This window comes from Burkholderia latens, assembly GCF_902499045.1.
Lineage (GTDB): Bacteria > Pseudomonadota > Gammaproteobacteria > Burkholderiales > Burkholderiaceae > Burkholderia > Burkholderia latens.
In genome coordinates this window covers 1-55,900 of the sequence record NZ_CABVPL010000050.1, presented here as the reverse complement: position 1 = coordinate 55,900, position 55,900 = coordinate 1, and the positions used below count along the sequence as shown (strand labels likewise).

51 protein-coding genes (1 of these 51 cut by a window edge) are annotated in these 55,900 nt (G+C 68.9%); 26 read left to right on the top strand and 25 right to left on the bottom strand.

Annotated elements, in window-relative coordinates; genetic code table 11:
* The 5 genes from BSE24067_RS26215 to BSE24067_RS26195 all read left to right on the top strand — a co-directional run.
* On the top strand, positions 1–456 hold the 3' portion of the coding sequence (locus BSE24067_RS26215; protein WP_151064721.1) for a diacylglycerol kinase. The gene continues 81 nt to the left of window position 1, outside the view; only the last 456 of its 537 coding nucleotides appear in the window; the start codon falls outside the window, past its left edge; it ends in the stop codon at positions 454–456.
* Positions 457–659: 203 nt separating this feature from the next.
* A complete protein-coding gene (locus BSE24067_RS26210; protein WP_151064722.1) occupies positions 660–1,415 on the top strand; it encodes a TetR/AcrR family transcriptional regulator in 756 nt (251 codons plus the stop codon).
* Complete coding sequence (locus tag BSE24067_RS26205; protein ID WP_151064723.1) at positions 1,412–1,993, top strand: LOG family protein; 582 nt, start codon at positions 1,412–1,414, stop codon at positions 1,991–1,993. The genes BSE24067_RS26210 and BSE24067_RS26205 overlap by 4 nt, the downstream gene beginning before the upstream one ends.
* A 22-nt stretch (positions 1,994–2,015) precedes the next feature.
* Positions 2,016–2,777 (top strand): SDR family oxidoreductase, encoded by a 762-nt coding sequence (locus tag BSE24067_RS26200; RefSeq protein ID WP_151064724.1) that lies wholly within the window; start codon positions 2,016–2,018, stop codon positions 2,775–2,777.
* 228 nt (positions 2,778–3,005) lie between these two features.
* A complete protein-coding gene (locus BSE24067_RS26195) occupies positions 3,006–4,895 on the top strand; it encodes an ArnT family glycosyltransferase (RefSeq protein WP_151064725.1) in 1,890 nt (629 codons plus the stop codon).
* A gap of 24 nt (positions 4,896–4,919) precedes the next feature.
* Here BSE24067_RS26195 and BSE24067_RS26190 read toward each other — a convergent pair whose 3' ends face one another.
* From BSE24067_RS26190 to BSE24067_RS26125, 14 genes are all read right to left on the bottom strand, one after another.
* Positions 4,920–5,543, bottom strand: coding sequence for a DUF924 family protein (locus tag BSE24067_RS26190; protein ID WP_151064726.1), 624 nt, complete (start codon positions 5,541–5,543; stop codon positions 4,920–4,922).
* Positions 5,540–6,271: an alanyl-tRNA editing protein gene (locus BSE24067_RS26185; protein WP_151064727.1), complete on the bottom strand. Its 732-nt coding sequence runs from the start codon at positions 6,269–6,271 to the stop codon at positions 5,540–5,542. The genes BSE24067_RS26190 and BSE24067_RS26185 overlap by 4 nt, the downstream gene beginning before the upstream one ends.
* A gap of 103 nt (positions 6,272–6,374) precedes the next feature.
* Positions 6,375–6,785 carry a group II truncated hemoglobin gene (locus BSE24067_RS26180; RefSeq protein ID WP_151064728.1) on the bottom strand — a complete coding sequence of 137 codons (411 nt, stop codon included), beginning with the start codon at positions 6,783–6,785 and terminating at the stop codon, positions 6,375–6,377.
* Positions 6,786–6,826: 41 nt separating this feature from the next.
* A complete protein-coding gene (locus tag BSE24067_RS26175) occupies positions 6,827–9,331 on the bottom strand; it encodes an ABC transporter permease (protein ID WP_151064766.1) in 2,505 nt (834 codons plus the stop codon).
* 104 nt (positions 9,332–9,435) lie between these two features.
* The gene (locus tag BSE24067_RS26170) at positions 9,436–10,053 is read right to left on the bottom strand and encodes a DUF4126 domain-containing protein (RefSeq protein ID WP_059600405.1); all 618 of its coding nucleotides are present in this window, start codon (positions 10,051–10,053) and stop codon (positions 9,436–9,438) included.
* 267 nt (positions 10,054–10,320) lie between these two features.
* Positions 10,321–10,641 carry a quaternary ammonium compound efflux SMR transporter SugE gene (gene sugE, locus BSE24067_RS26165; protein WP_151064729.1) on the bottom strand — a complete coding sequence of 107 codons (321 nt, stop codon included), beginning with the start codon at positions 10,639–10,641 and terminating at the stop codon, positions 10,321–10,323.
* Between the two features lie 189 nt (positions 10,642–10,830).
* The gene (locus BSE24067_RS26160) at positions 10,831–11,121 is read right to left on the bottom strand and encodes a putative hemolysin (protein ID WP_151064730.1); all 291 of its coding nucleotides are present in this window, start codon (positions 11,119–11,121) and stop codon (positions 10,831–10,833) included.
* Positions 11,122–11,277: 156 nt separating this feature from the next.
* Positions 11,278–11,976, bottom strand: coding sequence for a two-component system response regulator KdpE (gene kdpE / locus BSE24067_RS26155; RefSeq protein ID WP_151064731.1), 699 nt, complete (start codon positions 11,974–11,976; stop codon positions 11,278–11,280).
* A complete protein-coding gene (locus BSE24067_RS26150; protein WP_151064732.1) occupies positions 11,969–14,818 on the bottom strand; it encodes a sensor histidine kinase in 2,850 nt (949 codons plus the stop codon). Before BSE24067_RS26150 ends, kdpE begins: the two co-directional genes overlap by 8 nt.
* A 146-nt stretch (positions 14,819–14,964) precedes the next feature.
* Positions 14,965–15,546: a potassium-transporting ATPase subunit KdpC gene (kdpC, locus tag BSE24067_RS26145; protein WP_151064733.1), complete on the bottom strand. Its 582-nt coding sequence runs from the start codon at positions 15,544–15,546 to the stop codon at positions 14,965–14,967.
* Between the two features lie 28 nt (positions 15,547–15,574).
* Complete coding sequence (kdpB, locus tag BSE24067_RS26140) at positions 15,575–17,659, bottom strand: potassium-transporting ATPase subunit KdpB (RefSeq protein ID WP_151064734.1); 2,085 nt, start codon at positions 17,657–17,659, stop codon at positions 15,575–15,577.
* Between the two features lie 43 nt (positions 17,660–17,702).
* On the bottom strand, positions 17,703–19,508 hold the full coding sequence (gene kdpA, locus BSE24067_RS26135) for a potassium-transporting ATPase subunit KdpA (RefSeq protein ID WP_151064735.1): 1,806 nt from the start codon (positions 19,506–19,508) through the stop codon (positions 17,703–17,705).
* Positions 19,505–19,597: a K(+)-transporting ATPase subunit F gene (gene kdpF, locus BSE24067_RS26130; RefSeq protein WP_006752209.1), complete on the bottom strand. Its 93-nt coding sequence runs from the start codon at positions 19,595–19,597 to the stop codon at positions 19,505–19,507. Before kdpF ends, kdpA begins: the two co-directional genes overlap by 4 nt.
* Positions 19,598–19,940: 343 nt before the next feature.
* Positions 19,941–20,915 (bottom strand): quinone oxidoreductase family protein, encoded by a 975-nt coding sequence (locus BSE24067_RS26125; protein WP_151064736.1) that lies wholly within the window; start codon positions 20,913–20,915, stop codon positions 19,941–19,943.
* Between the two features lie 1,160 nt (positions 20,916–22,075).
* Here BSE24067_RS26125 and BSE24067_RS26120 point away from each other — a divergent pair.
* On the top strand, positions 22,076–22,507 hold the full coding sequence (locus BSE24067_RS26120; RefSeq protein ID WP_151064737.1) for a WapI family immunity protein: 432 nt from the start codon (positions 22,076–22,078) through the stop codon (positions 22,505–22,507).
* A 308-nt stretch (positions 22,508–22,815) separates the two neighbouring features.
* Here BSE24067_RS26120 and BSE24067_RS26115 read toward each other — a convergent pair whose 3' ends face one another.
* Both BSE24067_RS26115 and BSE24067_RS26110 read right to left on the bottom strand, forming a co-directional pair.
* A complete protein-coding gene (locus BSE24067_RS26115) occupies positions 22,816–23,208 on the bottom strand; it encodes a methylglyoxal synthase (protein ID WP_034208002.1) in 393 nt (130 codons plus the stop codon).
* A gap of 61 nt (positions 23,209–23,269) precedes the next feature.
* On the bottom strand, positions 23,270–24,049 hold the full coding sequence (locus BSE24067_RS26110) for an SDR family oxidoreductase (protein ID WP_151064738.1): 780 nt from the start codon (positions 24,047–24,049) through the stop codon (positions 23,270–23,272).
* A 257-nt stretch (positions 24,050–24,306) separates the two neighbouring features.
* On the opposite strand from BSE24067_RS26110, the gene upp reads away from it, so the two are divergent.
* The 13 genes from upp (at position 24,307) to BSE24067_RS26045 (ending at position 35,861) form a co-directional block, all read left to right on the top strand.
* Positions 24,307–24,957, top strand: coding sequence for a uracil phosphoribosyltransferase (gene upp, locus BSE24067_RS26105; protein WP_151064739.1), 651 nt, complete (start codon positions 24,307–24,309; stop codon positions 24,955–24,957).
* A 210-nt stretch (positions 24,958–25,167) separates the two neighbouring features.
* Positions 25,168–25,896, top strand: coding sequence for a YebC/PmpR family DNA-binding transcriptional regulator (locus tag BSE24067_RS26100; protein ID WP_151064740.1), 729 nt, complete (start codon positions 25,168–25,170; stop codon positions 25,894–25,896).
* Positions 25,897–26,001: 105 nt separating this feature from the next.
* On the top strand, positions 26,002–27,282 hold the full coding sequence (purD, locus tag BSE24067_RS26095; protein WP_151064741.1) for a phosphoribosylamine--glycine ligase: 1,281 nt from the start codon (positions 26,002–26,004) through the stop codon (positions 27,280–27,282).
* 118 nt (positions 27,283–27,400) lie between these two features.
* Entirely contained in the window at positions 27,401–28,321 is a 921-nt protein-coding gene (gene hemF / locus BSE24067_RS26090; protein WP_151064742.1) for an oxygen-dependent coproporphyrinogen oxidase, read from the top strand.
* A gap of 34 nt (positions 28,322–28,355) precedes the next feature.
* On the top strand, positions 28,356–29,069 hold the full coding sequence (locus BSE24067_RS26085) for a nicotinate-nucleotide adenylyltransferase (protein WP_151064743.1): 714 nt from the start codon (positions 28,356–28,358) through the stop codon (positions 29,067–29,069).
* Between the two features lie 4 nt (positions 29,070–29,073).
* On the top strand, positions 29,074–29,520 hold the full coding sequence (gene rsfS / locus BSE24067_RS26080) for a ribosome silencing factor (RefSeq protein WP_151064744.1): 447 nt from the start codon (positions 29,074–29,076) through the stop codon (positions 29,518–29,520).
* 19 nt (positions 29,521–29,539) lie between these two features.
* Positions 29,540–30,010: a 23S rRNA (pseudouridine(1915)-N(3))-methyltransferase RlmH gene (gene rlmH / locus BSE24067_RS26075; protein ID WP_044844705.1), complete on the top strand. Its 471-nt coding sequence runs from the start codon at positions 29,540–29,542 to the stop codon at positions 30,008–30,010.
* Positions 30,011–30,061: 51 nt separating this feature from the next.
* Complete coding sequence (locus tag BSE24067_RS26070) at positions 30,062–30,709, top strand: Maf family protein (protein ID WP_151064745.1); 648 nt, start codon at positions 30,062–30,064, stop codon at positions 30,707–30,709.
* Between the two features lie 8 nt (positions 30,710–30,717).
* Positions 30,718–32,187: a ribonuclease G gene (gene rng, locus BSE24067_RS26065; protein WP_151064746.1), complete on the top strand. Its 1,470-nt coding sequence runs from the start codon at positions 30,718–30,720 to the stop codon at positions 32,185–32,187.
* A gap of 87 nt (positions 32,188–32,274) precedes the next feature.
* On the top strand, positions 32,275–32,610 hold the full coding sequence (locus tag BSE24067_RS26060; RefSeq protein ID WP_151064747.1) for a YggL 50S ribosome-binding family protein: 336 nt from the start codon (positions 32,275–32,277) through the stop codon (positions 32,608–32,610).
* A 398-nt stretch (positions 32,611–33,008) separates the two neighbouring features.
* A complete protein-coding gene (locus tag BSE24067_RS26055) occupies positions 33,009–33,974 on the top strand; it encodes a PRC-barrel domain-containing protein (RefSeq protein WP_151064748.1) in 966 nt (321 codons plus the stop codon).
* The gene (locus BSE24067_RS26050; RefSeq protein ID WP_151064749.1) at positions 33,971–35,239 is read left to right on the top strand and encodes an MFS transporter; all 1,269 of its coding nucleotides are present in this window, start codon (positions 33,971–33,973) and stop codon (positions 35,237–35,239) included. The genes BSE24067_RS26055 and BSE24067_RS26050 overlap by 4 nt, the downstream gene beginning before the upstream one ends.
* A 37-nt stretch (positions 35,240–35,276) precedes the next feature.
* Positions 35,277–35,861, top strand: coding sequence for an FUSC family protein (locus BSE24067_RS26045; RefSeq protein ID WP_151064750.1), 585 nt, complete (start codon positions 35,277–35,279; stop codon positions 35,859–35,861).
* A 56-nt stretch (positions 35,862–35,917) separates the two neighbouring features.
* Here BSE24067_RS26045 and BSE24067_RS26040 read toward each other — a convergent pair whose 3' ends face one another.
* Together BSE24067_RS26040 and msbA are read right to left on the bottom strand one after the other, a co-directional pair.
* Positions 35,918–36,298, bottom strand: coding sequence for an RcnB family protein (locus BSE24067_RS26040; protein WP_151064751.1), 381 nt, complete (start codon positions 36,296–36,298; stop codon positions 35,918–35,920).
* A gap of 83 nt (positions 36,299–36,381) precedes the next feature.
* Positions 36,382–38,133 (bottom strand): lipid A export permease/ATP-binding protein MsbA, encoded by a 1,752-nt coding sequence (msbA, locus tag BSE24067_RS26035; protein WP_244122269.1) that lies wholly within the window; start codon positions 38,131–38,133, stop codon positions 36,382–36,384.
* A gap of 221 nt (positions 38,134–38,354) precedes the next feature.
* Here msbA and BSE24067_RS26030 point away from each other — a divergent pair, with 221 nt between their 5' ends.
* From BSE24067_RS26030 to BSE24067_RS26020, 3 genes are all read left to right on the top strand, one after another.
* On the top strand, positions 38,355–39,107 hold the full coding sequence (locus BSE24067_RS26030) for a glycosyltransferase family 2 protein (protein WP_151064753.1): 753 nt from the start codon (positions 38,355–38,357) through the stop codon (positions 39,105–39,107).
* 150 nt (positions 39,108–39,257) lie between these two features.
* On the top strand, positions 39,258–40,100 hold the full coding sequence (locus BSE24067_RS26025) for a glycosyltransferase family 2 protein (RefSeq protein ID WP_151064754.1): 843 nt from the start codon (positions 39,258–39,260) through the stop codon (positions 40,098–40,100).
* A 134-nt stretch (positions 40,101–40,234) separates the two neighbouring features.
* The gene (locus tag BSE24067_RS26020) at positions 40,235–41,515 is read left to right on the top strand and encodes an O-antigen ligase family protein (protein WP_151064755.1); all 1,281 of its coding nucleotides are present in this window, start codon (positions 40,235–40,237) and stop codon (positions 41,513–41,515) included.
* Positions 41,516–41,755: 240 nt separating this feature from the next.
* Here the strand turns inward: BSE24067_RS26020 and BSE24067_RS26015 are convergent, their stop codons facing one another.
* The 3 genes from BSE24067_RS26015 to dnaE form a co-directional block, all read right to left on the bottom strand.
* Positions 41,756–42,934 carry a glycosyltransferase family 9 protein gene (locus BSE24067_RS26015; protein WP_151064756.1) on the bottom strand — a complete coding sequence of 393 codons (1,179 nt, stop codon included), beginning with the start codon at positions 42,932–42,934 and terminating at the stop codon, positions 41,756–41,758.
* A gap of 230 nt (positions 42,935–43,164) precedes the next feature.
* Complete coding sequence (locus BSE24067_RS26010; protein ID WP_151064757.1) at positions 43,165–44,262, bottom strand: glycosyltransferase family 9 protein; 1,098 nt, start codon at positions 44,260–44,262, stop codon at positions 43,165–43,167.
* Positions 44,263–44,582: 320 nt separating this feature from the next.
* Positions 44,583–48,116, bottom strand: a complete 3,534-nt coding sequence (gene dnaE / locus BSE24067_RS26005) for a DNA polymerase III subunit alpha (protein ID WP_151064758.1) — start codon at positions 48,114–48,116, stop codon at positions 44,583–44,585.
* Between the two features lie 221 nt (positions 48,117–48,337).
* On the opposite strand from dnaE, the gene BSE24067_RS26000 reads away from it, so the two are divergent.
* Together BSE24067_RS26000 and gluQRS are read left to right on the top strand one after the other, a co-directional pair.
* Complete coding sequence (locus BSE24067_RS26000; RefSeq protein WP_151064759.1) at positions 48,338–49,195, top strand: sulfurtransferase; 858 nt, start codon at positions 48,338–48,340, stop codon at positions 49,193–49,195.
* A gap of 22 nt (positions 49,196–49,217) precedes the next feature.
* Positions 49,218–50,111 carry a tRNA glutamyl-Q(34) synthetase GluQRS gene (gene gluQRS / locus BSE24067_RS25995; protein WP_151064760.1) on the top strand — a complete coding sequence of 298 codons (894 nt, stop codon included), beginning with the start codon at positions 49,218–49,220 and terminating at the stop codon, positions 50,109–50,111.
* Between the two features lie 239 nt (positions 50,112–50,350).
* Here the strand turns inward: gluQRS and BSE24067_RS25990 are convergent, their stop codons facing one another.
* The 4 genes from BSE24067_RS25990 to purT all read right to left on the bottom strand — a co-directional run bounded on the left by BSE24067_RS25990 (position 50,351) and on the right by purT (position 54,207).
* Positions 50,351–51,823: a DEAD/DEAH box helicase gene (locus tag BSE24067_RS25990; RefSeq protein WP_477021221.1), complete on the bottom strand. Its 1,473-nt coding sequence runs from the start codon at positions 51,821–51,823 to the stop codon at positions 50,351–50,353.
* A gap of 491 nt (positions 51,824–52,314) precedes the next feature.
* Positions 52,315–52,698 carry an MliC family protein gene (locus tag BSE24067_RS25985; protein ID WP_151064762.1) on the bottom strand — a complete coding sequence of 128 codons (384 nt, stop codon included), beginning with the start codon at positions 52,696–52,698 and terminating at the stop codon, positions 52,315–52,317.
* A gap of 81 nt (positions 52,699–52,779) precedes the next feature.
* Positions 52,780–52,974: a DUF6726 family protein gene (locus BSE24067_RS25980; protein WP_151064763.1), complete on the bottom strand. Its 195-nt coding sequence runs from the start codon at positions 52,972–52,974 to the stop codon at positions 52,780–52,782.
* An 18-nt stretch (positions 52,975–52,992) separates the two neighbouring features.
* Positions 52,993–54,207 carry a formate-dependent phosphoribosylglycinamide formyltransferase gene (purT, locus tag BSE24067_RS25975; RefSeq protein WP_151064764.1) on the bottom strand — a complete coding sequence of 405 codons (1,215 nt, stop codon included), beginning with the start codon at positions 54,205–54,207 and terminating at the stop codon, positions 52,993–52,995.
* Positions 54,208–54,427: 220 nt separating this feature from the next.
* On the opposite strand from purT, the gene BSE24067_RS25970 reads away from it, so the two are divergent.
* Together BSE24067_RS25970 and BSE24067_RS25965 are read left to right on the top strand one after the other, a co-directional pair.
* Positions 54,428–54,973 carry an META domain-containing protein gene (locus BSE24067_RS25970; protein WP_151064765.1) on the top strand — a complete coding sequence of 182 codons (546 nt, stop codon included), beginning with the start codon at positions 54,428–54,430 and terminating at the stop codon, positions 54,971–54,973.
* Between the two features lie 188 nt (positions 54,974–55,161).
* A partial coding sequence (locus BSE24067_RS25965; RefSeq protein ID WP_477021220.1) for a DNA translocase FtsK 4TM domain-containing protein occupies positions 55,162–55,900 on the top strand: 739 nt, incomplete at its 3' end.

Sequence of the window (55,900 nt, the reverse complement as noted above, 5' to 3'; positions counted from 1 at the left end):
CACGCCGACGCGGAGCCGCACACGCACGAGCCACTCGGCCCGGACGATCGTCTGGCGCCGCTGCCGCCGAATCCGTACAAGCGCCACCGCGGGATCACGCGCGCGTGGTACGCGCTCAAGCATTCGCTGAACGGCTTTCGTGTCGCGATCCGCGAGGAGAGCGCGTTTCGCCAGGAGCTCACGCTCGCCGCGCTGATGCTGCCGATCGGCGCGTTCTCGCCGGTGCCGGCCGCGTCGCGCGCGCTGCTGATCGGCTCGGTGCTGCTGGTGCTGATCGTCGAGCTGCTGAACTCGAGCGTCGAGGCCGCGATCGACCGCATCTCGCTCGAGCGCCACGAACTGTCGAAGCGCGCGAAGGACCTCGGCAGCGCGGCGGTGACGGTCGCGCTGTTCGCGTGCGTGACGACGTGGGGCTTCGTGCTCGGCCCGGTCATCGCGCGCTGGCTCGGGTTCTAGCCGCGTCCGCCGGTGCCGCCGCGCCCTCGCGCATGCGGCGGTGCAGCACGCCGCCGCAGGCATCGCGCACACGAAATGCGCGCGATGCGGGGAAACAGCGGTTTATAATCGTCCGCCAGACCTAGAACAGCAACCCGCGCCGGACGAATCTCGCAGCATCGATTGCAGCGCCCGCCAGTCCGGCACACACAGGGCCGGACGACATGGAAGCGAAACCTCCCCGCCGCACCCGCGAACGGATTCTCGAGTTGTCGTTGAAACTCTTCAACGAGATCGGCGAGCCGAACGTCACGACCACGACGATCGCCGAGGAAATGGAAATCAGTCCAGGCAACCTGTACTACCATTTCCGCAACAAGGACGACATCATCAACAGCATCTTCGCGCAGTTCGAGCAGCAGATCGAACGGCGGCTGCGCTTCCCCGAAGATCACCGTCCGACGATCGACGAAACCTGGTCGTACCTGCAGTACATGGCCGATTTCATGTGGACCTACCGGTTCCTGTATCGCGACCTCAACGACCTGCTCGCGCGCAATCGCACGCTCGAAACACACTTCAAGCAGATCATCAGCCACAAGGTGCGCTTCGCGCACGACATGTGCGAGCTGCTCGTGTCCGACGGCGAAATGGTCGCGACGCCCGCCGAGATCGAAGTCATCGCCACCAACATGGCCGTGATCTCGACGTACTGGCTGTCGTATCAGTACGTGATGCACCCGCGCAAGTACAACGACCAGGACGCGATCCGCGAAGAACTGCACCAGGTCAGCATGCACGTGATCTCGATCATGGCGCCGTACCTGCGCGGCCGGTCGCGCCAGCTGTTCGACGATCTCGTCTCCGGCAAGCTGCCGAAGCGCCAGTTCACCGACTACCTGCCGCCGCGCGACGGTTCGCCGCGCGCGGCCGGCAGCCCGGTCGCCGCCAAGCCCGCCGCGAAGGATACGAAACAATGAAGGCAGTCTGTGTGTATTGCGGCTCGTCGTCCGGCGTGCGGCCCGTCTATGCGGACGCCGCGCGCGCATTCGGCCGCGCGCTCGTCGATGCGGGCCTCACGCTCGTCTACGGCGGCGGCCGCGTCGGCCTGATGGGCGTGATCGCCGATGAAGTGATGGCGGCCGGCGGCCGCGCGGTCGGCGTGATCCCCGAGCTGCTCGTCGACAAGGAAGTCGGCCATACGGGGCTCTCCGAGCTGCACGTCGTACCCGACATGCATCACCGCAAGAAGATGATGGCCGACCTCGCCGACGCCTTCGTCGCGATGCCCGGCGGCGCCGGCACGCTCGAGGAACTGTTCGAGGTCTACACGTGGGCGCAGCTCGGTTATCACCGCAAGCCGGTCGCGCTGTACAACATCGACTCGTTCTACGATCCGCTGATCGCGCTGCTGCGCCATACGGTCGACGAAGGCTTCATGCGCCCGACCTACTTCGATGCGCTGTGCATCGCGTCCGAGCCGGTCGCGCTGATCGAGCAGCTGCGCGGCTATCAGCCGCCCGCCCGCGACAAGTGGGCGTCCGACTCGGCGAAGTAACCCCTGTCGGGAGCCGCACACGATGCCCGCACCGTCCGAGCGCAAGGCCGTCCTCATCACCGGCGCGAGCCGCGGCATCGGCCGCGCGACTGCCGTGCTCGCGGCCGCGCGCGGCTGGGACGTCGGCATCAACTACGCGCGCGACGCGGCGGCCGCCGAGCTGACCGCGCAGGCCGTGCGCGACACGGGCGCCCGCGCGTGCGTGGTCGCCGGTGACGTCGCGAACGAAGCCGACGTGATCGCGATGTTCGACACCGTCACGGCCGCGTTCGGCCGCCTCGACGCGCTCGTCAACAATGCGGGGATCGTCGCGCCGTCGATGCCGCTCGCCGACATGCCGCTCGACCGGCTGCGGCGGATGTTCGACACCAACGTGCTCGGCGCGTACCTGTGTGCACGCGAAGCCGCGCGCCGCCTGTCGACCGACCGCGGCGGCCGCGGCGGCGCGATCGTCAACGTATCGTCGATCGCGTCGCGGCTCGGTTCACCGAACGAATACGTCGACTACGCGGGCTCGAAGGGCGCCGTCGATTCGCTGACGATCGGCCTCGCGAAGGAGCTCGGCCCGCACGGCGTGCGCGTAAACGCGGTACGCCCCGGCCTGATCGAGACCGACATCCATGCGAGCGGCGGCCAGCCGGGCCGCGCGGCGCGCCTCGGCGCGCAGACGCCGCTCGGGCGGGCCGGCGAAGCCCGCGAGGTCGCCGAAGCGATCGTCTGGCTGCTCGGCGACGCGGCGTCGTATACGACGGGGACCCTGCTCGACGTCGGCGGCGGACGGTAATCGCGCACCATAAAACACGAAAACGGGCCGACTGAAGCCCGCCGTGTCACGACACCACAAATCTCCACAATATCGTGACAGTTTCAGTAAACTTCCGTAACAATTCCGTGCTCTACTAGCGCCGAACGCAAGCAGCCCGGTCATCCGGCTGTCATGCCGCCTCGATGCGGCCCTTAATGGTCCCGGCCCATGTCGCCGGACCAGCTTGACCCGAACGAGATCTTTTCCATGCCAGGAACCGCAGCGCCCGGCCGGCGACGCACGTCCGTGCCCGCTTCGGCCACGCACGCCCGATCAGCCGCCGATTCCGACCTCAGCACGACGCTCCATGCCGCCGGCACGCCCGCCGCGGCCGACACCGTCGCGCCGGGCGGCACTCGCGTGCTGCGGCTCGGGTGGCGCGTATGGCTGATGATCGCCGCGCTGGTGTGCGCGTACACGCTGCCCGGCGTGCTCGGCCACGATCCGTGGAAACAGGACGAAACCTATACGTTCGGCATCATCCAGCACATGCTCGAGACCGGCGACTTCGTCGTGCCGACCAACGCCGGGCTGCCGTTCATGGAAAAGCCGCCGCTCTATGCGTGGGTCGCGACGAGTCTCGCATGGCTGCTGCAACGCGTGATGCCGCTGCACGACGCCGCCCGGCTCGCGAGCGCGTTGTTCGCGGCGCTCGCGTTCGGCTTCATCGCGCGCGCGGCGCGCAGCGCGAGCCGCGCCGACAGCTGGCTCGACCTGCGCGTGATCGGGCCGGTCGTGCTGAGCGCCGGCACGCTCGTCGTCATCAAGCACGTGCACGACATGATCACGGACGTCGCGCTGTTCGCCGGCGCCGCGATCGGGTTCTGCGGGCTGCTCGAACTCGTGATGCAGCATGTGGCGCGCGGCCGGCAGATGCAACACGGGCTGCCGGTGCGGCCAGCCAGCCGCTGGGCCGCGCCGACGCTCGGCGCGGGCGTCGGCATCGCGCTGATGGCGAAGGGGTTGTTCGTGCCGCTCGTGTTCGCGACCACCGTCACCGGCGCGATCGCGCTCTACCCCGCCTGCCGCACACGCGCGTTCGCGCGCGCGCTCGGCGTCGCCGCGCTGGTGTTCGCGCCGTTCGCGCTGATCTGGCCGATCGCGCTGTTCCTGCGGTCCGAAACGCTGTTCATGACGTGGTTCTGGGACAACAACGTCGGCCGCTTCTTCGGCTTCTCGGTGCCCGAACTCGGCGCCGAAAACGACAAGCCGCTCTTCATCCTGCGCGCGTTCCTGCTGGTCGGCTTCCCGGTCGCGCCGCTCGCGATCGTCGCGCTCGCCCGCGGCGCATGGCGCGACTGGCGCACGCCGCGCATCGCGCTGCCGGTGATGTTCGCGGGCATCGGCCTCGCGGTGCTGCAGGTGTCGGCGACCTCGCGGCAGCTGTACGTCCTGCCGTTCTTCGCGCCCCTCGCGCTGGTGGCCGCGCAGGCGATCGACCGCCTGCCGCGCGGGCTGCATCTCGCGTGGGACTACCTGAGCCGTCTGCTGTTCGGCACCGTCGTCGCGCTCGCGTGGGCGATTTGGGCGGTGATGGCCGATCCGGGCGCGTCGCGCGCGGGCATCGCGCTGCTCGGCCGCTGGCTGCCGCTCGACTGGACGATGCCGATCGCGCCGGCGCTCGTACTCGGCGCGCTCGTGCTGACGATCGGCTGGCTGACGCTGCTGCCGAAGCTGCGCACGACGGGCCCGTGGCGCGGCGCGCTGTCGTGGGGTGCGGGCGCGCTGGTCGCGTGGGGGCTCGTATATACGCTGCTGCTGCCGTGGCTGGACGTCGCGAAGAGCTATCGGTCGGTGTTCGACGACCTGAACGCGCATCTCGCGCTCGAATGGAGCGACGGCGACTGCATGGCGAGCCTGCACGGGCTCGGCGAATCCGAAGCGCCGATGCTGTACTACTTCTCCGGGATCCAGCACACGCCGATCGACGACGCGAAGACGACGCGCTGCACGTGGATGATCGTCCAGGGTGTGCGGGCCGTCGATCCGGCGCCGGGCAATGAATGGAAGCTGTTCTGGACTGGCGCGCGCCCCGGCGACAACGACGAACTGCTGCGCGTCTACGTGCGCACGCCCGAGGAGCACGGCGCGCCGTAACCGGCCGCGCCGCCGCCCCGCTCGTCAAAACGACGAACCAGGCTGCCGCAGGAAGACCGTCTCCTCGTCGGTCGACGCGCGGCCGAGAATCGCGTTCCGGTGCGGGAACCGGCCGAAGCGCTCGACCACGGCCGCGTGGCGCAGCGCGAAATCGTGATAGCTCTCGCACCCGGCCTCGCCGCGAATACCCGCGCACAGCCGCACCGCCTCCCGCTGGCTTTCATCCGACTCGTCGTGCTCGAACGGCAGGTACGCGAACGCGCGGTGGTGGCCGCTCGGCAGCTGCGCGTCCCACCCCGCCGCGACGACGCGCCGCGCGAGCGCCAGCGCCTTCGAATCGGCGGCGAATGCGCGCGGCGTGCCGCGATGAATGTTGCGCGAGAACTGGTCGAGCACCACGATCAGCGCGAGCGCGCCGAGCGGCGTGCGGGCCCAGTGATCGCACGCGCCGCTGCAAGCGGCGTCGAGCAGCGCGCCGTAGCGCGCGCGCAGCACGTCGTCGAACGCCGCGCCGCCGTTGAACCATACTTTGCGTGCGTGGCCGAACTCCGCCGAATCCGGCGCGCCGAACCAGAAATCGAGAATCTCGCGCGCTTGCGGGTCGAGTGCCGCCGCGCCGTCCGTCCGGTCAGGGTTGTCGATCGTCATGCAAACTCCAGTACGAGGCGCCGTGTCCGCGCGCTCTTCTTTTCCAGCTTCGCGACGCGCAGGGCGCCGATTTCCGACGTGTTGCGCACGTGCGTGCCGCCGCACGGCTGCAGGTCGATACCGTCGATCCGCAGCAATCGCACGCGGCCCAGCCCCATCGGCGGCTTCACGCTCATCGTGCGCACGAGCTCCGGCCGCTCGGCCATCTCGGCGTCGGTGATCCATTCGGTCGTGACCGCATGCGCGCCGTGCACGAGCGCCGCGAGGCGGCGTTCGACGTCGACGCGGTCGATCGCGTCCGACGTCGCGAAATCGAGCCGCACGTAGTCGGCCGTCACGCTGCAGCCGTCGACCGGATACGGCAGCACCGCGCACATCAGGTGCGCGGCCGTATGCAGCCGCATGTGCCGGTAGCGGCGCAGCCAGTCGATCTGCGCGACCACGCGCGTACCGGGCGCGAGCGCCGCGGCGCGCAGCGCCTGGCCGGCGTCCGGCACGTGCACGGCATCGTCGGGTATGGCGCCGTCGAACTTCGCCTTGCGCGTGTCGGCGATCGCGATCGTGCTGCCGTCGGGCAGCGTCAGCGTGCCGCTGTCGCCGGCCTGCCCGCCGCCGAGCGGATAGAACACCGTGCGGTCGAGCAGGATGCCGTCGTCGCCGACGGCCGCGACGATCGCGTCGCATTGCGTCAGGTATGCATCTTCGCGAAACAGAGCCTGGGTCGTCATCGGGCGAGCCTCGTATCGATGGGGAAATGCTCAGTGTCGCGCCGCGCCGCACGGACGCCCAGACGCAGATCGTCCGGCGCGCGGACGGCAGCGTACCGGTCGATCAACCGGGCCGGTTGCGCATCCAGTCGGCCGTGTCGTAGAACGAGTGCATCAGCCTTTCGCGCAACGGCTCGGGCAGCCCGATGTCGTCCATCGCCCACGCCATGCAGCGCAGCCACTGGTCGCGCTCGACCGATGCGATCGGGAACGGCAGGTGCCGCGCGCGCAGCCGCGGATGGCCGAACCGGCTGATGTAGTGGTCCGGTCCGCCGAGCCAGCCGCACAGGAACCAGAACAACTTGTCGCGCGAGCCGTCGAGCGACGCCGGATGCAGCGCGCGAATCTCCGCGAACTCGGGCTCGAGATCCATCAGGTCGTAGAAGCGGTCCACCATGTCGCGCACGCGGGCTTCGCCGCCCACGAGCTCGAACGCCGTCGGCTGCGACGGCGCTTCATCATTCACATCGGTCATACGGATAATCGGAAACGGGATGGTCGGGGCGCCAGCGACGCTCATGCGTCGCGCAGCGACTGCAGCGCCGGGCGCCGCAGCACATTATGCAGGCTCAGCCAGCCGGCCGCACCGGCGCACGCGACGCCGGCCGCGATGCCGGCCGGCACGAGCCACGGATCGACGGCGAGCTGGAAGTCGAACACGCGCGACGCGAGCACCCAGCCGACCGCGATCGCGCCCGCCGACGCGAGCGCGCCGGCCAGCACGCCGACGACGATGAATTCCGCGCGCTGCACCGCATTCACCTGCGCGCGTGACGCGCCGAGCGCGCGCAGCAGCGCGGCCTCGCGCATGCGCTCGTCGCGCGAGCCGGCGAGCGCGGTGTACAGCACGAGCAAGCCGGCCGCGAGCGTGAACGCAAACAGGAACTGCACCGCGCCGACCACCTGCAGCATCATCCGCTGCACCTGCGCGAGGATCGGCGCGACGTCGATCGCCGTCAGGTTCGGGTAGCGCGCGATCAGCGGATCGAGCAGCGCCGCCTGCGCAGCCGGCAGATGGAAGCTCGTCAGGTAGACGGCCGGGAAATCCTTCAGCACCGGCGGCGGCATCAGCACGAAGAAATTGACGCGGAACGAGCCCCAGTCGAGCTTGCGCACGCTGGTGATCGGCGCATCGACCGTCAGCCCCGTCACGTCGAAGCGCAGCGTGTCGCCCGGCTTCACGTTCAGTATCTTCGCGAGGCCGGCCTCGATCGAGATCTGCGGCCGCGCCGAATCGCCGAACCAGTCGCCTTCGACGATCCGGTTGTCGGAGGGCAGCTCGGTCGTATATGACAGGTTGAACTCGCGGTCGACGAGCCGGCGCGCTTCGTCGGACGGATACGCGTCGGGATTCACCGGCTTGCCGTTGATCGCGACGAGCCGGCCGCGCACCATCGGCGCGGGCACCGCGTCGCGCACGCCGTGCGCGGCGAGCCACGCGGCGACGTCGTCGCGCTGGTCGGGCTGGATGTCGATCAGGAACTGGTTCGGCGCATCGGGCGGCGTCGACTGCCGCCAGCCGGCGACGAGGTCGTTGCGCGTGATCGCGATCAGCAGCAGGCACATCAGGCCCAGCGCGAGCGCGGTGATCTGCAGCGCGCTCGCCGTGCCGCGCCGGTGCAGCGACGCGAGCGCGTAGCGCCAGCCGATGCCGGCGGCCATGCGCGCATTGCGCACCGCGCGCGCGGCCGCGTACAGCACGATGCGCACGATCAGCGCGAAACCGACCAGCGCGCCCGCGAACCCGCCCGCGACGATCAGGCCGAGCGTCAGGTTGCCTGCGGCGATGACGAGCAGTCCGGCGAACAGCACGACGCCGAACGCATACGCGGCCCACGCGGTGCGCGACGCGTCGCCCCAGTCGCGGCGCAGCACGCGCACCGGCGGCACGCGCGTGAGCGGCGCGAGCGGCGGCAACGCGAAGCCGAGGAGCAGCACGAGCGCGGCGCCGATGCCGACGAGCGCCGGCCACGGTGTCGGCGGCGGCAGCACGACGTCGATCAGGCTGCCGAGCGCGGCGAGCAGCGCCCAGTGGCCGCCGTAGCCGAGGACCGCGCCCGTGACGCCCGACACGACGCCGACGCCGGCGAATTCCAGTGCGAACAGCGCGCCGAGCGTGCGGCGGCTCACGCCGAGGCAGCGCATCGTCGCGCAGCCGTCGAGATGACGCCGCATGTAGCGCTGCGCGGCCATCGCGATCGCGACCGCCGCGAGCAGCGCGGTCAGCAGCGCAACCAGCGTCAGGAAGTGGCGCGCGCGATCGAGCGTCTGGCGCACCTGCGGCTGGCCTTCCTGCAGCGATTCGAGGCCGACGCCGCGCAGCTTGCCGCCGTCGACGCGCGCGTGCGCATACGCGTCGAAGCGCGCGACGGCCTGCGCGTCGCCGGCGACCAGCAGCCGGTACGTGACGCGGCTGCCGTAGCCGGTGAGCCCCGTCGCCGCAAGTTCGTCCGCGCGCATCATCAGCCGCGGCGAGAAATTGACGAACGAGAAGCCGCGATCGAGTTCGCGGGAGATCGACGCGGCGACCGTGAACGTGCGCAGCCCGACACGCACGGTGTCGCCCGCCTTCAGATGCAGCGCGTCGAGCAGCGCGGGATCGGCCCACACGGTGCCGGGCGCCGGAATGGCGTTCGCCTTCTGCGCGGCGCGCGCGCCGGCCGGCACGATCTCGACGGCGCCGCGCAGCGGATAGCCGGCGGAAACGGCCTTCACGGCCGCGAGGCGCGAGGGCGCCGCGCCGCCTGGCTGCGCGCCGGCGGCCGGCGCGATCATGCTGGGGAAGATCGCGGTCGTCGCGGTGCGCAGCCCGAGTGCGCGCGCGTCGCGATCGAACGACGGATCGACGGGATGGTCGGCGCGCACGACGAAATCGGCGCCGAGCATCTGGCGAGCGTCGCGCTCGAGCCCTTGCCGCAAGCGATCGGCGAGAAAGCCGACGCTCGTCAGCGCGGCGACGGCCAGCACCAGCGCCAGCACGAGCAGCGTGAGTTCGCCGGCGCGCCAGTCGCGCGCGGTCATGCGCGCGGCCTGGCGGATCAGGTCTTGCCAGCCGAAGCGGCCGGCATGCGCGCGCGGCCCGGCCGACGGATCAGCGTACTGTCGCTCGACGGGTGACGGCGCCTTCAATCGCGCTTGCCTCCGATCGAGTTGAGCCGCGACACCATGTGGTTCGCCATCCCGCGAAAGCCGCCCGACACGCCGCGCCACAGACGCGGCAGCGCCCACGCCGACGCCGCGATGAACGCCGCGAGCAGCACGAGGAACGCGAGCGGCACGAAGAATGCAAGCGCGAGGCCGCCGAACACGAGCCCGTCCTCGGTGGACGACGCGACCCAGTTCGAAATCGGTTCCGGAGACAGGTTGATCAGCGCGCGCGTGCCGGCCTTCGCGACGTGTGCGGCGCCGGCGAGCGAGCCGCCGGCCAGCCCCGCGACCGCGAGCACCGTCGGGTCGGCATGGCCGAGCGCGCCGGCGGCGAGCACCGCGCCGGCCGGAATCCGGATGAACGTGTGCACGGCGTCCCACAGCGAGTCGAACGCGGGAATCTTGTCGGCGAGGAATTCGGTGACGGCCAGCACGGCCGCGGCGCCGATCACCCATGGCGACATCAGCACCGCGAGCGTGTCGGGAAGATGGAGCCAGCCGACCCGCGCGAGCACGCCGGCGATCAGCACCGTCAGATAAAGGCGCAGCCCGCTCGCCCACGCGAGCCCCGCGCCGAGCGAAATGGCTTCGATCATGGCCCTCTCCTTGCACTTTCCGTGCGTTTTGCCGATTGATCGGATCGAGTCGGTATGACCGGCCGCGCGGCGCGTGGCGACCAGTGCCGCGCGCCGCGCACGGCACGACGGCATTCAGGCCCGAATGCGTTCCATTATAGACAGGCTGGCGGGAGGGCCGGCGCAATTCCGCGGCGCATCACGGCCATCACGGCCGGGCGCGGGGTGCGCGGCAGGGGCCGGGGCGTCGGGCGGCATCAAGCGGCATCAGGCGGGCATCAGGCCGCGTCAGCCGGCCGACGACAGTTTCAGGCCGATCAGCCCGATCACGATCAGCGACGCGCTCGCGACGCGGGCGACAGTCAGCGCCTCGCCCATCATCACGATGCCGAACACGAACGCGCCGACCGCGCCGATGCCCGTCCACACCGCATACGCGGTGCCGAGCGGCAGCTGGCGCATCGCGACCGCCAGCAGCCCGAAGCTGGCCAGCGCAGTCACGATCGTGAACACCGACGGTCCGAGCCTCGTGAAGCCCTCGGACGATTTCATGCCGGCCGCCCAGGCCACTTCGAGCAAACCGGCGATCAACAACAATACCCACGCCATCTCGACGTACTCCGTATCGGATGGGGCCGTCCCCGTTGAAGCGAATGACCCGGGGTCGTCCCCGGACGGCGGCGAGTATAACAAGATGCTTACAGGGATGCCGGACGCGGCCGGCGCCGGCCGCCGTGGGAGCGGCCGCGGCATGGCGCGCAACGCACGGCAGCGCCCGGAAAGCGCGCGCCGCCGCGTTCAGTCGCGCTTCGACGCGCGCTTGGCGCCGACGCCGCCGACGCAGCGGTCGTCGCGGTACAGCGCCCATTCGTCGCACACGCGGCCGTCCTTGAACACGCACATGCCGACCTGCCCGCGCGGCAGGTCGCGGATCACGTGACGGCCGCCGAGCTTCTCGCAATTGACGGACGCGGGATTGGCGAGCGCCGCTCGCGGCGCGGAAGGCTGCTGCCCCGGCGGCAGCGGCTGCGCGAACGCACCTGACGCAGCAAGCGCCAGCGCAGCGATGACGACCAGACGGACGGACATTGCACGCTCCTCGGATTCGTTCGCGGAACGGTCAGGATAGCGGGGAATGCGCGCCCGGTGTACGCGTCCCGCGCCGACGGCCGCAATGTCGCGCCAATGCTACTTCACCGGCGGGCGGCCTTCCATTACGGCCGCATCGCGCGGTACGCCGGCACGTCACGCGGCGCCGACGAGCCGGTAGCCGACGCCCGTTTCGGTGACGATGTGCTCGGGCTGCGCGGGATCGCGCTCGAGCTTCTGGCGCAGATGCGCCATGTAGATGCGCAGATAGTGCGGGCTCTCGACGTGCGACGGGCCCCACACGTCGCGCAGCAGCTGCCGGTGCGTGAGCACACGCCCCGCGTGCCGCACGAGGGTCGCGAGCAGCCGGTACTCGAGCGGCGTCAGGTGCACGATTTCGCCGTCGCGCCATACCTGGCGCAGCGCGAGATCGACCGTCACGCCGCCGAAGCCGACCTTCGGCGACTCGTTCGCGCCGCCCTGGTTGCGCCGGCGCAGTTGCGCGCGAATCCGCGCGCGCAGCTCGGACACGCCGAACGGCTTGGTCAGGTAGTCGTCGGCGCCGGCGTCGAGCGCGGCCACTTTCTCCTCTTCCTGCGTGCGCGCGGACAGCACGATGATCGGCACGTCCGACCAGCCGCGCAGTTCGCGGATCACGTCGATGCCGTCGGTATCGGGCAGCCCGAGGTCGACGATCACGAGATCGGGCTTGCGGGTCGCCGCGTCGATCAGCCCCTGCTTGCCCGTCTCCGCGTCGAACACGGCGATGTCCTCCTCCTCGAGCGCGGCGCGCACGAAGCGGCGGATCTGTTTTTCGTCCTCGATCAGGACGACGGTCAGGCTCGGTTCACTCATGGTCTGGCAAGGGCTCGGAGGAAGACGGCGCGCCGGGCGCGTCGAGGTCGTCGTCGGGTACGGCAGGCGCAGGCGGCGGCGTGTCGACCGGCAGCGTGAACCAGAAGCGCGCGCCCGTCACGCGGCCGTCGGGTGCGGTACGGTTGAGCGCGCCGATTGTACCGCCGTGCGCGTCGACGATCGCGCGGCAGATTGCCAGGCCGAGGCCGATGCCCGGTGTCGCCGACTCCTTCTCGCCACGCGTGAACTTGTCGAAGATCCGCGTTTCCATCCCGGCCGGCAGGCCGGGGCCGTGATCGTCGACATGCACACGCACGAACGCGCGGCCGTCGTCGGTCACGCGTTCGGCGCCGATGTCGATCGGCGCGTCGGCCGGCGTGTACTTCGCCGCGTTCTCGAACAGGTTCGCGAACAGCCGCTCCATCAGCACCGCGTCGGTCTGCAGCAGCGGCAGGTCGGCCGGCAACGCGACGCGCACCGGATGGCGCGCGAGCACGCGCTTGCACGCGGCGAGCGCGGCGCCGACGGTTTCCTCGAGCAGCGACCACTGGCGCTTCAGCTGCAGGCTGCCGGCCTGCAGCCGCGCCATGTCGAGCAGGTTCGTGACGATGCCGGTCATCCGCAGCGCCTCGTCGTGGATCGCGTCGACGAGCTCCGCTTCGCGTTGCGCGGGCCGCTCGGCCGCCGTGTCGCCGGCCGGCGCGCGCGACGCGGCCGCGCGCCCGTTCGCGAGCATCGACGAGAACCCGACGATCGTCGTCAGCGGCGTGCGCAGATCGTGCGAGATCGCCGACAGCAGCGAGTTGCGCAGCCGCTCGGACTCCATGTTGACGAGCGCGTCGCGCGCGATCTCGACGTAGTGCACGCGTTCGAGCGCAAGCGCGATCTGCGCGGCGAACGCATCGAGCATCCGCTGCTGCTCGGGCACGTCGAGTTCGCGCGGCTCGCGCGACACGACCGCGAGCACGCCGCGCGTGCGCATCGGCGCCTTCAGCGGCAGGTACAGCGCGGCCGCCGCCGGCAAGGTATCGGTGCCGCGCCCGGCCGGCTTCTGCTGGTCGTACACCCACTGGCCGACGTCGCGGTCGAGCTCCGCGCCGGTCAGCGTCACGGCCGCGTCGGGCTCCTCGATCTTCTGGCGCACCTGATCGGCGCTGTCGGGCAGCAGGAACGCGACGCGCGCGCGAAACACTTCGCTCACGTGACGGCTGCCGATCTCGACGATCTGCTCGGTCGTCAGCGCCGCGCCGAGCTCGCGCGCCATCGCGTAGATCGCGCCGGTGCGGCGCTCGCGGTGCTGCGCGATGCTCGCCTGGCGCGTGAGCGTCGACGTCAGGTGGCTGATCACGAGCGACGTGAGCAGCATCCCGAAGAAGGTCAGCAAATATTGCGTGTCGCTGACCGAGAACGACATCCGCGGCGGCACGAAGAAGAAGTCGAATGCGGCGACCGACAGGAACGACTGCAGCACGCCCGGCCCGCGCCCGAGCCGCACCGCCGAGAACACGACGCCGAGCAGGTACAGCATCACGAGGTTCGTCAGGTCGAGCCGCGCGGACGCGACGCTCGCCACACCGGTGATCGCCGCGCAGATTGCGGCTGCATACGCGTAGTGGCGCGGCGGCGAACGCCGCGTGCCGAGCAGCGCGAACGCATCGCGCCAGTCGCGGGCGCGCGCGTCGCGCGGCGCCGCGCGCACTTCGTCGCTCGCCGACGCGCGAATCAGCATCAGATCGACGTCGCCCGCCCGTTCGGCCAGCTGCTCGCCGAACGGCCGCGCGAAGCGGCGTGCGAGCCCGACCCTCGACGAGCCGCCTGCAACGATCTTCGACACGTTGCGCACCTTCGCATAGCCGATCAGCGCGGTGACGGCGTCGTCGCCCGCGAGCGTGGCCGTCTCCGCGCCGAGCTCGGCCGCGAGCTTCAGTGCATCGAGCGTGCGCTGCCGTTGCGCGTCGGGCAGCCGCTGCAGCCGCGGCGTCTCGACGTACACGGCGATCCAGTCGGCCTTCACGCTCGCGGCGAGCCGCGCGGCCGCGCGCACGAGCGTCGGCGCTTCGGGACCGGGCCCGACGCACACGAGCAATCGTTCGCGCGCCTGCCAGATGCGCTGAATCGAACGGTCGGCGCGGTACTCGCGCATCTGCGCGTCGACGCGGTCGGCCGTGCGGCGCAGCGCGAGTTCGCGCAGCGCGATCAGGTTGCCCTTGCGGAAGAAGTTGCGCACCGCGCGCTCGGCCTGCTGCGCGAGATAGACCTTGCCGTCGCGCATCCGCTCGAGCAGTTCCTCGGCCGGCAGGTCGACCAGCGTGACCTCGTCGGCCGCGTCGAACACGCGATCGGGCACGGTCTCCCACACGCGGATGCCGGTGATTGCGCCGACCACGTCGTTCAGGCTTTCGAGATGCTGGACGTTGACCGTCGTGTACACGTCGATGCCCGCGTCGAGCAGTTCGTAGACGTCCTGCCAGCGCTTCAGATGGCGCGCGCCCTGCACGTTCGAATGTGCGAGTTCGTCGACGAGGATCAGTTGCGGCGCACGCGCGAGCGCGCCGTCGAGATCGAATTCGGCGAGCGTGCGGCCGCGATATTCGATGCGCGCGAGCGGCAGCACGTCGAAGCCGTCGAGCAGCGCGGCGGTCTCGCTGCGCCCGTGCGTCTCGACGATGCCGACGACGACGTCGACGCCGTCCTGCCGCCGCTGGCGCGCGGCCTGCAGCATCGCATAGGTCTTGCCGACACCGGCGGATGCGCCGAAGAAGATCTTCAGCTGGCCGCGCCGCTGCTTTTCTTCGTCGCGCTGCAGCTTGTCGAGGAGTTGGTCGGGATCGGGGCGGTTCATGCGTCAGGAGGGCGAAGCGCCTGTTGGCGCGCGGGATACACGCATTGTGGTTCCAAATCGCTGCAAAAGGCAAAGACGGCGCATGCGCCGTCGGTCAATGCCGGCGCGGCGCGCAGACTGCCGCGCCGCGCCGCGAGGCACCGCGCTCAGTGCGCGGCCTGCGCCGCGTCGAGCGCAAGGTTCAGCTTCAGCACGTTCACGCGCGGCTCGCCGAGCACGCCGAACTGGCGGCCCGTCGTGTTCGCGGCGACGAGCTGCGCGACCGCGTCCGCCGTGAGCTTGCACGCCTTCGCGACGCGCTCGACCTGGTACGCGGCCGCGGCCGGCGTGATCTCCGGGTCGAGGCCGCTCGCCGACGCGGTCACGAGATCGATCGGCACGGGCTTCGACAGGTCGGTGCCCGCGTCGCGCAGCGCGGCGATGCGCGCCTTCACCTGGTCGGCGAGCGACGGGTTCAGCGGGCCGAGGTTCGAGCCGCCGGAGCCGGTCGCGTTGTACGGCATCGGCGACGTGGCCGACAGCCGGCCCCAGAAGTACTTCGGCGCGTCGAACGGCTGGCCGATCAGTGCGGAGCCGACGACCTTGCCGTCGTGCTCGATCAGGCTGCCGTTCGCCTGCGACGGGAAGACGGCCTGGCCGAACACGGTCATCACGGCCGGGTACGCGAGCCCCGTCACGGCGGTCAGCACGACGAAGATCACGACGAGCGGGCGAATCAACGTTTTCATGGTGGTGGTTCCTTCAATAGCGGCCGGTTCAGGCCCAGCCGAGCGCGGCGAGCGTCATGTCGATCAGCTTGATGAACGGGAACGGCAGCAGCACGCCGCCGAGGCCGTACACCAGCAGGTTGCGGCGCAGCAGCGACGCGGCGCCGAGCGGCCGGTACGTGACGCCCTTCAGCGCGAGCGGGATCAGCGCGACGATGATCAGCGCGTTGAAGATCACCGCAGACAGGATCGCCGACGCCGGCGACGTCAGATGCATGATGTCGAGCACCTTCAGCTGCGGATACGTCGTCACGAACGCGGCCGGAATGATCGCGAAATACTTCGCGATGTCGTTCGCGATCGAGAACGTCGTCAGCGAGCCGCGCGTCATCAGCATCTGCTTGCCGATCTCGACGATCTCGATCAGCTTCGTCGGGTTCGAGTCGAGGTCGACCATGTTGCCGGCTTCCTTCGCCGCCTGCGTGCCGGTGTTCATCGCGACCGCGACGTCGGCCTGCGCGAGCGCCGGCGCGTCGTTGGTGCCGTCGCCCGTCATCGCGACGAGCCGCCCGGCCGCCTGGTGCTCGCGAATCGTCGCGAGCTTGGTTTCCGGCGTCGCTTCCGCGAGGAAGTCGTCGACGCCGGCTTCCGCCGCGATGGCCGCGGCCGTCAGCCGGTTGTCGCCCGTCACCATCACGGTCTTGATGCCCATCTTGCGCAGCTCCGCGAAGCGCTCCTTGATGCCGCCCTTCACGATGTCCTTCAGCTCGATCACGCCGAGCACGCGCGCGACGCCGTCCTGCAGGTCGGCCACCACCAGCGGCGTGCTGCCGCGGCGCGCGACGTCGTCCACCGCGCGGCGCACTTCTTCCGGAAAGCGGCTGCCGTGCGTTTCGACGTAGCGGCGAATCGCGTCGGCCGCGCCCTTGCGGATGTCGCGGCCGGGCAGATCGACGCCGCTCATCCGCGTCTGCGCGGAAAAGCCGACGAACGTCGCGTGCAGGTGCGCCATGTCGCGCTGACGGATGTTGAAGCGCTCCTTCGCGAGCACGACGATGCTGCGGCCTTCCGGCGTTTCGTCGGCGAGCGACGACAGCTGCGCGGCGTCCGCGAGCGCTTCCTCGGTGACGCCCGGCGCGGGGACGAACATCGACGCCTGACGGTTGCCGAGCGTGATCGTGCCGGTCTTGTCGAGCAGCAGCACGTCGACGTCGCCAGCCGCCTCCACCGCGCGGCCCGACGTCGCGATCACGTTCGCCTGCATCATCCGGCTCATCCCGGCCACGCCGATCGCCGAAAGCAGCCCGCCGATCGTCGTCGGGATCAGGCACACGAGCAGCGCGACGAGCGCGGTGATCGTCACCACGTGGCCGGACTTCATCGCGTCGACGGAGAACATCGAGAACGGCAGCAGCGTCGCGGTCGCGAGCAGCATCACGATCGTCAGCGCGACGAGCAGGATCGTCAGCGCGACCTCGTTCGGCGTCTTCTTGCGCTTCGCGCCTTCGACCATCGCGATCATGCGGTCGAGAAACGCCTCGCCGGGGTTCGCGGTGACGTTGACGACGATCCAGTCGGACAGCACGCGCGTGCCGCCCGTCACCGACGAGAAGTCGCCGCCCGACTCGCGGATCACCGGCGCGGATTCGCCGGTGATCGCCGATTCGTCGACCGACGCGACGCCGTCGATCACCTCGCCGTCGGCCGGGATCACGTCGCCGGCCTCGACCAGCACGACATCGCCTTTGCGCAGGTCGGACGCGGTCGTGATGCGGATCGGCGACTTCGGGTGCGGCTCGTTCAGCTTCTTCGCCATCACGTCCTTCTTCGCGCTGCGCAGCGACGCGGCTTGCGCCTTCGAACGCCCTTCGGCGAGTGCTTCGGCGAAGTTCGCGAACAGCACGGTGAACCACAGCCACAGCGCGATCGCGACGATGAAGCCGGCCGGCGCGTCGGCCTGGCCGGCGAGTGCCGCGATCCACAGGATCGTGGTGAGGATGCTGCCGACGTACACGCAGAACATCACCGGGTTGCGCAACTGCGTGCGCGGCGCGAGTTTCTTGAACGCATCCACGATCGCCGGGCGCACGAGCGCCGGATCGAACATGGACCGTGTTGCGGAATGTTGAGTCATTGCGATCTCTTCAACTTTTTCAAGGTGTCGCCATGCGGGCGCATCATGCGCCCAGCCACATCATCAGATGCTCGACGCCGGGGCCGAGCGCGAGCGCCGGCACGTAGGTCAGCGCACCCACCAGCAGCACGGTGCCGAGCAGCAGCACGACGAACAGCGGCCCATGCGTCGGCAGCGTGCCGCCCGTCACCGCGATGCGCTTCTTCGCGGCGAGCGAGCCGGCGATCGCCAGCACCGGCACGATCGTGCCGAAGCGGCCGAACCACATCGCGATCGCGGTCGTCCAGTTGTAGAACGGCGTGCCGACCGTCAGGCCCGCGAACGCGCTGCCGTTGTTGTTCGCGGCCGAGCTGAACGCGTAGAGGATTTCCGAGAAGCCGTGCGGGCCCGGGTTCGCGATGCCTGCCTTGCCGGCGGCGGCGAGCACCGCGATCGACGTGCCGGCCAGCACGAGCAGCGGCGTGAGCAGCACGACGATCGACACCATCTTCATCTCGTACGACTCGATCTTCTTGCCGACGTACTCGGGCGTGCGGCCGATCATCAGGCCGGCGACGAACACCGCGAGCAGCGCGAACACGAGCATCCCGTACAAGCCGGAGCCGACGCCGCCGTAGACCACTTCTCCAAGCTGCATCAGCAGCATCGGCACGAGGCCGCCGAGCGGCGTCAGCGAGTCGTGCATCGTGTCGACCGCGCCGCACGACGCGGCCGTCGTCGCGACCGTGAAGATGCCGGTCTGCGCGATCCCGAAGCGCGTCTCTTTGCCTTCCATGTTGCCGCCCGGCTGCAGCGCGTTCGCCGACTGGTCGACGTGAAGCGCGGCGAGCGTCGGGTTGCCGCCCTGCTCGGCGCCGATCTCGACGCCGACCGCGATCGCGAACGCGACCGTCATCGCCGCGAGCACCGCGATACCCTGCCGCCGGTCGCCGATCATCCGGCCGAACACCAGGCACAGCGCGGCCGGAATGATCAGGATCGCGAAGATCTGCACGAAGTTCGCGAACGGCGTCGGGTTCTCGTACGGATGCGCGGAGTTCGCGTTGAAGAAGCCGCCGCCGTTGGTGCCGAGCATCTTGATCGCTTCCTGCGATGCGACCGGGCCCATCGCGAGCGTCTGCTTCACGAGCGGGGTCGGCACCGTGACCGGATTGCCCTTGTCGTCCTTCACCGGGCTGCCTTGCGCGTCGAGCTTCGGCGCCGCGTACGTGCTCGCCTGCAGCACCGGCACGTCCTGGTAAGCCTTCATGTTCTGGATCACGCCCTGGCTCATCAGCAGCGCGGCGATCACGACCGACATCGGCACCAGCACGTACAGCGTCACACGCGTGAGGTCGACCCAGAAATTGCCGATCGTCTGCGCGGTGTGGCGCGCGAAGCCGCGGATCAGCGCGATCACGACGACGATGCCGGTCGCGGCCGACAGGAAGTTCTGCACGGTCAGGCCCAGCATCTGCGTCAGGTAGCTGACGGTCTGCTCGGGCGTGTAGTCCTGCCAGTTCGTATTGGTGACGAAGCTGACGGCCGTGTTGAACGCGCCGTCGACGGTCATCGCGCCGAACTGCTGCGGGTTGCCCGGCAGCAGGCCCTGCAGCCGCAGCAGGCCGTAGAGGAACAGCGCGCCGAGCGCATTGAACGCGATCGTCGCGAGCGCGTATTGCTTCCAGTTCATTTCGGTGCCGGCATCGACACCGGCGATGCGGTACAGCGCGCGCTCGAGCGGCCCGAACACGCGCACCGCGCGCGAGCTGCCGTCCATCACGGCCGTCAGGTAGCGCGCGACCGGCACGGCCGCGGCGAGCAGCACGACGATGAACAGCAGCGTCTGAAACACGTTGTTCGCGTTCATTCGATGTCCTCCGCGCGCAGCAGCGCAAAGACGAGATACGCGAACAACAGCGCCGTCGAGGCGCCGGCCAGCCAGAGCATCCAGGTCATGCGCGCCCCCCGCGGCCGTATTGCGCGAGCTTCTCGCAACCGGCGATCAAACCGAGGATCAGCGCGGTGAAAACCACCAGTGCGCCGATGAAAACCCCATCCATTTTTGTTCTCCGTCGTCGAAATCGGACGACTGGAACGTTATGGGAACGCGCGTAAAGGGCGGGTCAAAGGTGATCGGGCCGGTATAAAAAACGCGTAAACGCGCGCGGCGGGAACGATTGGAGGAACGGCTGGCGGAACCTGCGGCGGAGCTTCGGCGGGTCGGCGGACAGGGCGGACGGCACGCCGGTGCCGTCCGCGACTTGACGTGCCGGCGAGGTGCCGGCACGAACGGGATGCGTCAGGGGATGAGGATCGTCGAGCCGGTCGTCTTGCGCGCCTCGAGGTCGGCATGCGCGCGGCCGACTTCCGCGAGCGGATACCGCTGGTTGATGCTCGTCTTGACCTTGCCCGACAGGATCACGTCGAACAGCTCGGCGGCCGCGGCTTCGAGATCGGCACGCTTCGCGATGTACGAGAACAACGTCGGCCGCGTGAAGAACAGCGAGCCGCGCGTCGAGAACTCCTTCGAGTCGATCGGCGGCAGCGGGCCCGACGCATTGCCGAAGCTGACGAAGTAGCCGAGCGGCGCGAGACAGTCGAGCGAGCCGATGTAGGTGTCCTTGCCGATCGAATCGTAGACGACCGGCACGCCCGCGCCGTTCGTGATCTCCTTCACGCGCTGCGTGAAATTCTCGCGCGTGTAGACGATCGGATGGTCGCAACCGTGCGACTTCGCGAGCGCGGCCTTCTCGTCGGAGCCGACCGTGCCGATCACGGTCGCGCCCAGCGCCTTCGCCCACTGGCATACGAGCAGGCCGACCCCGCCGGCGGCCGCATGGATCAGGATCGTGTCGCCGGCCTTCACCGGATACGTGCGGCGCAGCAGGTAGTGCGCGGTCAGCCCCTGCAGCATCACCGATGCCGCATCGTCGTAGCTGATCCCGTCCGGCAGCTTCACCACACGCTCGGCGGGCATCACGCGCTCCTGCGCATACGCACCGGGCGGCTGGCCAACATAGGCGACGCGGTCGCCGGCCTTGAACGCGGTCACGCCGTCGCCGACGGCCGTCACCTCGCCCGCCGCCTCCATCCCGAGGCCGCCGGGCAGCGGCTGCGGATACAGGCCCGTGCGGAAATACACGTCGATGTAGTTGAGACCGACCGCGTGTTGCCGGATCCGGACTTCGCCCGCCTTCGGCGCGCCGACCTCGACATCGACCCACTTCATCACGTCCGGGCCGCCGGGTTGGTCGTATCGGATTGCTTTCGGCATCGTTTTGCTCCTCTTCTGTCTGGAATCTGGAAATCCGGTTCGGCGAATGCATCGACATTGCCGCTACAGCGATGCGTGTGAACACGGGTCGTAGCGGAGGATTCTCGCGCGTCGTGCGCGCTCACGCAGCGCGTCGTCGCAATCCCTTCACCTCGGTAGGGTTTTCGCGGGAAATGGATGGCATGGGCCGGGGTCATACTTGGTCACATTCATATCAAGACATTTGGGTCGTACGAATTTCCGCTCGGTTCGCATTGACCGAGGCGCACTGAAGGCAAATGCGGCGGGCATGGTCACCCATGCCTTGGGACAAAACCACCCGTGCGGTTAACAGCCCCCCTGAACGCCGGACATAGCCTCTCACTTAAGCTGGCAGATAGGCTGGCGAACTGATCGTAACGTCTCGAAGATGGCGTTTGGCGCTGAAGAGGCAATTTGCACACTGTCCGCACTTTCATTCACGACAGATGTCGCTTCACCACCCTATGAGTACGCTCACTTATTCCGGCACGGACGCAGGAAAATCTCTGTCAGCCGCCCCGCCACGTATTACCGATACAGCGTTTGCTGTGGCTGTCCCATCGCTCCCACGTGGCGCGCGGCCCATTATCGACGATCAGTCTGGCGCGTGTGTGGGCTTCATCCACGAAGGCGCGAAAAACGTTGGCATGTTTTTGACGTATCTGGTCAATACGTCGGGATCGAGGAAGCTCCTTTAGAAACACCCCTCGTTGACCCGTATGATTTGATTCTCATAGGTTCTGCGGCATTGAAGCTCGTACGCACCGGCTTCAACACCGTTTCCCGATTGGCGACCGGGCGCGCTGCGGTCTCTGCCACATCAAAGATGACGAGCAGAATACTCCCGCTTCTGCGCAGTAGGCTGCAAGGCTTGCCGGTGAACGATTGCAGTTTACCGAGACAACAGCCAAGCACATGGCAAACCCGGGTCGATTTGTACCTGTTCACATCCTCCATTTGGCGATCAAGTATGGAAGGCGAACGCCCGCCCCCCAGAAGGTGGCGGGTGTATTTCGATATGAAATCGAGATGTCCCGCTTTGTGAAGAGGGGAACAACTTCATTCGAGAGCGTAAAACACTGGAAGTTGTCGTTCGAGAGAACGACTGGACAATCCTCCACTTTATGTACTATTGACACATGCTGATCATTGACACAGATGACTTTCGGCTTCAAATGGAGCCCGTTGCTGCGCGACGCGAAGAACCGGGAGGCCCGTATCTTGAATGGATCGATGTACGAATCCAATTGACGGTACCGGGCATTCAGGCGGAAGGGCAATGGAGTGTGATGCCCGAGGAGTTGCGACAATTTCGGCAACAGATTCAATCCATCCAAACGCAGCTTCAATCCGGGCAACGAGCGGATTTAACCAGCGTCGAGCCGGAGTTCGAACTCACATTACGAATGCTCGATCGAGGGGCAATCATAGGAGACTGGCGCTTTCAGCCAACCGCTCCCGAGGGAGCATGCATCACAGGGTATTGCGGGCTGGATCAGTCCTTCTTGCCCGAACTGCTACAAGGAATCGAATCCCTTCTATCGTTCAGCGGAACGAGCAAATCACCGTAATCGAGGCCCTCGCGCGCGGATGCACGTGCCTTGTTCGACGCCGTAGTCAGCCAGCCGACGGCTTCGCCGAACGCGCAAGCGCGCTCGCCAGCTCGATTGTGTGCCAGGCCATCACGCCAAGAAGCGGTGCCGTCATGAGTGGCGCGCTGAAGCCTTCGAACCCGGCCGTTGCGTGGCAATGCACCGGCCCGCTCGCTCGACAGCGAAGCATTCGGCACGATCCATCCGAAACTCCGCGATCGACCGCATACGACAATCTCTTAAACGAAGCCCCCGACCGTCAAAGCGCGGCGTTCTTCAATAGCCGCCTAGCAAACGTCCTGCATGTTCCGCGCCAGATCGTCGAGCAGCATCCGCGCGGTCGCGACGTTGGTCGCGACCGGCACGTCGTGCACGTCGCACGCGCGCACCAGCGCGGTGATGTCGGGGTCGTGCGGCTGCGCGGTCATCGGGTCGCGCAGGAACACGACGATGTCGACGCGGCCGTCCGCCAGTTCCGCACCGATCTGCAGGTCGCCGCCGAGCGGCCCCGACAGCTTGCGCTCGACGTCGAGCCCGTGCGCGGCGGCGATGCGGCCGCCCGTCGTGCCGGTCGCGACCAGCCGGCATTGCGCGAGCGTCTCGCGGTACTGGCCCGCGAGCGCGACGATCTCGTCCTTCTTCGCGTCGTGCGCGATCAATGCGATGCGGGGTTTGCTCATCTCCGGTTCCTTCGTCGTTCAGTGGTGTTGGTCATCGTGAATGGCGCGGCGCGTCGGAGCATCAGAACGTACCCGGATACGCGCCGCCGTCGAGCAGCCAGTTCTGGCCGGTGATGTAGCCGGCATGCACGCTGCACAGGAACGCGCAGGCCGCGCCGAACTCGGCGCGCGTGCCGAGCCGCCCGGCCGGGATGTCCTTCGTGCGACGCGCGCGCATCTCGTCGACCGTCACGCCCTGCGCCTTTGCCGACGCGGCGAGCGTCGTCGCGATCCGGTCGGTGTCGAACAGCCCCGGCAGCAGGTTGTTGATCGTCACGCCCTGCCCCGCGACCTTGCGCGACAGCCCCGCGACGAAGCCGGTCAGCCCCGAGCGCGCGCCGTTCGACAGCGCGAGCACGTCGATCGGCGCCTTTACGGCTGAACTCGTGATGTTGACGATCCGGCCGAAGCCGCGCCCGATCATCCCGTCGATGGTCGCGCGGATCAGCTCGATCGGCGTCAGCATGTTCGCGTCGAGCGCGCGGATCCAGTCGTCGTGCGAGAAATCGCGGAAGTCGCCGGGCGGCGGGCCGCCGGCATTCGTCACGAGAATGTCCGGCTGCGGGCACGCGGCGAGCGCGGCCGCGCGCCCGTCGGGCGTCGTGATGTCGCACGCGACTGCGGTGATCGACACGTCCGACGCGGCGCGGATCTCCTCCGCCGTTTCCTCGAGCGTGTCGCGCGTGCGCGCGACGATCACGAGGTTCACGCCCTCGGCGGCCAGCGCTTCCGCGCAACCGCGCCCGAGTCCCTTGCTCGCCGCGCACACGAGCGCGGTCTTTCCTGCGATGCCGAGATCCATCGTCGATTCCTTTGTGGCGACGCGCGCCGGCGCTTGCCCGCCGCGTCGCCGGACAGGCGACCGGGCCCGAACGGCCGGGAAGCAGCCGGAAGCGGCCCCGAAGCGGCCCCGAAGCGGCGAACGCGGCGCGCGGATTGTCGTGAGACGTCGATAATATCCGGATCGCGCGGCGCGCCTTGGTAAAATTGCGGCCATAAGCGGCAGCCGGCCTCGCGACTCGCCGCCCCCGATCCTCTTTTGCCGCCAAGGCGCCCCTCATGAAACAGGACAGCCGTTTCCCGAATCTCTTCATCCTCGATCACCCGCTGATCCAGCACAAGCTGACCCACATGCGCGACAAGGACACGTCCACGCGCACGTTCCGCGAGCTGCTGCGCGAAATCACGCTGTTGATGGGCTACGAGATCACCCGCAACCTGCCGATCACGACCAAGCGGGTCGAAACCCCGCTCGTCGAAGTCGACGCGCCGGTGATCGCCGGCAAGAAGCTCGCGATCGTGCCGGTGCTGCGTGCAGGCGTCGAGATGTCGGATGGCCTGCTCGACCTCGTGCCGTCCGCGCGCGTCGGCCACATCGGCGTGTACCGCGCCGACGACCACCGTCCCGTCGAATACCTGGTGCGCCTGCCGGACCTCGAAGACCGGATCTTCATCCTGTGCGACCCGATGGTCGCGACCGGCTATTCGGCCGTGCATGCGGTCGACGTGCTCAAGCGCCGCAACGTGCCGGCCGCGAACATCATGTTCGTCGCGCTGGTCGCCGCGCCCGAAGGCGTGCAGGTGTTCCAGGACGCGCACCCGGACGTGAAGCTGTACGTCGCGTCGCTCGACTCGCACCTGAACGAGCACGCGTACATCGTGCCGGGCCTCGGCGACGCGGGCGACCGCCTGTTCGGCACGAAGAACTGACGGCTGACGGGACGCGCCGGGCGCGCCGCAACGGCCCGCACCGGCCGTTCGGCCATGCGCGGCGGCCCGAAACGGCGGCCGCCGCGTGATAAAATCACGTTCCACTCGACACGCGCGGCCCCGCGGCATCACGCCCGCCCACACGGCCGCCGATTCAACGACACATTGGCACAATCGCCCGCGCGAGCGCGCCCGGGCACGGAGAAAGGTATGGCTGGTCATTCGAAATGGGCCAACATCAAGCATAAGAAGGCAGCGGCCGACGCGAAGCGCGGCAAGATCTGGACCCGTCTGATCAAGGAAATCCAGGTCGCGGCCCGCCTCGGCGGCGGCGACCCGAGCTCGAACCCGCGTCTGCGTCTCGCGGTCGACAAGGCGGCCGACGCGAACATGCCGAAGGACAACGTCAAGCGCGCGATCGACCGCGGCGTCGGCGGCGCGGACGGCGCGAACTACGAAGAGATCCGTTACGAAGGCTACGGCATCGGCGGCGCGGCGATCATCGTCGACACGCTGACCGACAACCGCACGCGCACGGTCGCGGAAGTCCGCCACGCGTTCTCGAAGTTCGGCGGCAACATGGGCACCGACGGTTCGGTCGCGTTCATGTTCGATCACGTCGGCCAGTTCCTGTTCGCGCCCGGCACGTCGGAAGACGCGCTGATGGAAGCGGCGCTCGAAGCCGGCGCGGACGACGTCAGCACGAACGACGACGGCTCGATCGAAGTGCTGTGCGACTGGCAGGCGTTCTCGGCGGTGAAGGATGCGCTCGAAGCCGCGGGCTTCAAGGCCGAACTCGCCGAAGTGACGATGAAGCCGCAGAACGAAGTCGAATTCACCGGCGACGATGCGGTGAAGATGCAGAAGCTCCTGGACGCGCTCGAGAATCTCGACGACGTGCAGGAGGTGTATACGAACGCCGTCATCGTCGAGGAATGACATGCCGGCCGCCGTGCGCTTCGCCGCGGCGGCGGCCCGACCGATTTCGCGGCCGGCGCGCCTGAGCGTGCCGGCCGCCCTGTTTTCTAGTCTGCGGGGAATCCCATGAAACTACTCGTCGTCGGTTCCGGCGGCCGCGAACATGCGCTGGCGTGGAAGCTCGCGCAGTCGCCACGCGTCCAGATGGTCTACGTCGCGCCCGGCAATGGCGGCACGGCGCAGGACGAGCGTCTGAAGAACGTCGACATCACGTCGCTCGACGCGCTGGCCGATTTCGCGGAAAGCGAAGGCGTCGCGTTCACGCTCGTCGGGCCGGAAGCGCCGCTCGCGGCCGGCATCGTCAACCTGTTCCGCGCGCGCGGCCTGAAGATCTTCGGCCCGACGCGCGAAGCCGCGCAGCTCGAAAGCTCGAAGGATTTCGCGAAGGCGTTCATGAAGCGCCACGGCATTCCGACCGCCGACTACGAAACCTTCTCGGACGCCGCAGCCGCGCATGCGTACATCGACGCGAAAGGCGCGCCGATCGTCGTGAAGGCCGACGGCCTCGCGGCCGGCAAGGGCGTGGTCGTCGCGATGACGCTGGAAGAAGCGCACGCGGCGGTCGACATGATGCTGTCGGGCAACAAGCTCGGCGACGCCGGCGCGCGCGTCGTGATCGAGGAATTCCTCGACGGCGAGGAAGCGAGCTTCATCGTGATGGTCGACGGCAAGCACGCGTTGGCGCTGGCTTCGAGCCAGGACCACAAGCGTCTGCTCGACGAGGACCGCGGTCCGAACACGGGCGGCATGGGCGCGTATTCGCCCGCGCCGATCGTCACGCCGCAGATGCACGCACGCGTGATGCGCGAAATCATCATGCCGACCGTGCGCGGGATGGAGAAGGACGGCATCCGCTTCACGGGCTTCCTGTATGCGGGCCTGATGATCGACAAGGAAGGCAATCCGCGCACGCTGGAATTCAACTGCCGGATGGGCGACCCCGAGACGCAGCCGATCATGGCGCGCCTGAAGAGCGATTTCTCGAAGGTCGTCGAACAGGCGATCGCGGGCACGCTCGACACGGTCGAGCTCGACTGGGACCGCCGCACCGCGCTCGGCGTCGTGCTGGCCGCGCACGGCTATCCGGACGCGCCGCGCAAGGGCGACCGCATCAACGGGATCCCGGCCGAGACCGAACAGGCGGTGACGTTCCATGCGGGCACGACGCTCGTCGACGGCGACAAGCTCGTCACGTCGGGCGGCCGCGTACTGTGCGTGGTCGGCCTCGCCGATTCGGTGCGCGAAGCGCAGCAGCATGCGTACGATGCGATCAACCAGATCAATTTCGAAGGCATGCAGTACCGCCGCGACATCGGTTTCCGCGCGCTGAACCGCAAGAGCGCGTGACGATCGCTTCGGGCGCGCCGCGACGCTGCGCGCCCGCTCCTCTGCCGGGGTTCGCTAGAATGCCCGGCAGATGCCTTTTTTACGGCCCGCGCTTCATGCGCGGCCACCCAGTTCAGACATGACCGATTCAACCTACGACGTGACGCGCGTGCGCACGTACCTCCAGCGACTGCAGACACGCATCGCCGACGCGCTCGGCACGCTCGACGGCATGCCGCTCGCGACCGATACGTGGCAGCGTGGCCCCGAAGAGCGCCTGCGCGGCGGCGGCTGCACGCGGATTCTCGAGGGCGGCCGCGTGTTCGAGCGCGCGGGGATCGGTTTTTCCGACGTCGCAGGCGACGCGCTGCCGCCGTCGGCAAGCGCCTCGCGCCCGCAGCTGGCCGGCCGCGGCTTCGAGGCGCTCGGCGTGTCGCTCGTGCTGCACCCGCGCAATCCGTACTGCCCGACCGTGCACATGAACGTGCGGATGCTGATCGCGACGAAACCGGGGGAGGCGCCGATCTTCTGGTTCGGCGGCGGGATGGATCTGACACCGGTTTATCCGTTCGAGGACGACGCGCGGCATTTCCACCAGACCTGCAAGGACGCGCTCGACCCGTTCGGCGCCGAGCTGTACCCGCGTTTCAAGACGTGGTGCGACGAGTATTTCTTCCTGAAGCACCGTAACGAGACGCGCGGCGTCGGCGGGATCTTCTTCGACGATTTCTCGGAGCCCGGATTCGAACGCTCGTTTGAGATGATGCAAAGCGTAGGCGACGCGTTCCTGAACGCGTACCTGCCGATCGTCGAGCGCCGCGCCGCGCTGCCGTACGGTGAGCGCGAGCGCGACTTCCAGGCTTACCGGCGCGGCCGCTACGTCGAATTCAACCTCGTGTTCGACCGCGGCACGCTGTTCGGCCTGCAAAGCGGCGGACGCACCGAATCGATCCTGATGTCGATGCCGCCGGTCGCGAACTGGCGCTACAACTGGCAGCCGGAACCGGATTCGCCGGAAGCGCGCCTCGCCGAATTCCTCGTGCCGCGCGACTGGGTTTGACCGCCCGGCCGCCTCAAGAACAGGACACGTTTTTCTGGACACCACCGCCCGCCCCGCCCCGCAACCGCGCCCGCAGTCACGTCGCATCGGCCTGCTCGGCGGCACGTTCGACCCGATCCACGACGGTCATCTCGCGCTCGCGCGGCGGTTCGCCGACGTGCTCGCGCTGACCGAGCTCGTGCTGCTGCCGGCCGGACAGCCGTACCAGAAGCGCGACGTGTCGGCCGCCGAGCACCGGCTCGCGATGACGCGCGCCGCCGCCGGCGCGCTGTCGCTGCCCGGTGTGACGATCACCGTCGCGACCGACGAGATCGAGCACGACGGGCCGACCTATACGGTCGAGACGCTCGCGCGCTGGCGCGCGCGGATCGGCCCCGCCGCATCGCTGTCGCTGCTGATCGGCGCCGACCAGCTGGTGCGGCTCGACACGTGGCGCGACTGGCGCGCGCTGTTCGACTACGCGCACGTGTGCGTGTCGACGCGCCCCGGTTTCGACCTCGGCGCCGCGCCGGCTGCCGTCACGCAGGAAATCGCGCGGCGCCAGGCCGGCGCCGACGTGCTGAAAGCCACGCCGGCCGGCCATCTGCTGATCGACACGACGCTCGCGTTCGATATCGCCGCAACCGACATCCGTGCGCACCTGCGCGAATGCATCGCGCGTCATGCGCAAATGCCCGATGCGTCGGCCGAGCATGTGCCGGCTGCCGTCTGGGCCTATATTCTTCAACATCGTCTCTACCATTCCTGATTCCATGGATATCCGCAAACTGCAGCGCGTGATCGTCGACGCTCTCGAAGACATCAAGGCGCAAGACATCAAGGTGTTCAACACCAGCCACCTGACCGAACTGTTCGACCGCGTGATCGTCGCGTCGGGCACGTCGAACCGCCAGACCAAGGCGCTCGCGTCCAGCGTGCGCGACAAGGTCAAGGAAGCCGGCGGCGACATCGTCAGCTCCGAGGGCGAAGACACTGGCGAATGGGTGCTGGTCGATTGCGGCGACGCGATCGTGCACATCCTGCAGCCGGCGCTGCGTCAGTACTACAACCTCGAGGAAATCTGGGGCGACAAGCCCGTGCGGATGAAGCTCGGCGGCGGCAAGGGCCCGAACGGCGTCGCGACCGCCAGCGACGACGAGGACGACGAAGAAGAAGCCCCCGCACGCCCGGCGCGCAAGACGACGGCCCGCCGCCGCTGAGCCGCCGCGAGTCGTTCCGATGAAGCTTTTCATCCTCGCGGTCGGCCACAAGATGCCCGGCTGGATCGCGTCCGGCTTCGACGAATACACGAAGCGGATGCCGCCCGAGCTGCGCATCGAGCTGCGCGAGATCAAACCCGAACTGCGTTCGGGCGGCCGCAGCGCGGAAAGCGTGATGGCGGCCGAGCGGCAGAAGATCGAGGCCGCGCTGCCGAAGGGCGCGCGCATCGTCGCGCTCGACGAGCGCGGCCGCGACTGGACCACGATGCAGCTCGCGCAGGCGCTGCCCGGCTGGCAGCAGGACGGCCGTGACGTCGCGTTCGTGATCGGCGGCGCCGACGGGCTCGATCCGGAACTCAAGGCGCGCGCCGACCTGCTGCTGCGCATCTCGAGCATGACGCTGCCGCACGGGATGGTGCGCGTGCTGCTCGCCGAACAGCTTTACCGGGCGTGGAGCATCACGCAGAATCACCCCTATCACCGCGCATGACGCGTCGTCCTCGGGACGCGCGCCCCGCGCGCTCAACGAGATAACGACACCATGCCGTCCAGCACGCCCCCCGCGCTTTTTCCGACCCCGCTTTTCCAAACGCTTTACCTCGCCTCGCAAAGTCCGCGCCGTCAGGAGTTGCTGCAGCAGATCGGCGTGCGCTTCGAACTGCTGCTGCCGCGCGCCGACGAGGACGCCGAGGCGCTCGAGGCCGAGCTGCCCGGCGAAGCCGCCGACGCGTACGTGCGCCGCGTGACCGTCCTGAAGGCGGAAGCCGCGCGTGCGCGCCTCGTCGCGAGCGGCAAGCCGGCCGCGCCGGTGCTCGTCGCGGACACCACGGTGACGATCGACGGCAAGATCCTCGGCAAGCCGGCCGATGCCGACGATGCACTCGCGATGCTGACCCGCCTCGCCGGCCGCGAACACGACGTGCTGACGGCCGTCGCGGTGATCGGCGCCGACGGCGAACTGCTGCCGCCCGCGCTGTCGCGCTCGTCCGTACGCTTTTCCGCCGCACCGCGCGGCGCGTTCGAGCGCTACGTCGACACCGGCGAGCCGTTCGGCAAGGCCGGCGCGTACGCGATCCAGGGGCGCGCTGCCGAATTCATCGAGCGAATCGACGGCTCCCATTCGGGTATCATGGGTCTGCCCCTTTTTGAGACTGCCGCGCTGCTGCGCGCCGCGCGCGTCGCCTTCTGAATCCCACCATGAACGAAGAAATCCTGATCAACCTCACGCCGCAGGAAACGCGGGTCGCACTCGTGCAGCAAGGCGCGGTGCAGGAGCTTCACGTCGAGCGCACGCTGTCGCGCGGGCGGGTCGGCAACATCTATCTCGGCAAGGTCGTGCGCGTGCTGCCGGGCATGCAGTCGGCGTTCATCGACATCGGGCTCGAACGCGCGGCGTTCCTGCACGTCGCGGACATCTGGCATCCGCGCCTCGCCGGCGAGCCGCAGTCGGGCGCACCGCACCAGCCGATCGAGAAGACCGTGTTCGAAGGCCAGACGCTGATGGTCCAGGTGATCAAGGATCCGATCGGCACGAAGGGCGCGCGGCTGTCGACGCAGGTCAGCATCGCGGGCCGCACGCTCGTGTACCTGCCGCAGGAGCCGCACATCGGCATCTCGCAGAAGATCGAGAGCGAGGCCGAGCGCGAGGCCGTGCGTGCGCGGCTGACCGCCGTGATTCCGCCGGACGAGAAAGGCGGCTACATCGTGCGCACGATCGCCGAGGATGCGACCTCCGACGAACTCGCCGCCGACGTCGCGTACCTGCGCAAGACCTGGGCGACGATCGTCGCGCAGGCGCAGCGGATGCCGGCGACGAGCCTGCTGTACCAGGATCTCGACCTCGCGCAGCGGGTGCTGCGCGACTTCGCGAACGACGACACGACGCGCATCCAGGTCGACTCGCGCGAAACCTACCAGCGCCTCGCGGAATTCGCGGCCGAGTTCACGCCGGCGGTGAGCCCGAAGCTGCATCACTACACTGGCGAGCGGCCGCTGTTCGACCTGTACAACATCGAGACGGAGATCCAGCGTGCGCTGTCGCGCCGCGTCGACCTGAAGTCCGGCGGCTATCTGATGATCGACCAGACCGAAGCGATGACGACGATCGACGTGAACACAGGCGGCTACGTCGGCGCGCGCAACTTCGACGACACGATCTTCAAGACCAACCTCGAGGCCGCGCACACGATCGCGCGGCAACTGCGGCTGCGCAACCTCGGCGGGATCATCATCATCGACTTCATCGACATGGAGAACGCCGAGCATCGCGACGCGGTGCTGTCGGAGCTGAAGAAGGCGCTGTCGCGCGACCGCACGCGCGTGACGGTCAACGGCTTCTCGCAGTTGGGGCTCGTCGAGATGACGCGCAAGCGCACGCGCGAATCGCTCGCGCACGTACTGTGCGAACCGTGCCCGACCTGTCAGGGCAAAGGCCAGGTGAAGACGTCGCGCACCGTCTGCTACGACATCCTGCGCGAGATCCTGCGAGAGTCGCGCCAGTTCAATCCGCGCGAATTTCGCGTGATCGCCGCGCAACAGGTGATCGACCTGTTCCTCGACGAGGAATCGCAGCATCTCGCGATGCTGATCGACTTCATCGGCAAGCCCGTGTCGCTGCAGGTCGAGTCGAACCTGAGCCAGGAGCAGTACGATATCGTGCTGATGTAACGTTCCGCTGCTCGCCGCCGGCCGTGCCGCGCGGCGTCCGATACGGCGCCCGCCGCCCCCTTTCCCTCTTCCCGTTCACCACACACCATGAGCAAACGCCACAACCGCCGCCAGCGCAAGAAACTCCACATCGCCGAGTTCCAGGAATTCGCATTCAACGCGACCGCGCAATACCGCAACGAGCTGTCCGACCTCGAGCGCGGCCAGTTGATCGACGCGTTCATCGATTTCGTCGAAGCGAACGGGCTGCTGACCGTCGCATCCGCCGACGAAGGCATCGGCGCGTACGTGATCTCCGGCGCACCGCGCGGCACGACGACCGACGCCGACCGCGAGGCCGTGCGCGCATGGCTCGCCGCCCGTCCGGAGCTGACCGACGTCCAGGTCAGCGAATTCAGCGACGCGTGGTATCCGGACGCCTGACGCCCCGGCCCTGCCGCAACTCGCGCGGTGCCCGCGCGCTGCCTGCCGAGCCCGGCCGGCACGACGGGCGCCGACTGCCGCCTCCCCGCCTCGGCGCTCTCGTCGCCAGCCAGCCCCTTCCCGCCTTCGCGCCTTCCCGCCTTCCCGCCTTCCCCGCCTTCCCCGCCTTCTCCGCCTTCTCCGCCTTCTCCGCCTTCTCCGCCTTCTCCGCCTTCTCCGCCTTCTCCGCCTTCTCCGCCTTCCCCGCCGTCCCGTCGGCCCGCCCAATCGTCCGCATAAATCGGTCCTGAAAGGAAGACACGTTAAACTCTCACCTCGCGTGGTGCGCCGCCCGCACCCGCCATCCATCGCCAGCCGCGTGCCTTCGGGCTCGCCCCCGACCCATGGAGTGAGTGTCAATGAGCGGCGGACTTCCGTTTCCCGCATCCCGCATGTCGTTCCCGTCGTCGACGGTCTTCCTCGTGCTGGCAACCGCCGCGTTGCTGTCCGGCTGCGGGCTGCTGCCGACGCAGAACCCGCCCGCGCCGATCAGCGAAGCGCTCGTCGAGCCCGTCGGGGAAGCCGCCGGCGAACCGCTGACGATGCCGCCCGTGCCGCCGCTCGTGCAGCCCGACGAGCCGGAAGCGCCGAAAAAACCGCACCGAGAGGCGCCGCGGCCGAAGCCGGTGCAGCGCCCCGAATCGCCGACTCCGCCTCCCCCGCCTCCGCCGCCGCTGATCGCGACGCGCCCGGTCGAGCGCAGCCAGATCCATGCGCTGCTCGACAGCGAAGTCGCGCGCCGCAACGGCAAGGTGATCGGCCGTGCGGTCGACATGGTCGTCGATGCGGGCGGCAAGCCGCGCGAGATGATCGTCAACCTGCAAGGCTTCATGGGTGTCGGCGACCGCAAGGTCAGCTTCCCGTGGAACGTGTTCCGCTTCACGCCGGGCGGCAAGCAGGAGCCGATCGTGCTCGACGTGCCGTCGGGCGAGCTGCCGCCGGCCGCGCGGCCGAAGGCCGTGCCGCTGTCGGGTTCGGCCGCGGCGTCTCCCGCAACGCGACTGCCGATGCTCGACAGCGACGTCGAGCGCTCGAACGGGACGAAGATCGGCCGCGTGGTCGACGTGCTGATCGACCGCGCCGCGCAGCCGCAGGCCGTCGTGCTCGACCTCGGCGGCCTCGTCAATACCGAGCGCCGTTCGATCGCCGCGAGCTGGGGCGCGCTGCGCTTCGTCACGCGCGACAAGGCGCTGCATCCGCAGCTCGACCTGAACGACGCGCAGATCAAGGCCGCGCCGCCGTACGCGGCGGACAAGCCGATCGTCGTGGTCTCGCCCCCGGTTTCCGCCGCCGCGCCGGCTTCGTCTGCGAGTGCTGCCCGATGACGATCAAGCATTCCGTCAGCGTTCGCAGTCTCCGGGCCCTCGACTGGCTCAACTTCTTCGTTGCAAACGTTCAAACCGGCTTCGGTCCGTTCATCGCGTCCTACCTCGCGTCGCACAAGTGGACGCAGGGCGAGATCGGCATGGTGCTGTCGATCGGCACGATCAGCGCGATGGTCAGCCAGGTGCCGGGCGGCGCCGCCGTAGACGCACTGAAGAACAAGAAAGGCGCGGCCGCGTGGGCGATCGCCGCGATCATCCTGTCCGCGGTGCTGCTCGCGTCGAGCCCGACGATCGTGCCGGTGATCGCGGCAGAAGTGTTCCACGGCTTCGCGAGCTGCATGCTCGTGCCGGCGATGGCCGCGATCTCGTTCTCGCTCGTCGGCCGCGCGGACCTCGGCGACCGGCTCGGCCGCAATGCGCGCTGGGCGTCGATCGGCAGCGCGGTCGCCGCGGGGCTGATGGGGCTCACCGGCGAGTATTTCTCCGCGCGCGCGGTGTTCTGGCTGACCGCCGTGCTCGCGTTGCCCGCGCTGTTCGCGCTCGCGATGATCCAGCCGACCCATGAAGTGATCCCGCATGCGTCGAAGCCCGACGACCGCGACGATCACGACGAAGGCGAGGAGCGCGAGACGCTGCTCGAGCTGCTGCGCGATCGCCGGATGCTGACTTTCGCCGCGTGCGTCGTGCTGTTCCACCTGTCGAACGCGGCGATGCTCAACCTCGCGGCCGGCGAAGTGACGGCCGGAATGGGCGAGAACGTGCAGCTCGTGATCGCCGCGTGCATCATCGTGCCGCAGGCGATCGTCGCGATGCTGTCGCCGTGGGTCGGCCGCTCCGCGCAACGCTGGGGACGCCGGCCGATCCTGCTGCTCGGCTTTTCGGCGCTGCCGGTGCGCGCGCTGCTGTTCGCCGGCGTGAGCAGCCCGTACCTGCTCGTGCCGGTCCAGATGCTCGACGGCATCAGCGCGGCCGTGTTCGGCGTGATGCTGCCGCTGATCGCGGCCGACGTCGCGGCGGGCAAGGGCCGCTACAACCTGTGCATCGGGCTGTTCGGTCTGTCGGCCGGAATCGGCGCGACGCTGAGCACGGCCGTGGCCGGCTACGTCGCCGATCACTTCGGCAACGCGGTCAGCTTCTTCGGGCTCGCCGCCGCCGGTGCGCTCGCGGTGCTGCTGGTCTGGCTCGCGATGCCGGAAACGCGCGTCGAGAACGGCGACTCGACTGCCGGCGAACCGGCCGCCGCGCCGTCGGAGCAGACGCACTGACGCGCTCGCCCCGCACCTGCTTCCTGTCACACGGACGATGGATACGATCAGGACCCTCAACGAAGCCCGCCAGCAGATCCAGCAGTCGATCTTCGATCTGTTCAAGGGGCTGACTTTCGGCGAACGGCTCACGCAAGGCGCGCTGATGGCGCTGCAGGCCGTCTGCGGCGCGTGCCTCGCCTATGCGATCGGCCGCGCGCTGCACACCGAGCAGGCCGTGTGGGCGGCGATCACCGCGATCGCCGTCACGCAGCACAACTACTCGGACACGATGTCGCTGTCGCGCGATCAGTTCATCGGCGCGATGATCGGCGGGCTGCTCGGCTTCGCGGGCGCGGCGCTCGGCGGCGACCGCCTCGTCGCGTATGCGATCGCGGTCGCGATCACGATCGTCGCGTGCTGGTGCCTGAACGTCGGCAGCGCGGCACGGCTCGGCGGCGTGACCGCGACGATCGTGCTGCTGTTTCCGGGCAACGGCCCGCTATGGGACATTCCGCTGATGCGGCTCGGGGAAGTGGCGCTCGGCACCGTGTGCGCGCTCGCGGTGTGCTGGGCGATGTCGCGGATCGAACGGCGCTGGTTCCGCCGCGCAGCGGACGTTCGCAAGGACGGGAAAGCATGAAGCGGTTGCCGGATGGACGCCCGGCAACCGGATGAAGCGGTGATCGGCGGAACGCGTTACGGACCGACGCGCAGTACGATGCCCGAGCCGATCTGCACGAGCAGATAGTCGCCGCCGACGCCGACCCAGTGATAACCGCGCGGCGGCGGGCTCAGATGGTAGCCGCGCCAGTCGTCGACCACGTACTGGCGATCGCGGAACTCGTACGGCAGCCGGTCGCCCTTGTGCCAGTCGCGGCGCGGCAGATCGGTCCAGCGCGGCGGCACGTCGTCGCGATGCATCGCCTGGCCTGGCGGCACGTGCTTCGGGCCGTGGCCGCGGTGCATGCCGTGGCCGCCATGATCGTCGTCGTTGCCGTGCCCCTGCGCCATCGCGGCCGGTGCCGCGACAACCGCGGCGAGCAGCGCGGCCAGCATCATCCCGTGCATCTTCCTCATCGTTCTTCCCTCCGTGTTGTCACGTCGAATCGGAAACAACTGGGCCTGCACGATCAAGACTAGCACACGCGCATCACGCGGCGTCACGCCGCCTGCTGCTGGTACTGGATCCGGTGGAGGTGCGCGTACAGCCCGCCGTGGCGCAGCAATTCGTCGTGGCTGCCCTCTTCGACGATCTTGCCGGCCTCGAGCACGAGGATCCGGTCCGCACGCTCGATGGTCGACAGCCGGTGCGCGATCACGAGCGTCGTGCGCCCTTCCATCAGCCGCTCGAGCGCGGCCTGCACGTGGCGCTCCGACTCCGAATCGAGCGCGGAGGTCGCCTCGTCGAGGATCAGGATCGGCGCGTCCTTGTAGATCGCGCGCGCGATCGCGAGCCGCTGGCGCTGACCGCCCGACAGCCGCATCCCGTTGCCGCCGACGAGCGTGTCGAGCCCGTCCGGCATCGCGGCGACCGCATCGGCGAGGTTCGCCGCCTCGAGCGCCGCCTGCACGCGTGCGCGGTCGGGCGTCTGCCCGTACGCGACGTTCGCGGCGATCGTGTCGTTGAACAGCACGACGTCCTGGCTCACCATCGCCATCTGGCCGCGCAGCGCGTGGAGGTCGTAGTCGGCCACCGGCACGCCGTCGACGAGGATCGCACCGCTCGTCGGATCGAAGAAGCGCGGCAGCAGGTTCACGAGCGTCGTCTTGCCGCTGCCGGACGGGCCCGCGAGCGCGATCATCTCGCCCGGCGCGACCTTGAACGAAATGCGGTCGAGCGTCGGCCGCTCGGATGCGCCGTAGTCGAACGACACGTCGCGGAACTCGATCTCGCCGCGTGCGTGCGGCAGTTCGCGGCCGCCGCCCTGCGGCTCGGCCGGCTCGTCGATCAGGCCGAAGATCAGCTCGGCGGCGGTCATCCCGCGCTGCAGCGGCTGGTTGACGTCGATCAGGTGCTTGAGCGGCGAAATCACCAGCAGCATCGACGTGACGAACGCGACGAAGCCGCCGACCGTCGTCTGGTCGTTGGACGACTGCACGACGGCGATCGTGATCACGACCGCGAGCGCGATCGACGCGAGAAACTGCGTGAGCGGCTGCGCGAGGCCGCCCGAGATCGTCATGCGCATCGCGTAGCCGCGCAGGCGCTTGCTCATCGTCGTGAAGCGGTCGATCTCGTACGCCTCGCCGTTGTGCACCTTGACGACCTTGTAGCCGCCGACCGTCTCCTCGACGATGTACGACAGTTCGTTGGTCAGCGTCTGGTGCTCGCGGTTCAGGCGGCGCAGCCGCCGGTTGATCTTGCTGACGAGCCAGCCGATGCCCGGCAGGATCACCGCGACGATCAGCGTGAGCCGCCAGTTCAGGTAGAACAGGTAGCCGAGCAGGAACACGACGGTCAGCGAGTCGCGCACCAGCGTGACCATCACGCCGGTCAGCACCGACAGGATCTGGTTCACCTCGAACACGATCGCGTTGATCACGGTGCTGGCCGTCTCGCGCTGGAAGAACGACGCGCCGGTGTGGATCATCCGCTGGAACATCTCGAGCCGCAGTTGCAGCAGGATGCGGTTCGACACGTAGTTGAGCAGGTAGTTGGACGTGTACTGCGACACGCCGCGCACGAGCGCGAGGCCGATCACCGCGATCGGCACGTACCATTTCGCGCGGTCGCTGCCGTGCGAGCCGAACCCGTGGTCGAGCAGCGGCTTGAGCAGCGCCGGAATCCCGGCCTCGGTGGCCGCGACGACGCCCATCGTCATCACCGCGAGCACCACGATGCCGATCAGCGGCCGGATGTACGGCCACAGGCGCTTGAGGACCGTGATCGGCGACGTACCGGTGCCGTCCATCGGCTTGCGAAGAGTGTTCTGGGTTTCCAAGGCAATCCTTCTTGAGCCGCGACGCGGCGCCCGGAGCGTGGCTGCCCGGGATTCCCCCGTCCGGCGGGTGCCGAAAAAGGCCCAACATTATAGCCGCACCGTCCCGCCGGCACGGCCGTTGCCGACGCGGCCGGCTGCCGGCGCGCGGGTATACTGCCGCTCACCGTTTTCTCCGCCTTTTCGACGATTTCATGGCAGAACCCACCCTCGGCGTCGCCCTCATCGCCCTCAACGCGGCCGCGCGGCTCGAGCAGTGCCTCGATGCGCTGACCTTCGCCGACGACGTCGTCGTGATCGACGGCGGCAGCACCGACGATACCGTCGCGATCGCCCGCGCGCGCGGCGCCCGCGTGATCGTCGAGCGCGACTGGCCCGGCTTCGGCCCGCAGAAGAACCGCGCGCTCGACGCACTGAACACCGACTGGATCCTGTCGCTCGATACCGACGAAGTCGTCAGCCCGGAACTCGCGGAGTCGATCCGCGCGGCCATCCGCGCGCCGGCCGCGCAGGTCTACGCGCTCGACCGGCTGTCGAGCTTCTGCGGCCAGTGGATTCGCCACAGCGGCTGGTATCCGGACTGGGTGCCGCGCCTGTTCCGGCGCGGCACCGCACGTTTTTCCGACGACCTCGTGCACGAACGGCTCGTGTTCGACACGCCCGCGCAGCGGCTGTCGGGCAAGCTCCTGCACTATTCGTATGAGGATTTCGAGACCGTCGTGCGCAAGCTCGACGCGTATTCGACGGCCGGCGCGCGTCAGCGCCGCGCGGCCGGGCAGCGCGGCGGCTTCGGCAAGGCGCTTGCGCGCGGCGCATGGGCATTCGTGCGCACCTACGTGCTGCGGCGCGGGTTTCTGGACGGCCGCGCGGGCTTCATGATCGCCGTGTTCAACGCGGAAACGGTGTACTACCGGTTCCTGAAGCTCGGGCACGACGCGGCCCGCTGAACGCGCCGCCCACTCTGCACCCATGCGCCATGCGCCGCCGGCACGCGGCCGGCCCGGCGTTACAATGCCGGGCTGCCCGCGCGCGATGCGCGCCCGCCCAACGCGCCGCGCCACGCGCCGCCGACACGACGACCACCGAATCCGACCGCCATGTTCTCCATCATTATCCCGACCTGGAACAACCTGCCGTACCTCAAGCTCGTCGTCGACAGCCTGCGCCGCCATTCCGCGTACGACCACCAGATCATCGTGCACGTGAACGACGGCTCGGACGGCACGCTCGACTGGGTGCGCGGCGAACGCATCGAGCACACGTCGTCGCCGGCCAACATCGGCATCTGCCACGCGGTGAACCTCGCCGCCGCGCGCGCGACGCGCGACTACGTCGTCTACATGAACGACGACATGTATTGCTGTCCCGGCTGGGACGCCGCGCTCGTGCGGCGCATCGAGCAGATGCCGACCGACCTGTTCATGCTGTCCGGCACGATGGTCGAGCCGGTCGACACGCGCAACCCGTGCGTCGTCGTCAGCGATTTCGGCCGTGACGCCGAACAGTTCGACGCGGCCGGCCTCGTCGCCGCCACGCCGACGCTCGCGCGCGCGGACTGGCTCGGCTCCACCTGGCCGCCGACGCTCGTGCATCGCGACTGGTGGAACCGCATCGGCGGCTACAGCAGCGAGCTGTCGCCAGGAATGAGCAGCGACAACGACTTCTCGATGAAATTCTGGGATGCGGGCTGCCGGATCTTCCTCGGCGTCGGCGACAGCCTCGTCTATCACTTCCAGCAGAAGAGCACCGGCAAGATCGTCAAGAACGACGGCCGCCGCCAGTTCCTGAACAAATGGGGCATGACGCAGGCCACGTTCGACCGCTATTACCTGCATCGCGGCGAGCCGGCCGGCGCGCGGCTCGCGCTCGACACGCCGGCCGTCGAAGGGCGGCTCAAGCGCGCGCTGCTGCGCTCGCGGATCAAGCGCGCATTCAGCTGATCGAACCCTCGAAACGGCGCGGAAACGCACGCGGCTTCGCGTATACTGCGCGCTTCGTCCCGCGCGGTGCCGCCGGGACGCGCGGCGCGCAGCACGGTGCCCGCATGCCGCATACGTCCATTCGACAGGTTCCGATGCTCTCGTTTTCCGCTCCCGCCACGCGGCGTCTCACCGCCGCTCGCGCCTTCGCCGTCATCGCGCTCTGCATGGTCCCCGTGTCCACCGCGCTGACCAACGTGTTCTGCGGGCTGTTCGCGGCCGCGCTCGTCATCTCCCCCGAGTTCTGGCGCGACCTGCGCTCGTTCGTCACCGAACCGGCGTCGCTCGCGGCGCTGCTGATCCTCGCGGCGCTGACCGCGAGCGTCGCGTATACGGTCGCGCCGCACCCGAAGGCATGGAACTGGGTCGCCAAGTACGACAAGCTGCTGCTGCTGCCGTTTGCCGTACTCGCGTTCCGCCATTCGAACTGGGCGCCGGTCGTGCGGCGCGCGTGGTTCGGCACGCTGTGCGTGATCCTGCTGCTGTCCACCACCAACTATCTCGGCCTGACGTCGATCGGGCCCGCGCATGCGACCGAGCTGCCGCTGTCGCGCGCGTGGGTGTTCAAGAACCACATCGCGGCCGGCATGTTCGGCGCGCTGCTGTTCTACCAGGCGGCCGATCTCGCGCTGTCGGCGCGCACCGCGCTGTCGCGCGCCGCGTACGCCGGCGTGGCCGCGTGGTCGCTGGTCAACGTGTTCGTGATGCTGCAAGGGCGCACCGGGCAGGTCATCGCGCTGCTGCTGATTCTCGTCGTCGCGCTGCGCTTCGTGCTGCTGCTGCGGCGCCAGTCGGCGCTGCGCGCAGCGCTCGCAGCCGGCGCGCTCGTGCTGGCCGGCGTCGCGCTGGTCGCCGCTGCGTGCACGGTGAACAACGGTCGGCTCTTGAAGGTCGCGTCCGAAGTTCAGCAGTACCGGCAGACCGATGCGGTCACGTCGACCGGGCTGCGGCTAGAGTGGTACAAGAAGGGGCTCGAGTTGTATCGCCAGCGCCCGGTGATCGGCTATGGCGCGGGCGGGCTCGAGTTCGAGTTCCAGAAGCTCGCGGCCGGCAAGACGGCCGCCGAAGGCCAGCTCACGTCGAATCCGCATAACGAATACCTGCTGATGGCCGTGCAGCTCGGCACGCTCGGCGTACTGCTGTTCGTGAATCTGATCGTGCAGATCGCGCGCGGCAGCCGCACGCTCGACCCGCGCTCGCGGCAGTTGCTGCTCGCGTGGCTCGCGATCTTCACGATCGGCAGTCTCGCGAATTCGCTGCTGCTCGATTTCGCCGAAGGACACCTGCTGGTGCTGCTCGCCGGTATCCTGATCGGCTGCGGCGCGCGCGGTGAAACGCTGCCGCGCGAGACATCGGCGATCCGGCGCAGCGCGTGACGGCTTGGCGGGGGAGCACCGGAACGCGTCACGACGACGAGCGGCGGCCCACGACAAATTGACGGCGGCGACCGCAGAGCGCAACGCAGGCGGCTTGCTGTACACGTGGGCGCCGTGCTCGCCTCTGCGTTCGCGACGGCGCTCGCCGCCCGTGTCAGACGAACAGCGGCCTGCCCACGACGCGCCGCGGCGGCGCGTTTCCCCCGTTTCGAATCAGCAAAATGACGCGGCGTTCGGCGTTCAGTCCGAGCGCGTGCGATGCAGCCGCGACGTGTCGACGACCGCATCGGGCGCGGCCGGCGGGCTCAGCCCCAGCATCTCGGCGGCGGCCGCCTTCACGCGCTGCGCACCGAGAGTGACGAGACAGTCGCTGCGGCTGTCCACATGGCGTTCGCAACCTTCGTGCCGGCACGGCACGCAATCGCCGTCCCCCTGCAGCAGCCACACGTTGCCGTGCCGAGCGGAGCCGCGCAGTTCCCACGGATTGTCGGTCGGCGGCCAGTGCTGCGGCCACGGGCCCCAGCGCACCGGATCGGACGGGCCGAACAGTGCGATCGTGTCGGTGCCGGTCGCGGCCGCGACGTGCGTCGCGCCGGTATCCGGCCCGATGAACAGCCGCGCGCGCCGCACGAGCTCCGCGCTTTCACCGAACGTGAGGCGGCCGACCAGATTCAGCACGTCACCGCCCGCCTCGGCCGCGACCTGCTCCGCGTATTCGCGCTCGCGATCGGCCGGTCCGCCCGACAGCGCGACGGCGAACCCTTGCCCGCGCAGCCATTCGATCATTTCGACCCAGCCCTCGAGCCGCCACTGCTTGTAGCGGAACATCGGATACGGATGCAGCACGACGAGCGGCTTGCCTTCGCGGATCGCCGGCGATTCCGCGAGCCACGCGTCGAAGCGCGCGCGCCGCGCGGGATCGTCGCCGATGCCGGGCGCGACGACCTCCGATACCGGCTCGATGCCGATCACCGGCGCCAGCGCGAGCGTGCTGACGACCGTGTGCGCGGACTCGTGGTGATTGATCGCGATCCCGTTCAGCATCATCCGCGTGAGCCACGTGACGCGATTCGGATCGACTAGGCCGACGCGCTTGCGGCCCGCGAACCAGCTGTAGAAGCGCGGCCGGTCGGAACTCAGCGCCGCGCACGCGAGATCGTAGCGGCGCCACATCGACAGCGCATCGCGCAACCGCTCGCGGAAGCCCGCGCGCTGCGCGACGACGATCACGCGCCGCACGTCCGGGTTGTGCTCCAGCACGCCCTCGGTGCCGCGAAACACCAGCATGTCGATCTGCGCGTCGGGCCAGCGCGCCTTCAGCGAACGCACGAGCGGCGTCGTCAGCAGCACGTCGCCGATGCGGCGCGGCGCGGCGACGAAGATGGTTCTGGGCGGGCGGGCGGAAGAAAACAGGGCCACGGCAATCGATCCGTCTAGCTGGCTGAACAAGGCTCGCAATGTACAGGATTTTGCGGCGGCCGGCGTGAGGCTGGGCCACGGGGGCGCAACGGTAGTCGCGTAGTCGCGACGGCGGCCGGACCGGCAGCGGGTGTCGATCGTCCCGGCGACGCGGGGCAATGCAGCGTGCGCGGCCGAGCGCCGCTCCGGTACCGCCCGTCGCGTCGGCGACGCTGCCGGCCGTGCCGCCGCTACGAAGCGATCGCGCCGATCTCGGGCGCCGCAGTCGTCGCGGCCGGCAGCAGCATCGTGCCGCCGCGCCGCGCGTCGTCCGGCTGCGCGGCCTGCGTCAACAGATGAAGGACCGCGCGCTCCAGCGCGTCGACGCCGATCGCGTCGACCGTCGCCCCAGCGCGCAGGATCACGTGCGGCACGCCGAGCGGATGCCAGCGCAGGTATTTCTCCGGACGGTCCTCGAACAGCGCGGCGACCGGCACGCCGAGCGCCGACGCGAGATGCACGGGCGCGCTGTCGGCCGACACGATCACGTCGAGCAGGCTCGCAGCGGCCATCAGTTCGGCAACCGACGACGGCGTGACGTGCCGCGCGTTCACATCCCGCCACGCGTCGCCCGCGGCGTCGGCTGCTGCCGGCACGGCGGGATCGCGGAACACGATCACGTCCGCGACTGGTGCGAGCCGCCGCGCGAGTTCGCGCCATCGGTCGGCCGGCCAGCGCCGCTCCGCCGCCTTGTTCGACACGAACAGGCCGACGCGCGGTTTCGTGCGCGCCCCGAGCAGCCGGTACCAGGTGTCCTGCAACGCGCGGTCCGGATGAACGGACAGCGCGAGACCGTCGAGATCGGTGCGGCCGAGTTCGGGCACGAGCCGGAATCCCGACAGCGCCTCGTGGCGGATCGGTCGCGTCGCGACATGCTCCGGCTTGCGGTCGTCGAATTCGGAATCGGCATCGTGCCAGCGGCAATCCTTCACGCCGAGCTGGCGCGCGAACTGGATGCTGCTGCGATGCATGCCGCCGTTCGGCACGACCACGAGATCGAACCGCAGGCGGCGCAGCCGGCGCACGAGCCGCAGCCGGTCGAAGAACGCGCGCATCCACCCCGGGCGGTCGTTGCGCTCGCACTGACGGCTGTACACGTACGTATGGACCGCGTGCACGTCCGGGTTGCCGGCCAGCGCGGCCGCGTTGTAGCGGTTCGCGACCACGTGCAGCTCCGCATCGGGCCAGCGCTGTTTCAGCGCGCCGAGAAAGGCCGTCGTGCACAGCATGTCGCCCAGAAAATCAATCCGGATCACGAGGATCCGCCCCGTCGGTTTCCCGTTGGCCATTGTTGTGGTGTCGTTGTCGTTTTGTCGTCGCGCGCCGCGCCGGCACGCCGGCATCGTGACGTGCTGCCGCGTGCCGACTTCGTCGAGCGATCGCTGGCGGCGCCGCGCCGCACGTTCGCCGCGTGGAACCGTCGTCGTTTTCACGCGAACGACGCCGCCGGCCGGCGGACGCACCGCGGCACGGTGCGTGCGCAACGTGCGCGTCGGATTGTATAGCGTCCGGATGACAGCCCCAAGCACCGCCGCAAGAAAACGGCCCGCCGCACCGCACGATGGCGATGCGACGGGCCGCGAGGGCGACGGCCGTCCGTCAGCGACGGTCAGTACGTGATCTCGACGGTGCTCCCGTCGAACGTCGCACGCAGCTCCGCGAGCAGCGTGTCGCTCGGTTTCACGCGCCACGCATCGCCGAGCCGCATTTCGCCCTGCGCGCGCGCGTTGCTGTAGTGGATCTGGACCGCGAGCCCGTTCGGCAGCGGCGCCTGCGGGCGACGGCCGCCGTCGCGGCCTGCACCGCGCGGCGCGGGCGCGTCGAAGGCCGGCGCGGCCGCCGCATCGTCCTTCGACACGTGCGGCTCGAGCACACGGCGCAGCGCCGCCGCATCGGCATTGCCGTTCATCGTGAGCCGCACCGCCTGCGCGTAGCGGCTGCGCGCGCGTTCGAGATCCATCACCGTGTCGGCGGTGAAGCGGATGCCGCCGGTGAACGCGTCGTTACGCGCCTGCCCCTGCACGATCAGCAGCTCGTCTTCCTTGAACAGCGCCTTGTTCGCCTCGAACTGTTCGTTGAAGATCGTGATCTCGCACTGGCCCGACCCGTCGTCGAGCAGCGCGATCAGCATCTTGCCGCGCTGGGTCATCTGCGTGCGCAGCGACGCGATGATGCCGGCGACGAGCTTGTCGCGGCCTTCCTTCAGGTCGCCGAGCTTCTGCCGCACGAACCGGCGCACTTCGTCGCGATACGCGTCGAACAGATGGCCGGACAAGTAGAAGCCGAGCGCGCCCTTCTCTTCCTGCAGCCGGCGCTTGTCGTCCCACGCGGGCTCGCCGACGAGCGCATGCGCGTGCGGCGACTCGGCGCCCATGTCGAACAGGCCGGCCTGCATCGCGTTCGCCGCGGCCTGCTCGGCCGCTTCCATCGCGAGCGGCACCGATGCGAGCATCTGCGCGCGGTTCGCGTTCAGCGAATCGAACGCGCCGGCGCGGATCAGCGCCTCGACCGTGCGGCGGTTGACGACCCGCCGGTCGATCCGCTCGCAGAAGTCGAACAGGTCGGCAAACGGCTTTTCCTCGCGCGCGCGCAGAATTTCCTCGATCGCGTTCTGGCCGCTGCCCTTCACCGCGCCGAGGCCGTAGCGGATCGTGCGCGAGCGCTTGCCGTCGGGTTCCGCGACCGGCTCGAACCGGTAGTGCGACTGGTTGATGTCCGGCGGCAGCACGACGAGGTTGTTCATCACGCAGTCGTCGAACAGGATCTTCACCTTGTCGGTGTCGTCCATCGCGAGCGTCATGTTGGCCGCCATGAATTCGGCCGGATGGTGCGCCTTCAGCCATGCGGTGTAGTACGCGAGCAGCGCGTACGCGGCCGCGTGCGACTTGTTGAAGCCGTAGCCCGCGAACTTCTCCATCAAGTCGAAGATCTCGTCGGACTTCTCGCGCGTGAGGCCGTTCTTCGCCGCACCCTCGGCGAAGATCTCGCGGTGCTTGACCATCTCCTCGGGCTTCTTCTTGCCCATCGCGCGGCGCAGTAAGTCAGCGCCGCCGAGCGAGTAGCCGCCGATGATCTGCGCCATCTGCATCACCTGCTCCTGATAGACCATGATCCCGTAGGTCTCTTTCAGGACGGGTTCGACGCGCGGATCCGGATACTCGACCTTCTCGCGCCCGTGCTTCCGTGCGCAGAAGCTCGGGATCAGGTCCATCGGGCCCGGACGATACAACGACACGAGCGCGATGATGTCCTCGAAGCGGTCGGGCTGCGCGTCCTTCAGCATGCCCTGCATCCCGCGGCTTTCCAGCTGGAACACCGCGACCGTGTTGGCCTTCTTCAGGATCTGGAACGACGCCGGATCGTCGAGCGGCACCTGCGCGAGCGACCAGTCGGCCTTCGTCGGATCGAGGCGGCGGATGTAGCGCTCGGCCCAGTCGAGGATCGTCAGCGTCGTGAGACCCAGAAAGTCGAACTTCACGAGGCCGACGGCTTCGACGTCGTCCTTGTCGTACTGGCTGACGACGCCGCCCTCGTCGCCCTGCGTATACAGCGGGCAGAAATCGGTCAGCTTGCCGGGCGCGATCAGCACACCGCCCGCGTGCATCCCGACGTTGCGCGTCAGGCCCTCGACGCGCTGCGCGAGGTCGAGCAACTGGTGGACCTCGTCCTCGTTGTCGTAGCGTTCCTGCAGCTGCGGCTCTTCCTTCATCGCGTCGGCGATCGTCACGTGCTTGCCCGGCTTGAACGGGATCAGCTTCGCGACGCCGTCGGTGAACATGTAGCCGAGATCGAGCACGCGGCCGATGTCGCGCACGGCCGCCTTCGCGGCCATCGTGCCGAACGTGGCGATCTGCGACACGGCGTCCGCGCCGTACTTTTCCTTCACGTACTGGATCACGCGATCGCGGCCGTGCTGGCAGAAGTCGATGTCGAAGTCGGGCATCGACACGCGTTCCGGGTTCAGGAATCGCTCGAACAGCAGGTTGTAGCGCAGCGGGTCGAGATCGGTGATGCCGAGCGCATACGCGACCAGCGAACCCGCGCCCGAGCCGCGGCCCGGGCCGACCGGCACGCCGTTGTTCTTCGCCCAGTTGATGAAGTCGGCCACGATCAGGAAGTAGCCCGGGAAGCCCATCTTCGTGATGGTCCCGCACTCGAACTCGAGCCGCTTGTAGTACGTGTCGCGCTGCGCATCGCGCTCCGCGGCGTCCGGATACAGCTGCTCGAGGCGCTTCTCGAGCCCCTCCTTCGACAGTTGCACCAGGTAGTCGTCGAGCGACATGCCGTCCGGCGTCGGGAACAGCGGCAGCTTCGGCTTGCCGAGCTCGAGCTTCAGGTTGCAGCGCTTCGCGATCTCGACCGTGTTCGCGACCGCCGACGGCAGGTCGGCGAACAGCGCGACCATCTCGTCCTGCGTGCGGAAATATTGATCGGTCGTGAAGCGCTTCTGGCGCCGCGGGTTCGCGAGCATGTCGCCTTCGGAGATGCACACGCGCGCTTCGTGCGCGGTGAAATCGTCGCTCGTCATGAACTGCGTTGGATGCGTCGCGACGACCGGCAGCTTCAGCGACGCGGCGAGCGTCGCGGCCTGCTGGATGTACGCCTCGGCGCCCGGCTGCCCGTAACGCTGCAGCTCGATGTAGAAGCCGCCCGGGAACACCTTCGACCAGCGCTCCGCATGACGGCGCGCAGCCTCCTCGTTGCCCGCAGCCAGCGCGAGCCCGATGTCGCCCTGCTGCGCGCCGGACAGCGCGAGCAGCCCTTGCGACAGCTCGCCGTCGAGCCAGCTCGCGTCGAGCTCCGCGCGGCCGCGGTACTGGTTCGTGAGCCACGCCTTCGACAGCAGCTCGCACAGGTTCAGATAGCCGACCTTGTCCTTCACCAGCAGCAGCAGCCGCGACGGTTTGTCGCGATCGTCCGGATTGGCGATCCAGACGTCGCAGCCGGCGATCGGCTTGATGCCCTTGCCGCGGGCTTCCTGGTAGAAACGGACGAGGCCGAATGCGTTGCCGAGATCGGTGAGGGCGAGCGCGCCCTGACCGTCAGCGGCCGCCGCCTTGACGATGTCGTCGAGACGCACGATGCCGTCGGCAATCGAGAATTCGGAGTGAACGCGAAGATGGACGAAGCGGGGATCTGACATGGGCGTTATTGTAGCCGCGTCGCCGTGCAGGCTGCCCAAAAAATCCCCGCGTCGGCCGTTCGGCCGATGTACGGGGCGCCGGCCGAACGGCCAGTGCCGGCGCACGGCCGGTTTGCGGGATAATACGGGTTTTCGAATCATCGCCCTGGCTTCGCACCCTTTTATTTGCGGGGCCGTCGTGCGCCCGCCGCACGGCCGCGGCCGTTTTCCGTCGAACCATCATGACCATCGTCAACCTCGCCGCCTACCACTTCGTGTCGCTCGACGCGACCGAGCAATGGCGCCCGCTCGTCACCGCCCGCTGCAACGAACTCGGCCTGCGCGGCACGATCCTGCTCGCGCCGGAAGGCATCAACCTGTTCATCGCCGGCCCGCGCGAAGCGACCGACGCGTTCATCGACTACATCCGCCACGATCCGCTGTTCGAAGGCAAGTTCGCGACGCTGCAGTTCAAGGAAAGCCTGTCCGATTCGCAGCCGTTCCGCCGAATGCTCGTGCGCCTGAAGCGCGAGATCATCACGATGAAGAAGCCGGCAATCAAGCCCGAGCTCGGCCGCGCGCCGTCGGTCGACGCGCGCACGCTGAAGGCGTGGCTCGACCGCGGCCACGACGACGCCGGCCGCCCGGTCGTGATGCTCGACACGCGCAATGCGTTCGAAGTGGACGTCGGCACGTTCGACAACGCGCTCGACTACCGGATCGACAAGTTCAGCGAGTTCCCGGAAGTGATCGACGCGAACCGCGCCGATCTCGAGGGCAAGACGGTCGTGTCGTTCTGCACCGGCGGCATCCGCTGCGAGAAGGCGGCGATCCACATGAAGGAAATCGGCATCGAGAACGTGTATCAGCTCGAAGGCGGGATCCTCAAGTATTTCGAGGAAGTCGGCGGCGCGCACTATCACGGCGACTGCTTCGTGTTCGACTACCGCACCGCGCTGAACCCGCAGCTGCAGCCGACCGAGAACGTCACGTGCTTCGCGTGCCGTGCGGTCGTCACGCCGGAAGCGCAGCAATCGCCGAGCTACGTGCCCGGCCAGTCGTGCCCGGCCTGCGTCGCGCAGGCAGCGAGCGCCGCATAAGCGCGCATTGCTCCGCGCCCCGATGAACGGCTACCGCGGCCGCTTCGCGCCGTCGCCCACCGGGCCGCTGCATTTCGGCTCGCTGGTCGGCGCGCTCGCGAGCTGGCTCGATGCGCGCGCGCACGGCGGCACGTGGCTCGTGCGCATCGAGGACATCGACGGCCCGCGCACGGTGCCCGGTGCCGCCGACGACATCCTGGCGACGCTCGCACATTTCGGCATGACACCCGACGAGCCGCCGGTGTGGCAAAGCACGCGCGACGCCGACTACGCGGCCGCGCTCGAGCGGCTCGTCGCCGCGGGGCTCGTCTATCCGTGCGGCTGCACGCGCAAGGAAATCGCCGATTCGCTGCGTGCCGCGCACGAACGCCACACGACGCTCGCGTATCCGGGCACCTGCCGCACCGGCCTGCACGGCAAGCCCGCGCGCGCGTGGCGGTTGCGGGTGCCGGACGGCGCCGGCGCGATCGTCACGTTCGACGATCGCTGGCAGCACACGCAGGCGCAGAACCTCGCGACGGACGTCGGCGACTTCGTGCTGAAGCGCGCGGACGGTCAATGGGCGTATCAGCTCGCGGTCGTGGTCGACGATGCCGACACCGGCATCACGCACGTCGTGCGCGGCGCCGACCTGCTCGATTCGACCGCGCGCCAGATCTACCTGCAGCGCTGTCTCGGCGTGCCGACGCCCGAATACCTGCACGTGCCTGTCGTCGTCGATGCGAACGGCGAAAAGCTCAGCAAGCAGACGGGCGCGCTCGCGCTCGAACGCGACGATCCGCTGCCGGCGCTGCGGGCCGCGGCCGCGCATCTCGGTCTCGCGGCCGATGGCGGCATACCGGGCAACACGATGGACGCGTTCCATGCGGCCGCGATCGCCGCGTGGGCGCGCCGCTTCGGGCCGCGGGCCGCTTGAACCGCTAAACCGCTGATACCCGCTGCGCCGCTCGCACGACGTCCGGCGCGGAACGCACTAAGACGAGCCTGTACGCCGCGATTGGGCCGCGCGATTGCCGTGGCGTCGCGCTGCCGCGCCATGCCGACGCCTACCGTTCAAATCGCCCCGCCCAACAAAAAACGGGCGCATGCTCGTCGCATGCACCCGCCTCCGAGGCAGCGCTCGCGCGCCGCTCCGACCGCTCGTGAACCGGCCGCTTACGCCGACGGCTTGCGCGGCATCCCGAACCCGCCGAGCAGCGCGGCGACCTGCCGCTTCGGCCCCTTCTTCTCGGGCTGCTGCGCAGACTTCGTCTCTTCCGGCTGCTTCGCCGGCGCCGACGGCTCGTACGGCTTCAGGAAGAAATCGTCGACCGGCGCCTCGTGGCGACGGTGATGACCGCGCTCGGAGCCGCCCGAACGACGCCCCGCCGCACCGCGATGCTCGTCGCGATCGCGACGGCCGCCGCGTTCACCGCGCTCCGCGCGCTCGCTGCTCCGCTCGTCGTGGCGATGACGCGCCGGCTTGTCGAGCGTCAGCGTCTGCACGTCGAGCGGACGCTTGATCAGCTTTTCGATATCGGCGAGCTGCTTGCGCTCGTTCGGGCTGCACAGCGACAGCGCATCGCCGGTCGCGCCCGCGCGGCCCGTGCGGCCGATCCGGTGCACGTAGTCTTCCGCGTTGAACGGCAGGTCGAAGTTGATCACGGCCGGCAGCTCGGCGATGTCGAGGCCGCGCGCGGCCACGTCGGTCGCGACCAGCGCCTCGATCTCGCCGCGCTTGAACGCGTCGAGCGCCTGCATCCGCTCGATCTGCGACTTGTCGCCGTGAATCGCCGATGCGACCACGCCGTCGCGCTCGAGATTGCGCGCGAGCCGGCTTGCGCCGATCTTGCTGTTGCAGAACACGATCACCTGCTTGAGGCCGCGATCGCGCAGCAACTGCACGACGGCCGCCTGCTTGTCGCCTTCGGCGACGTCGTAGACGATCTGCGTGACGTTCGCATTCGTCGAGTTGCTGCGCGCGACCTCGATCGTCTGCGGGTTGCGCAGGTACGTCGACGCGAGCTTCTTGATTTCCGGCGAGAACGTAGCCGAGAACAGCAGCGTCTGGCGTTCCTTCGGCAGCAGGTTCAGGATGCGCTGCAGGTCGGGCAGGAAGCCCATGTCGAGCATCCGGTCGGCTTCGTCGAGCACGAGGATCTGGACCTGGCCGAGGTTGGCCGTCTTCTGCTGCACGTGGTCGAGCAGGCGGCCCGGCGTCGCGATCAGGATCTCGACGCCGCGGCGCAGTTCGGCCGATTGCGGGTTCATGTCGACGCCGCCGAACACCACCGCGCTGCGCAGCGGCGTGTGCTTCGCATACGCGTGCACGTTCGCGGCAACCTGGTCGGCGAGTTCGCGGGTCGGCGTGAGGATCAGCGCGCGCACCGGGTGGCGCGCCGGCGATGCGCTCGTATTGGCCTGCGGCAGCAGCCGCTGGATGATCGGCAGCGAAAAACTCGCGGTCTTGCCGGTGCCCGTTTGCGCGGCGCCCATGACGTCGCGGCCGGCGAGCACGACCGGAATGGCCTGCGCCTGGATCGGCGTCGGCGTCGTATAACCCTGCTCGACAATGGCTTTCAGGATATCGGCGGCAAGACCGAATTGATCGAAGGTTGCGTCGGCTGGCTTGGCGACAGAATCGGACATGGTGGCGTTTCGCTCAAAAGGCGCGGCGGGGACATCGTGCGTCAGGCCGGCCGGGCCTGCGCTCATCACATTTCGGAAGTAGACGGAGCCGCGGCGCGCCGCGCGGCGCCGCTCTGGCGCTTGGGACCCGGTTCCATTCGAACCTCGGGCGCAATAGGCCGTGCGGACTCCGTTCGGCGCGAATGCCGGCGGAAAGGGCCGTATTGTAGCACTGCGCGGCCATCTGTCCGTGACAACGCCACGAACGGCCGCGGCGGCGGTTCGCGGCAAGCCCCGGCGGGCGCGGCGCCGACGACGCGCTTGTGCGATGGGGCTATCCCGATCGGCCGATGACGGGATTTCGGGGTCGAATCGCGCTCGGCTTCATCGCTCGGCTTAACCAGGAAGCCTCGACGCCGGCCGGCAATCGAGGCAGCCAATCCCCTCCGCCGCCTGCACCGCTCGCGGCGCGCGATCCAAACGCATCACGCATTGGATCGCACAAACCACGCTCAGCCCTTCTTCTTTTTCTTCTTCTCGATCTGCACGCAGTCGCCGAGCAGCGGCGCCGCGTTCTGATCGGCGATCTCGTCGCGCAGCGTGCCTTCCTTGCCCTTCGTCCACCAGGTATAGCGTCCGGCCTGGTAGCGCACGCCCGACGCCGATACGGTGTCGACGAACAGCATCTGCTGCCCGTTGACCGGCACCAGCGCGAAGCTCTGGCCGTTGCCCGCGCGCCAGTACGACACGCGCACCGGCTGCTTCTGGTTAGCGCACTGGTAGGCGGTCTGCTGGCGCGAATCGGCGTCGATTTCCTCGACGGTCAGTTGTGCGGCATGCGCGACGGAAACGGCGGCGCCGACGAGCGCAAGCGCGGCGAAGGTGTGGCGAATCATGCAGGTCCTCTCACGAGACGGGGATAGGCACGCCCTCGCGGGGCGCGCGTTAATCGTGGATCACGAGTGCCGGCGCGACGGTCACGGATCGATGACGTCCGCGCAGGCGTCGGTCGGCGCGGCCGCGACGTGGCCGACGAGCGGCACGATCTTCAGTCCGGCCGACGCGACCCGGCACGGCGCGGCCGCAAGCCCGCACCCCGCGAGACCCGCAACCAGCGCGAGCGCCACGCCAAGCTTGCCGACCCGCGCGAGCCGCCGCCATGTCGATGTCATCGCTCCCTCCTCGTCCGGTCAGCGTGCCGACACGGGCCGCACGGCCGCCGCGGCGCGCTTCGCGCGTTCGCGGGCTTCGTCGACGGTCGCGCCGGTCGCGAGCGCGACGCCCATGCGCCGCTTCGCGAAGCTTTCCGGCTTGCCGAACAGCCGCAGGTCGGCGCCCGGCACGGCGAGCGCGTCGCGCACGCCGTCGAACGCGATGCCGCGCCCGTCGAGGCCGCCGTAGATCACCGCCGATGCGGCCGGCGAGCCAAGCGCCGGATCGACCGGCAGCCCGAGAATCGCGCGCGCATGCAGTTCGAATTCCGACTGGCGCTGCGACGCGAGCGTGACGAGGCCCGTGTCGTGCGGCCGCGGGCTCACCTCGGAGAACCATACGTCGTCGCCGCGCACGAACAGCTCGACGCCGAACAACCCGCGCCCGCCGAGCGCCTCGGTCACCTTGTGCGCGATCTCGCGCGACTTGGCCAGCGCAGCCGCGCTCATCGGCTGCGGCTGCCACGATTCGACGTAGTCGCCGGCCACCTGCACGTGGCCGACCGGCTCGCAGAAGTAGGTGCGCGTCTCCAGCGTGGCCGGGTCGATCGCACGCACGGTCAGCTGCGTGATCTCGTAGTCGAAATCGATGAAGCCCTCGACGATCACGCGGCCGTGATTCACGCGCCCGCCCGCCATCGCGTAGTCCCACGCAGGCTTCACGTCGGCCTCGGTCCGCACGACCGACTGCCCCTTGCCCGACGACGACATCACCGGTTTCACGACGCACGGCATCCCGATCTTCGCGACCGCTGCGCTGAACGCGTCGAACGACTCCGCGAACGCGTACGGCGACGTCGCCAGCCCGAGCTCCTCGGCCGCGAGCCGGCGGATGCCTTCGCGGTTCATCGTGAGCTGCGTCGCGCGGGCGGTCGGAATCACCTCGGCCAGGCCGGCCGCCTCGATCGCCGCCAGCGCGTCGGTCGCGATCGCCTCGATTTCCGGCACGATCAGGTGCGGACGCTCGGCCTCGACGATCGCGCGCAGCGCGGCCGCGTCGGTCATGTCGATCACGTGCGCGCGATGCGCGACCTGGTGGCCCGGCGCGTCCGGATAACGATCGACCGCGACGACTTCGACGCCGAGCCGCTGCAGCGCGATGATGACTTCCTTGCCGAGTTCGCCGGCGCCGAGCAGCATGACGCGCGTGGCCGAGGGTGAAAGCGGCGTACCGAGCCGCTGACCGATCTGCATGTGATTTCCCGCTGGTTCTGTTGAAGGACGAGGACGAAAACGGCTCCGATGTTAACACGCGCATCGCGGCCGGTTCGGGCGGTTGCGTCGCGCCGGCGCCGTGTCGCGAGGCCCGCGGGCGCGCTGCGAACGTTTTCACGCGCGAAGTGTCGGCTCGCCTCGTGCGGCGCGGGTGCGTTACTCTTACGCCTTGATCAGAATCCGATGAGGAACGAGGCTCATGTCCCACCTGTCCGCGGCCGCACGCGCACGCACCGGCCTGCTTCGCCCGTTGCGCGCGCCGCTTTGCGCGTTGACGCTTGCCACGCTTCTCGCCGCCTGCGCGATGCCGACCCATCCCGACTCCGCCGCCCCCGCGCCCGACCCGTACAACCCCGCCGCCGTCCAGTTGCTCGACGACACGAGCTGGGAGCTCACGAGCTGGCTGAACGCCGACGGCACGCCGCGCACGATTCCGCACGGCGACAACGGCGAGCCGATCAAGCTCGCGCTGTCCACCGAATCGGGCGTCCGGCGCGCGAGCGGTTTCTCCGGCTGCAACCGCTACATGGGCACCTACGCGATCAAGAACGGCCTGCTCAGCTTCGGCGCGCTCGCCGGCACGCGCATGGCGTGCCCGACTGCGCTCGGCGGCCAGCTCGAACGCGCGTACCTCGATGCGCTGGCGCACATCCAGAAAACGGGCGTGCAGATGCGCGAGCCGCAGCAGTTGCAGATCGTGACCGAAGCCGGCGCGACGCTGACCTTCACGCGCCGGAGCCCCTGATGCAGCGCGCGGGCGAGGGCCGACCGGCCGCCTTCGCCGCGCACGGAACCCGGACGCACGCGTCCCGCGGCCCGAACGCGCATCGCGGCGTTCACGCGGCCCCGGAGTCCCGTCAGTCCCGTTCGTCGGCCGGTTAAACTCGGCGGGTCGCGCACTGCGCCCCCGCCCTCTTCCTGTTTCATCAAAGCATGCACACGGTTGTCTTCGGCTGGTTCGGCATCTCCGCCGTCTGGTTCCTCCTTCTCATTTGGCGTCTCGTTCAGGCGATGCTGCCCGGCGGCGGCGGCCTCGCCGGCCGCGGCTCGATCCGCCTGTGGCTCGGCTTCGCGGCCGTGTTCGCCGCGAGCTGCGCGCTGACGAGCCCGTTGTCGGGCCCCGACACGAACGCGCTCGGCCACGCGCTCTCGAACGGTTTCGCGCATCTGCTCGGCCCGATCGGCACGCCGGTCGCGATGGTCGTGCTGTTCTTCGCGGGCCTGCCGTGGCTGACCGGCATCCGCTGGCGCCAGTTCGCCGCGTGGGTCGATACGTCGTTCGGCGTGAAGCTCGCGCGGAGTGTCAGCGACGACGACGCACGCGGTGTCGCGGACCTGCCGCGCAGCGCGCTGCACCGCGACGACGACATCGTGCAGCCGGCCACCGCCCATACCGTAAACGCGATGGCGCCGCGGCAGAACGGCCGTTATTCGCGCCCGACGCTGTGGAAACCCGATCCGCAGGCGCGGCCGAAGCCGCGCAGCAGGACGACGCCGCGTCCGCTCGCGGAACCGGTCGCGCCGTCGGGCTGGTTGAAGCCGGCGCCCGGCAACCGCATGCCGGCACCGCCCGCACCGGGCGCGACGAGTGCGATGCCACCGCCGACGACCGGCAGCACCGCGAGCCTCGCGCGCGCCGCCGCGAACGCGCAGACGCCGCGGCCCAGCCCTG

What these genes read in the sequence shown, in the direction of transcription:
- BSE24067_RS26000 (WP_151064759.1), top strand. Translation starts at nt 48,338, where the DNA reads ATGACCATCGTCAACCTCGCCGCCTACCACTTCGTGTCGCTCGACGCG.
- BSE24067_RS26190 (WP_151064726.1), bottom strand. Translation starts at nt 5,543, where the DNA reads ATGACGATCGACAACCCTGACCGGACGGACGGCGCGGCGGCACTCGAC.
- BSE24067_RS26150 (WP_151064732.1), bottom strand. Translation starts at nt 14,818, where the DNA reads ATGAACCGCCCCGATCCCGACCAACTCCTCGACAAGCTGCAGCGCGAC.
- BSE24067_RS26205 (WP_151064723.1), top strand. Translation starts at nt 1,412, where the DNA reads ATGAAGGCAGTCTGTGTGTATTGCGGCTCGTCGTCCGGCGTGCGGCCC.
- kdpE (WP_151064731.1), bottom strand. Translation starts at nt 11,976, where the DNA reads ATGAGTGAACCGAGCCTGACCGTCGTCCTGATCGAGGACGAAAAACAG.
- BSE24067_RS26125 (WP_151064736.1), bottom strand. Translation starts at nt 20,915, where the DNA reads ATGCCGAAAGCAATCCGATACGACCAACCCGGCGGCCCGGACGTGATG.
- BSE24067_RS26050 (WP_151064749.1), top strand. Translation starts at nt 33,971, where the DNA reads ATGACGATCAAGCATTCCGTCAGCGTTCGCAGTCTCCGGGCCCTCGAC.
- BSE24067_RS26100 (WP_151064740.1), top strand. Translation starts at nt 25,168, where the DNA reads ATGGCTGGTCATTCGAAATGGGCCAACATCAAGCATAAGAAGGCAGCG.
- purD (WP_151064741.1), top strand. Translation starts at nt 26,002, where the DNA reads ATGAAACTACTCGTCGTCGGTTCCGGCGGCCGCGAACATGCGCTGGCG.
- BSE24067_RS25990 (WP_477021221.1), bottom strand. Translation starts at nt 51,823, where the DNA reads ATGTCCGATTCTGTCGCCAAGCCAGCCGACGCAACCTTCGATCAATTC.
- BSE24067_RS26160 (WP_151064730.1), bottom strand. Translation starts at nt 11,121, where the DNA reads ATGTCCGTCCGTCTGGTCGTCATCGCTGCGCTGGCGCTTGCTGCGTCA.
- BSE24067_RS26070 (WP_151064745.1), top strand. Translation starts at nt 30,062, where the DNA reads ATGCCGTCCAGCACGCCCCCCGCGCTTTTTCCGACCCCGCTTTTCCAA.
- rsfS (WP_151064744.1), top strand. Translation starts at nt 29,074, where the DNA reads ATGGATATCCGCAAACTGCAGCGCGTGATCGTCGACGCTCTCGAAGAC.
- BSE24067_RS26120 (WP_151064737.1), top strand. Translation starts at nt 22,076, where the DNA reads ATGCTGATCATTGACACAGATGACTTTCGGCTTCAAATGGAGCCCGTT.
- gluQRS (WP_151064760.1), top strand. Translation starts at nt 49,218, where the DNA reads ATGAACGGCTACCGCGGCCGCTTCGCGCCGTCGCCCACCGGGCCGCTG.
- kdpC (WP_151064733.1), bottom strand. Translation starts at nt 15,546, where the DNA reads ATGAAAACGTTGATTCGCCCGCTCGTCGTGATCTTCGTCGTGCTGACC.
- BSE24067_RS26025 (WP_151064754.1), top strand. Translation starts at nt 39,258, where the DNA reads ATGTTCTCCATCATTATCCCGACCTGGAACAACCTGCCGTACCTCAAG.
- BSE24067_RS26060 (WP_151064747.1), top strand. Translation starts at nt 32,275, where the DNA reads ATGAGCAAACGCCACAACCGCCGCCAGCGCAAGAAACTCCACATCGCC.
- BSE24067_RS26195 (WP_151064725.1), top strand. Translation starts at nt 3,006, where the DNA reads ATGCCAGGAACCGCAGCGCCCGGCCGGCGACGCACGTCCGTGCCCGCT.
- msbA (WP_244122269.1), bottom strand. Translation starts at nt 38,133, where the DNA reads ATGGACGGCACCGGTACGTCGCCGATCACGGTCCTCAAGCGCCTGTGG.
- sugE (WP_151064729.1), bottom strand. Translation starts at nt 10,641, where the DNA reads ATGGCGTGGGTATTGTTGTTGATCGCCGGTTTGCTCGAAGTGGCCTGG.
- rng (WP_151064746.1), top strand. Translation starts at nt 30,718, where the DNA reads ATGAACGAAGAAATCCTGATCAACCTCACGCCGCAGGAAACGCGGGTC.
- BSE24067_RS26210 (WP_151064722.1), top strand. Translation starts at nt 660, where the DNA reads ATGGAAGCGAAACCTCCCCGCCGCACCCGCGAACGGATTCTCGAGTTG.
- BSE24067_RS26045 (WP_151064750.1), top strand. Translation starts at nt 35,277, where the DNA reads ATGGATACGATCAGGACCCTCAACGAAGCCCGCCAGCAGATCCAGCAG.
- BSE24067_RS26180 (WP_151064728.1), bottom strand. Translation starts at nt 6,785, where the DNA reads ATGACCGATGTGAATGATGAAGCGCCGTCGCAGCCGACGGCGTTCGAG.
- BSE24067_RS26040 (WP_151064751.1), bottom strand. Translation starts at nt 36,298, where the DNA reads ATGAGGAAGATGCACGGGATGATGCTGGCCGCGCTGCTCGCCGCGGTT.
- dnaE (WP_151064758.1), bottom strand. Translation starts at nt 48,116, where the DNA reads ATGTCAGATCCCCGCTTCGTCCATCTTCGCGTTCACTCCGAATTCTCG.
- BSE24067_RS26020 (WP_151064755.1), top strand. Translation starts at nt 40,235, where the DNA reads ATGCTCTCGTTTTCCGCTCCCGCCACGCGGCGTCTCACCGCCGCTCGC.
- kdpB (WP_151064734.1), bottom strand. Translation starts at nt 17,659, where the DNA reads ATGACTCAACATTCCGCAACACGGTCCATGTTCGATCCGGCGCTCGTG.
- kdpF (WP_006752209.1), bottom strand. Translation starts at nt 19,597, where the DNA reads ATGACCTGGATGCTCTGGCTGGCCGGCGCCTCGACGGCGCTGTTGTTC.
- upp (WP_151064739.1), top strand. Translation starts at nt 24,307, where the DNA reads ATGAAACAGGACAGCCGTTTCCCGAATCTCTTCATCCTCGATCACCCG.
- BSE24067_RS25970 (WP_151064765.1), top strand. Translation starts at nt 54,428, where the DNA reads ATGTCCCACCTGTCCGCGGCCGCACGCGCACGCACCGGCCTGCTTCGC.
- BSE24067_RS25980 (WP_151064763.1), bottom strand. Translation starts at nt 52,974, where the DNA reads ATGACATCGACATGGCGGCGGCTCGCGCGGGTCGGCAAGCTTGGCGTG.
- BSE24067_RS26110 (WP_151064738.1), bottom strand. Translation starts at nt 24,049, where the DNA reads ATGGATCTCGGCATCGCAGGAAAGACCGCGCTCGTGTGCGCGGCGAGC.
- BSE24067_RS25985 (WP_151064762.1), bottom strand. Translation starts at nt 52,698, where the DNA reads ATGATTCGCCACACCTTCGCCGCGCTTGCGCTCGTCGGCGCCGCCGTT.
- BSE24067_RS26115 (WP_034208002.1), bottom strand. Translation starts at nt 23,208, where the DNA reads ATGAGCAAACCCCGCATCGCATTGATCGCGCACGACGCGAAGAAGGAC.
- BSE24067_RS26185 (WP_151064727.1), bottom strand. Translation starts at nt 6,271, where the DNA reads ATGACGACCCAGGCTCTGTTTCGCGAAGATGCATACCTGACGCAATGC.
- BSE24067_RS26170 (WP_059600405.1), bottom strand. Translation starts at nt 10,053, where the DNA reads ATGATCGAAGCCATTTCGCTCGGCGCGGGGCTCGCGTGGGCGAGCGGG.
- purT (WP_151064764.1), bottom strand. Translation starts at nt 54,207, where the DNA reads ATGCAGATCGGTCAGCGGCTCGGTACGCCGCTTTCACCCTCGGCCACG.
- BSE24067_RS26055 (WP_151064748.1), top strand. Translation starts at nt 33,009, where the DNA reads ATGAGCGGCGGACTTCCGTTTCCCGCATCCCGCATGTCGTTCCCGTCG.
- kdpA (WP_151064735.1), bottom strand. Translation starts at nt 19,508, where the DNA reads ATGAACGCGAACAACGTGTTTCAGACGCTGCTGTTCATCGTCGTGCTG.
- BSE24067_RS26030 (WP_151064753.1), top strand. Translation starts at nt 38,355, where the DNA reads ATGGCAGAACCCACCCTCGGCGTCGCCCTCATCGCCCTCAACGCGGCC.
- rlmH (WP_044844705.1), top strand. Translation starts at nt 29,540, where the DNA reads ATGAAGCTTTTCATCCTCGCGGTCGGCCACAAGATGCCCGGCTGGATC.
- hemF (WP_151064742.1), top strand. Translation starts at nt 27,401, where the DNA reads ATGACCGATTCAACCTACGACGTGACGCGCGTGCGCACGTACCTCCAG.
- BSE24067_RS26200 (WP_151064724.1), top strand. Translation starts at nt 2,016, where the DNA reads ATGCCCGCACCGTCCGAGCGCAAGGCCGTCCTCATCACCGGCGCGAGC.
- BSE24067_RS26010 (WP_151064757.1), bottom strand. Translation starts at nt 44,262, where the DNA reads ATGGCCAACGGGAAACCGACGGGGCGGATCCTCGTGATCCGGATTGAT.
- BSE24067_RS26175 (WP_151064766.1), bottom strand. Translation starts at nt 9,331, where the DNA reads ATGACCGCGCGCGACTGGCGCGCCGGCGAACTCACGCTGCTCGTGCTG.